At 40.6% G+C, this 57,671-nt stretch carries 48 protein-coding genes (1 of these 48 running past the window's edge); 29 read left to right on the top strand and 19 right to left on the bottom strand.

Going from position 1 to position 57,671, the window contains the following annotated elements; genetic code table 11:
* The 10 genes from pta to WBM98_RS03140 form a co-directional block, all read left to right on the top strand.
* Nucleotides 1–2,003, top strand: partial view of a phosphate acetyltransferase gene (gene pta / locus WBM98_RS03185; RefSeq protein ID WP_424364579.1) — the 3' portion only. It extends 97 nt beyond the left edge of the window; the window shows 2,003 of its 2,100 coding nt (coding positions 98–2,100); its start codon lies beyond the left edge, outside the window; it ends in the stop codon at nt 2,001–2,003.
* A gap of 8 nt (nt 2,004–2,011) precedes the next feature.
* A complete protein-coding gene (locus WBM98_RS03180) occupies nt 2,012–3,196 on the top strand; it encodes an acetate/propionate family kinase (protein ID WP_424364578.1) in 1,185 nt (394 codons plus the stop codon).
* Between the two features lie 334 nt (nt 3,197–3,530).
* A complete protein-coding gene (locus WBM98_RS03175) occupies nt 3,531–4,673 on the top strand; it encodes a NapC/NirT family cytochrome c (RefSeq protein WP_424364577.1) in 1,143 nt (380 codons plus the stop codon).
* Nucleotides 4,674–4,819: 146 nt separating this feature from the next.
* Nucleotides 4,820–5,200 (top strand): hypothetical protein, encoded by a 381-nt coding sequence (locus WBM98_RS03170; RefSeq protein WP_424364576.1) that lies wholly within the window; start codon nt 4,820–4,822, stop codon nt 5,198–5,200.
* 17 nt (nt 5,201–5,217) lie between these two features.
* Nucleotides 5,218–6,081 (top strand): DUF5777 family beta-barrel protein, encoded by an 864-nt coding sequence (locus WBM98_RS03165; RefSeq protein WP_424364575.1) that lies wholly within the window; start codon nt 5,218–5,220, stop codon nt 6,079–6,081.
* A 93-nt stretch (nt 6,082–6,174) separates the two neighbouring features.
* Complete coding sequence (locus WBM98_RS03160; RefSeq protein ID WP_424364574.1) at nt 6,175–7,170, top strand: 4Fe-4S dicluster domain-containing protein; 996 nt, start codon at nt 6,175–6,177, stop codon at nt 7,168–7,170.
* Between the two features lie 11 nt (nt 7,171–7,181).
* A complete protein-coding gene (gene nrfD, locus WBM98_RS03155) occupies nt 7,182–8,525 on the top strand; it encodes an NrfD/PsrC family molybdoenzyme membrane anchor subunit (RefSeq protein WP_424364573.1) in 1,344 nt (447 codons plus the stop codon).
* A gap of 2 nt (nt 8,526–8,527) precedes the next feature.
* Nucleotides 8,528–9,475: a hypothetical protein gene (locus tag WBM98_RS03150; RefSeq protein ID WP_424364572.1), complete on the top strand. Its 948-nt coding sequence runs from the start codon at nt 8,528–8,530 to the stop codon at nt 9,473–9,475.
* 62 nt (nt 9,476–9,537) lie between these two features.
* A complete protein-coding gene (locus WBM98_RS03145; protein WP_424364571.1) occupies nt 9,538–9,936 on the top strand; it encodes a c-type cytochrome in 399 nt (132 codons plus the stop codon).
* A 42-nt stretch (nt 9,937–9,978) separates the two neighbouring features.
* Nucleotides 9,979–11,202 (top strand): hypothetical protein, encoded by a 1,224-nt coding sequence (locus WBM98_RS03140; RefSeq protein ID WP_424364570.1) that lies wholly within the window; start codon nt 9,979–9,981, stop codon nt 11,200–11,202.
* 107 nt (nt 11,203–11,309) lie between these two features.
* Here WBM98_RS03140 and WBM98_RS03135 read toward each other — a convergent pair whose 3' ends face one another.
* Nucleotides 11,310–11,678, bottom strand: coding sequence for a hypothetical protein (locus WBM98_RS03135; protein ID WP_424364569.1), 369 nt, complete (start codon nt 11,676–11,678; stop codon nt 11,310–11,312).
* A gap of 172 nt (nt 11,679–11,850) precedes the next feature.
* On the opposite strand from WBM98_RS03135, the gene WBM98_RS03130 reads away from it, so the two are divergent.
* The 5 genes from WBM98_RS03130 to WBM98_RS03110 all read left to right on the top strand — a co-directional run bounded on the left by WBM98_RS03130 (nt 11,851) and on the right by WBM98_RS03110 (nt 14,725).
* On the top strand, nt 11,851–12,180 hold the full coding sequence (locus tag WBM98_RS03130; protein WP_424364568.1) for a YtxH domain-containing protein: 330 nt from the start codon (nt 11,851–11,853) through the stop codon (nt 12,178–12,180).
* A 5-nt stretch (nt 12,181–12,185) separates the two neighbouring features.
* Nucleotides 12,186–12,530 (top strand): hypothetical protein, encoded by a 345-nt coding sequence (locus WBM98_RS03125; RefSeq protein ID WP_424364567.1) that lies wholly within the window; start codon nt 12,186–12,188, stop codon nt 12,528–12,530.
* Nucleotides 12,531–12,621: 91 nt separating this feature from the next.
* Nucleotides 12,622–12,849 (top strand): DUF6327 family protein, encoded by a 228-nt coding sequence (locus WBM98_RS03120; RefSeq protein ID WP_424364566.1) that lies wholly within the window; start codon nt 12,622–12,624, stop codon nt 12,847–12,849.
* A gap of 105 nt (nt 12,850–12,954) precedes the next feature.
* A complete protein-coding gene (locus tag WBM98_RS03115) occupies nt 12,955–13,722 on the top strand; it encodes a patatin-like phospholipase family protein (protein ID WP_424364565.1) in 768 nt (255 codons plus the stop codon).
* 301 nt (nt 13,723–14,023) lie between these two features.
* Nucleotides 14,024–14,725 (top strand): hypothetical protein, encoded by a 702-nt coding sequence (locus WBM98_RS03110; RefSeq protein ID WP_424364564.1) that lies wholly within the window; start codon nt 14,024–14,026, stop codon nt 14,723–14,725.
* Between the two features lies 1 nt (nt 14,726).
* On the opposite strand, the gene WBM98_RS03105 is transcribed toward WBM98_RS03110, so the two are convergent.
* The 8 genes from WBM98_RS03105 to WBM98_RS03070 form a co-directional block, all read right to left on the bottom strand.
* Nucleotides 14,727–16,364: a sulfatase family protein gene (locus WBM98_RS03105; protein WP_424364563.1), complete on the bottom strand. Its 1,638-nt coding sequence runs from the start codon at nt 16,362–16,364 to the stop codon at nt 14,727–14,729.
* Between the two features lie 2 nt (nt 16,365–16,366).
* On the bottom strand, nt 16,367–18,646 hold the full coding sequence (gene bglX, locus WBM98_RS03100; RefSeq protein WP_424364562.1) for a beta-glucosidase BglX: 2,280 nt from the start codon (nt 18,644–18,646) through the stop codon (nt 16,367–16,369).
* A 60-nt stretch (nt 18,647–18,706) separates the two neighbouring features.
* Nucleotides 18,707–20,098 carry a glucoamylase family protein gene (locus WBM98_RS03095; RefSeq protein WP_424364561.1) on the bottom strand — a complete coding sequence of 464 codons (1,392 nt, stop codon included), beginning with the start codon at nt 20,096–20,098 and terminating at the stop codon, nt 18,707–18,709.
* Nucleotides 20,095–21,456 carry a glucoamylase family protein gene (locus WBM98_RS03090; protein WP_424364560.1) on the bottom strand — a complete coding sequence of 454 codons (1,362 nt, stop codon included), beginning with the start codon at nt 21,454–21,456 and terminating at the stop codon, nt 20,095–20,097. The genes WBM98_RS03095 and WBM98_RS03090 overlap by 4 nt, the downstream gene beginning before the upstream one ends.
* Nucleotides 21,457–21,516: 60 nt before the next feature.
* Nucleotides 21,517–23,940 (bottom strand): LamG domain-containing protein, encoded by a 2,424-nt coding sequence (locus WBM98_RS03085; protein ID WP_424364559.1) that lies wholly within the window; start codon nt 23,938–23,940, stop codon nt 21,517–21,519.
* Nucleotides 23,941–23,952: 12 nt separating this feature from the next.
* Nucleotides 23,953–25,506: a RagB/SusD family nutrient uptake outer membrane protein gene (locus WBM98_RS03080; RefSeq protein ID WP_424364558.1), complete on the bottom strand. Its 1,554-nt coding sequence runs from the start codon at nt 25,504–25,506 to the stop codon at nt 23,953–23,955.
* A 12-nt stretch (nt 25,507–25,518) separates the two neighbouring features.
* On the bottom strand, nt 25,519–28,551 hold the full coding sequence (locus WBM98_RS03075; RefSeq protein WP_424364557.1) for a SusC/RagA family TonB-linked outer membrane protein: 3,033 nt from the start codon (nt 28,549–28,551) through the stop codon (nt 25,519–25,521).
* A 248-nt stretch (nt 28,552–28,799) separates the two neighbouring features.
* Nucleotides 28,800–31,556, bottom strand: a complete 2,757-nt coding sequence (locus tag WBM98_RS03070; protein WP_424364556.1) for a LuxR C-terminal-related transcriptional regulator — start codon at nt 31,554–31,556, stop codon at nt 28,800–28,802.
* A gap of 325 nt (nt 31,557–31,881) precedes the next feature.
* Here WBM98_RS03070 and WBM98_RS03065 point away from each other — a divergent pair, with 325 nt between their 5' ends.
* Nucleotides 31,882–33,555 (top strand): sulfatase family protein, encoded by a 1,674-nt coding sequence (locus tag WBM98_RS03065; RefSeq protein ID WP_424364555.1) that lies wholly within the window; start codon nt 31,882–31,884, stop codon nt 33,553–33,555.
* A 78-nt stretch (nt 33,556–33,633) separates the two neighbouring features.
* Here WBM98_RS03065 and WBM98_RS03060 read toward each other — a convergent pair whose 3' ends face one another.
* From WBM98_RS03060 to WBM98_RS03045, 4 genes are all read right to left on the bottom strand, one after another.
* Nucleotides 33,634–34,359, bottom strand: a complete 726-nt coding sequence (locus tag WBM98_RS03060; RefSeq protein WP_424364554.1) for a LytR/AlgR family response regulator transcription factor — start codon at nt 34,357–34,359, stop codon at nt 33,634–33,636.
* A gap of 3 nt (nt 34,360–34,362) precedes the next feature.
* Nucleotides 34,363–35,397 carry a sensor histidine kinase gene (locus WBM98_RS03055; RefSeq protein ID WP_424364553.1) on the bottom strand — a complete coding sequence of 345 codons (1,035 nt, stop codon included), beginning with the start codon at nt 35,395–35,397 and terminating at the stop codon, nt 34,363–34,365.
* Nucleotides 35,398–35,405: 8 nt separating this feature from the next.
* Nucleotides 35,406–35,759, bottom strand: a complete 354-nt coding sequence (locus tag WBM98_RS03050; RefSeq protein ID WP_424364552.1) for a DUF4907 domain-containing protein — start codon at nt 35,757–35,759, stop codon at nt 35,406–35,408.
* 95 nt (nt 35,760–35,854) lie between these two features.
* Entirely contained in the window at nt 35,855–36,856 is a 1,002-nt protein-coding gene (locus tag WBM98_RS03045; RefSeq protein WP_424364551.1) for a Kelch repeat-containing protein, read from the bottom strand.
* Between the two features lie 245 nt (nt 36,857–37,101).
* On the opposite strand from WBM98_RS03045, the gene WBM98_RS03040 reads away from it, so the two are divergent.
* The 3 genes from WBM98_RS03040 to WBM98_RS03030 all read left to right on the top strand — a co-directional run bounded on the left by WBM98_RS03040 (nt 37,102) and on the right by WBM98_RS03030 (nt 40,329).
* Nucleotides 37,102–38,397 carry a DUF4270 family protein gene (locus tag WBM98_RS03040; RefSeq protein WP_424364550.1) on the top strand — a complete coding sequence of 432 codons (1,296 nt, stop codon included), beginning with the start codon at nt 37,102–37,104 and terminating at the stop codon, nt 38,395–38,397.
* Nucleotides 38,381–39,637, top strand: coding sequence for an OmpP1/FadL family transporter (locus tag WBM98_RS03035; RefSeq protein WP_424364549.1), 1,257 nt, complete (start codon nt 38,381–38,383; stop codon nt 39,635–39,637). The genes WBM98_RS03040 and WBM98_RS03035 overlap by 17 nt, the downstream gene beginning before the upstream one ends.
* A gap of 128 nt (nt 39,638–39,765) precedes the next feature.
* Nucleotides 39,766–40,329 (top strand): DUF6515 family protein, encoded by a 564-nt coding sequence (locus WBM98_RS03030; RefSeq protein WP_424364548.1) that lies wholly within the window; start codon nt 39,766–39,768, stop codon nt 40,327–40,329.
* 98 nt (nt 40,330–40,427) lie between these two features.
* Here WBM98_RS03030 and WBM98_RS03025 read toward each other — a convergent pair whose 3' ends face one another.
* Genes WBM98_RS03025 through WBM98_RS03000 form a run of 6 tightly spaced genes read right to left on the bottom strand, consistent with a single transcriptional unit; the run spans nt 40,428 to nt 46,726 of the window.
* Nucleotides 40,428–41,159 carry a LytR/AlgR family response regulator transcription factor gene (locus WBM98_RS03025; RefSeq protein WP_424364547.1) on the bottom strand — a complete coding sequence of 244 codons (732 nt, stop codon included), beginning with the start codon at nt 41,157–41,159 and terminating at the stop codon, nt 40,428–40,430.
* A 4-nt stretch (nt 41,160–41,163) separates the two neighbouring features.
* Entirely contained in the window at nt 41,164–42,204 is a 1,041-nt protein-coding gene (locus tag WBM98_RS03020; RefSeq protein ID WP_424364546.1) for a sensor histidine kinase, read from the bottom strand.
* 11 nt (nt 42,205–42,215) lie between these two features.
* Nucleotides 42,216–43,436: an ABC transporter permease gene (locus tag WBM98_RS03015; RefSeq protein WP_424364545.1), complete on the bottom strand. Its 1,221-nt coding sequence runs from the start codon at nt 43,434–43,436 to the stop codon at nt 42,216–42,218.
* Nucleotides 43,437–43,438: 2 nt separating this feature from the next.
* Nucleotides 43,439–44,182 (bottom strand): ABC transporter ATP-binding protein, encoded by a 744-nt coding sequence (locus tag WBM98_RS03010; protein ID WP_424364544.1) that lies wholly within the window; start codon nt 44,180–44,182, stop codon nt 43,439–43,441.
* Between the two features lie 5 nt (nt 44,183–44,187).
* Nucleotides 44,188–45,393 carry an efflux RND transporter periplasmic adaptor subunit gene (locus tag WBM98_RS03005; RefSeq protein WP_424364543.1) on the bottom strand — a complete coding sequence of 402 codons (1,206 nt, stop codon included), beginning with the start codon at nt 45,391–45,393 and terminating at the stop codon, nt 44,188–44,190.
* A gap of 10 nt (nt 45,394–45,403) precedes the next feature.
* Nucleotides 45,404–46,726 carry a TolC family protein gene (locus WBM98_RS03000; protein ID WP_424364542.1) on the bottom strand — a complete coding sequence of 441 codons (1,323 nt, stop codon included), beginning with the start codon at nt 46,724–46,726 and terminating at the stop codon, nt 45,404–45,406.
* A gap of 422 nt (nt 46,727–47,148) precedes the next feature.
* On the opposite strand from WBM98_RS03000, the gene WBM98_RS02995 reads away from it, so the two are divergent.
* The 10 genes from WBM98_RS02995 to WBM98_RS02950 form a co-directional block, all read left to right on the top strand.
* The gene (locus WBM98_RS02995; RefSeq protein WP_424364541.1) at nt 47,149–47,430 is read left to right on the top strand and encodes an EF-hand domain-containing protein; all 282 of its coding nucleotides are present in this window, start codon (nt 47,149–47,151) and stop codon (nt 47,428–47,430) included.
* A 26-nt stretch (nt 47,431–47,456) separates the two neighbouring features.
* On the top strand, nt 47,457–48,449 hold the full coding sequence (locus WBM98_RS02990) for a YHYH protein (protein ID WP_424364540.1): 993 nt from the start codon (nt 47,457–47,459) through the stop codon (nt 48,447–48,449).
* A gap of 136 nt (nt 48,450–48,585) precedes the next feature.
* A complete protein-coding gene (locus tag WBM98_RS02985) occupies nt 48,586–50,169 on the top strand; it encodes a carbohydrate-binding domain-containing protein (protein ID WP_424364539.1) in 1,584 nt (527 codons plus the stop codon).
* 65 nt (nt 50,170–50,234) lie between these two features.
* Nucleotides 50,235–50,867 (top strand): hypothetical protein, encoded by a 633-nt coding sequence (locus tag WBM98_RS02980; RefSeq protein WP_424364538.1) that lies wholly within the window; start codon nt 50,235–50,237, stop codon nt 50,865–50,867.
* Nucleotides 50,868–51,000: 133 nt separating this feature from the next.
* Nucleotides 51,001–51,762 (top strand): hypothetical protein, encoded by a 762-nt coding sequence (locus WBM98_RS02975; protein WP_424364537.1) that lies wholly within the window; start codon nt 51,001–51,003, stop codon nt 51,760–51,762.
* Nucleotides 51,763–51,876: 114 nt separating this feature from the next.
* The gene (locus WBM98_RS02970) at nt 51,877–54,576 is read left to right on the top strand and encodes a putative LPS assembly protein LptD (protein WP_424364536.1); all 2,700 of its coding nucleotides are present in this window, start codon (nt 51,877–51,879) and stop codon (nt 54,574–54,576) included.
* A gap of 554 nt (nt 54,577–55,130) precedes the next feature.
* Complete coding sequence (locus WBM98_RS02965) at nt 55,131–56,456, top strand: DUF1566 domain-containing protein (RefSeq protein ID WP_424364535.1); 1,326 nt, start codon at nt 55,131–55,133, stop codon at nt 56,454–56,456.
* 10 nt (nt 56,457–56,466) lie between these two features.
* Nucleotides 56,467–56,817 (top strand): hypothetical protein, encoded by a 351-nt coding sequence (locus WBM98_RS02960; RefSeq protein WP_424364534.1) that lies wholly within the window; start codon nt 56,467–56,469, stop codon nt 56,815–56,817.
* 207 nt (nt 56,818–57,024) lie between these two features.
* Nucleotides 57,025–57,378, top strand: coding sequence for a hypothetical protein (locus WBM98_RS02955; protein WP_424364533.1), 354 nt, complete (start codon nt 57,025–57,027; stop codon nt 57,376–57,378).
* A gap of 33 nt (nt 57,379–57,411) precedes the next feature.
* The coding region (locus WBM98_RS02950; RefSeq protein WP_424364532.1) for a hypothetical protein at nt 57,412–57,671 on the top strand (260 nt) is incomplete at its 3' end.

The following is a 57,671-nucleotide window of genomic DNA, read 5'->3' as shown; positions in this document are numbered from 1 at the left end:
AAGTAGGTTATTTCAGGCCTATTATCGATGATTATCCTGAGGGATTCCAAGACAATCATATCAATACGATACTTTCCTATTTCAATATTCAAATGAAATATGAGGAGGCCTATGCCTGTACCCGTAGCGAGGTAATTCATAAGAACAACCAGAATAAGGAAGATGAAGTCCTTGATAGGATAATCGATAAGTACAAGGCCATCGAAGAGCGTTTTGATTTTGTTCTTGTCGAGGGTACTGATTTTTCTGGGGAAGGTGCCATCATCGAATGGGATATCAATGTCCTTATGGCAAAAAACTTAGGGATTCCCACGATTATATTGGCAAGCGGCGTAGGCAAGACCTTGGATGAGTTGGTGAACAATATTTACATGGCCTACCATTCCTTTACGGAAAAAGGGGTCGAGGTACTTATGGTAATTGCCAACAAAGTGCAACCAGAGAATATTGAATTGGTGCGAAAAGGACTTAAGGCGCAATTGCCCGAGGATATTCTAGTGGGGGTCATTCCAAAGAATCCGATCCTAGGAAACCCAACGATTAAGGAAATTGTCGAGGTTTTGGACGGGAAAGTACTTTTCGGCGAAGAATATTTAAACAACCAAGTCGCTCATTATGGGGTAGGGGCGATGCAGCTACGTAATTATCTGACCCATTTGGAAAATGACGGACTAGTGATCACTCCCGGGGATAGGGCAGATATTATCCTAGGGGCACTTCAAGCCAATCTATCGAAAAATTATCCAACCGTTTCCGGAATATTTTTGACTGGTAACCTGGTTCCAGAGGAATCCATCATAAAATTGATAGAAGGTCTCTCGGACGTGGTGCCTATTGTTTCGGTCAAGGAGGGCACCTTTGGGATCACCAATAAAATCGGGGCCATACGACCCCGGATATATGCCGAGAACACCCAGAAGATATTGACCTCAATCCACGAATTCTCCAAGCATGTTCCCGAGGATGAACTTGCTGAAAGATTGATCATCTTTGAGGCCAAAGGCATTACGCCCCGTATGTTCCAGTATAATTTGTTGAGCAGGGCCAAAACGGACATAAAACATATTGTACTTGCAGAAGGGCTTGATGAACGTATTTTAAAGGCCACAAAACTTCTTGTAGACTCAAATGCGGTAAAGATCACCCTTTTGGGGGATCCCATTGCAATAAAGGAAAAAATCTCCCAAATGGATCTCGATTTGGATGTATCGAAGGTCAATATTGAAAATCCTACAGAATCTGTTTATTTTAAGGAATATGCCGAAGAGCTATACGAGTTGCGCAAACACAAGAATGTCAATTTGGCCATGGCCGAGGATTTAATGGAAGATGTATCCTATTTTGGAACAATGATGGTTCACAAAGGGCATGCCGATGGTATGGTATCAGGAGCGGTGCATACGACCAAGCAGACCATTCTTCCGGCCTTGCATTTTATAAAGACCCGTCCTGGGGTTTCGGTGGTCTCATCGGTATTTTTTATGTGTTTGGAGAATCGGGTAACCGTGTATGGGGATTGTGCCATCAACCCGAATCCGACAGCGGAAGAATTGGCTGAAATTGCCATTTCCTCTGCCACAACCAGTAGAATCTTTGGCATTGAACCAAAAATCGCCATGCTTTCCTATTCATCGGGGGACTCAGGCCAGGGGGAAGATGTCGACCGCGTACGAAAGGCGACCCAATTGGTGAAGGAAAGATATCCTGAGTTAAAAGTAGAAGGGCCTATACAATATGATGCGGCTGTTGATGCCAAGGTGGGCAAGGTCAAAATGCCAGACTCGCAGGTGGCCGGTGAGGCGACCGTATTCATATTTCCTGACTTGAATACCGGCAACAATACCTACAAGGCCGTACAACGGGAAACCGGGGCATTGGCAATCGGTCCAGTCTTACAAGGCCTGAACAAACCGGTTAACGACCTCAGTAGGGGTTGTACCGTAGATGATATCTTCAATACCGTAATCATAACAGCCATACAAGCACAAGATTCACTTCGTTAAAACAAAGCATGAAAGTATTAATATTGAATTCGGGAAGTTCGTCAATTAAATTCCAATTGATGCAAATGCCCCAAGAAGCGGTAATTTGTTCCGGGCAGGTAGAACGAATAGGATTTAAGGATGCCGTACTTATATATAAGACCAACACCGATGAATATCGCGAAATCCTTGACATACCTTCCCACCAGATAGGCTTGGAATTGGTTGCGAACTACATCATGGATTCCCAAAAAGGTGTCGTGAAAAACGCAAATGAGATTGAGGCTGTAGGGCATAGGGTAGTGCATGGCGGGGATGCTTTCTCAGCAACAACGTTGATCGATGCCGAAATCAAAGATAAAATAAAGGAATTCACAAATTTGGCACCCTTGCACAATCCCCATAATCTTACGGGAATTGAGATTGCGGAAAAAATATTTCCAACAGCCAAACAAATCGCTGTTTTCGATACTGCCTTTCACCAAACCATACCGGTTAAAGCCAGGAAGTATGCCATTCCGAACAAATTCTATACAGACTTTGGCATAAAAATGTACGGGTTTCATGGTACCAGTCATAAGTACGTCAGTGAAAAGGCGCTGACCTATCTAAATAACCCCGATGCCAATATAATATCCATCCATTTAGGCAATGGGTGCAGTATCACGGCCATAAAGCAAGGAAAAAGTATAGATCACAGTCTTGGTTTTGCCCCGAGTAACGGACTGATCATGGGTTCTCGTAGTGGGGATATCGACCATTCCCTTATCTTTTATCTGGTAAATGAACTGGGTTACGAATTGGATCAAGTCAATAAATTGCTCATTAATGAAAGTGGCATGTTGGGCTTGACGGGTTTCAGTGATTTACGGGACATCGAAGCCCAAGCTGCAAAGGGCAATACAGATTGCAAATTAGCACTTGATATGAATGCCTATCGCATTAAAAAATACATTGGGGCTTATGCGGCTGCCATGAACGGCCTTGACGCCATCGTTTTTACGGCTGGTGTGGGGGAAAACTCAAGCCAAATCAGGCATTTGGTATGTACGGATATGGAGTATATGGGAATCCTTTTGGATGAAGCCGAAAATGAGTCCAAATCCAGAGGGTTAAGGGAAATAAACCAAACCCAATCAAGGGTGAAGGTTTTGGTCATCCCCACCAATGAGGAACTTGAGATTGCCAAGCAGTCCTATAGGTTACTCCACTAAATCAAGTTCGATATTTTGCACACGAGTGCAATGCTTCCCTATTGAACATTTCCATTTCTTTACAAAAAGTGTGGTTCAATGAATAGTTGACCACGATTTTTTTGAACCGGTACATGTGCCCTTTGCCAAGGGGCCGATTTTGTAACAATTGTGACATAAGCTTTGTAACAATTGTTACTTATATGTACCAATTTTATTTGTCAAAAATCATAAGTAATTGAAAATCAATATTTTAAAAGTTTAAAAATATGATAAAAATCATATTTTTAACATGCTTACTGGGGTATTTTTAACATAGATTTAATACATGTACATATCTTAATATCCAAGCATTATGAAAAAATTTAGATTATTGAGCTTCTTGATGGTAGTCACATCAAGTTTATTATTTGTTCAATGTACCAGTGATCCTATCGCCGGACGGGATGGGGTGGATGGGATCGATGGTATAGATGGGGTGGATGGTATTGACGGCGCGGATACTTCCGCAGAGTCATGCATCTCTTGTCATTCCAATACCTATAGAGCGCCAATTTATGCGGCCTATGAAACTTCTTTCCATTCAAAAGGCCTTACCGAAGGTTCTGTGAATTATGCCGGTGCACGGGCAACTTGTGCACAATGCCACTCCAATGAGGGCTTTGTTGATTATATTACCAAAGGATTTGTGAATCCTGCTGGTTATTACGGATTATCTGAGCCAGAATTGGTAATAAATGATAATGGTACTCCAGATGATGATTCCGATGATTACCCAGAGGTAGATGATCGTGGTTTACCTATTTATTCAAACAATCCTGTGGCGTTTGTGACCTCGATTACTTGTACAACTTGTCATGATACCCATAAATCTTTCGACTTTGAAAATGACGGTAATGATCTTGCCTTAAGGGCCCTTGAACCTGTTTCCTTGATTGTTGATGGTACCGTCATCGATTATGGGGATGGTAGTAATACGTGTATCAATTGTCATCAACCTAGAACGGCAACACCTACACCGGATGCTGCGGGCATGTTCAGGGTTACAAGTACGCATTGGGGACCACATCATGGACCACAGGCAACCTTGTTAGAAGGTCTTCAAGGAGCGTTGATTGCAGGTTCGGAAGCATTTCCTGGTGTTGGTTCGGCCGCACACAGAACAGGTTCTACTTGTGTTAGTTGCCATATGGCAGAATCTTCAGACGGTACCGATGGTTTACACTCGATGATACCTTCAGAGAACGCTTGTATCACTTGTCATACCAATGGTATACCTTCAGATGACTTCTTAGCCTCTGATATGGCCACCTTGGCAGGTTTGTTGGAAAATGTCGGTATTGTACATGAAGATCATCCTGTTCCTGGTACGTATAGCATTTTGGAAGCTGAAGCTGCATGGAATTATCTGTTCATTCTTGAAGATGGCAGTATGGGTGTCCACAACCCTAAATATGCCAAAGCATTGATCAAGAACTCAATCGAGGCCTTAGACTAATCATAGTTGGATATTACTGAATTTCAGGAGTAGTGACCCTACTCCTGAAATTAAACCAAATCCCAATGTTTTTTAAAAGGTCACAAACCGACTCGTTTTTCCTTCTTAAAAATAATAGGGGACATCAAATATCAAATCAAAACAAAATGAAAAGACTATTAAAAATAGTTCTGGTTAGCAGTTTAAGTTTATGCTGTTTTTCATGCTACTATGACGAATTACCAGAAGAACAAGATCTTGTTGTTGAAATACCTGACGATGTGGTAGTTTCATTTAATGATGATGTACAACCCATTTTTTCACAATGTACGGGTTGTCATAATGGAAATACAAGCCCTGATTTAAGGGAAGGCAATGCATTCAATGCAATTGTTCCCCAATATGTATCTGCTGGTGATGCCGAAAATAGCGAGTTTTACAAAAAATTACCAGGTAATGATCATCCCGTGGAAGCTGGCTTGGTACTAACCAGTGATGAAATAGGGATAATAAAAGCCTGGATAGACAGAGGGGCCGAGAATAACTAACCACAAAGATCTTTAAAATGAGAACATATAAAATATTACTTGTTGCCTTATTAAGTTCCCCCTTCTTTTTGCTTTCTCAGGAGAAGTCCAAGGATTCGATTGTTGACAAACCAGAACGTCCTGCCTTTGAGAGCACCACGTTAATTGACAACCAAACCAATGTATTGTTCGATAAGAATACCTTGGAAGTCATGATGCAGCATAGGTTCGGTCTGGTCAATGGTGGCACGAACGACATGGCCGGTTTTTGGGCGCCCTCCAATATTCGCATTGGACTTTCCTATGCGATACACGATAGGTTTACGGTAGGTTTTGGTACTACAAAGTTCGATCGTTTACAGGATTTTAATTGGAAAGCCGGTATCCTAAGGCAGACCCGTTCAGGAAGAATACCCGTCAGTGTATCGTACTACGGGAATTTTGTCATTGATGCACGTAAAAAGGGTATTGGTCTTTTTCCAACCAAACAATCCAGATATTCCTATTTTAACCAATTGATCATTGCACGTAGATTTAGCCCTAAGCTATCCTTACAGATCGCCCCTAGTGTATCCCATTATAATTTGGTCGAGCACAGGATGCGAAATGACGTTGTCGCCCTTTCTGCAGGCGGACGTTATAAAATTAGCGAACAAACGGCAATCATGGTTGACTATAGCCATCCCTTTGTTCATCACCTTAATGATGCTGAATTCGATATCGATCCCCAACCGGGATTTAGTTTGGGCGTCGAATTTTCGACCTCGAGCCATGCTTTTCAATTGTTCATTACCAATCTAAATGGTATCGTTCCCCAAAGCAACTATATGAAAAACACCAATGATTTCTTTTCTGGTGATTTTCTGTTCGGATTCAACATCACCAGGAACTATAACTTTTAGTTAAAGGCGAGTAAAACAAAGGCTCAGGAGTAACATAGTGAATTTTTTGTGGAATCATACGGGTTTCGATGATTTCAATTAAATGGGTGTATTATGAAAAATGACATGACCGATAAAAAGGACAACAACAGAAGGAACTTCTTGAAGTTAGGATTGATGTCTGGTGCAACTGCAATAACAGGCGTATCGTTATTGGCAAACTTAGCCTCTGAGGAAGAATTGAAATCATCAGGGGAAAAAATCAGGTTGTTGACCCCTGACGGTAAAATTGTCGAGGTTGATGCCGACAATATCAATAAGTATCCTGAAGCCCACATTACCCCAGCTGAATCCAGAAAGGGAATACCCAATAGACAATTCGTAATGGTCATCGATTTGGCGAAATGCAAAAATGCCAGAAAATGTGTCGAAAGTTGCCAAAAAGCGCACAACTTGGATCATCATGAAGAGTTTATGAAAGTACAACTCATAAAGGATAATGAAGAAGGAGCTCCGTATTGGTTTCCAAAACCATGTTTTCATTGTGATGAACCACCTTGCGTTACCGTCTGCCCAACGGGGGCAACCTTCAAACGGGATGATGGTATCGTTTTGATTGACAATGATCGCTGTATCGGGTGTAAATTCTGTATTACAAGTTGCCCCTATTCAGCACGGCAGTTCAATTGGGGACATAAAGCTAAATTTGATGATACCTCCCAACCCTATTCGCCAGAGACTAGTGTTCCGGCAGCCGAAGGAACTGTCATGAAATGTGATTTCTGCCCTGATCTTCTAAGGGAAGGTAAATTGCCACATTGCGCGAAATCCTGTCCAATGGGTGTTATCTATTTTGGTGACAAGAATGAGGATATCGTTACCAACGGCGAAGAGACCGTTAGATTCTCCGAGCTGATCAAAGACCGGGCCGGTTACCGACATTTGGAACATCTGGGAACAAAGCCCAATGTATATTATTTACCTGCGGTCAACAGACAGTTCCCATTGGAACGGGGATTCGATGTAGAGGAAGATATTTTGGAACGATATAAGGATGTACCTGAAGTGGAAGAATTTTTGGATCAAAAACAAAACAATACTGAACTTTAATCATTTTTGACATGGATGTGGATATGGTTGGTAGAAAAAGGGAATTGGTAAAGGAATTTTCCCCCATGTTGGGAAAATCCGGTCCTTTTTCAAAATATTGGATCGGCTTTCTTATCATGGTCATTCTGGTCGGACTGGTGGCATTTGTACTACAAGTGGTCAAAGGCCATGAGATTACAGGAATGAGGGATAATGTGGTATGGGGGATTTATATCATCAATTTCATTTTTTTCGTTTGCCTTAGCTATTCAGGAGCGTTCATTTCAGGGATCCTGCATTTCTTTAAAACACCCTGGAAAAACTCGGTTTCAAGGATTGTTGAGATTATTACGGTATTGTCATTGATTATTGGTCCCATATTTATTTTGTTATGCATAGGAAGACTTGACAGATTGCATTATCTATTCATCTACCCCAGGATTCAATCACCCATCACCTGGGATATCATTGCAATACTGACCGATTTAATTGGATGTTTCATCTATCTATATTTAACGTTTATTCCTGATTTTGCCATATTGAGGGATAACAGCGAGGGGACTTCAAATTGGCGGCGTAAATTATACAAGACCTTGGCCATCGGTTATATGGATACGCCCACCCAGCGGGAAAGATTGCATAAAATCACCAGAACGATGTCGGCCATGGTAATTGTCCTTGCCATCGTTGCCTATACCGTTTTGGCATGGATATTCAGTTTAACACTGCAACCCGGATGGAACAGTACGATTTTTGCACCTTACTTTATAATTGCAGGTCTTTATTCAGGGGTCGGGGTTATTATTATAACCATGTACCTGATTCGCAAATACTTCAAACTTGACCATTATATCAGAAAAATACATTTTATAGGGGCCGGTATTGTACTCTTGATCATTTCCTTATTATTCGGTTATTTTACATTTAGTGAATATTTTTCACGATGGTTCAGTCATAAAATTCAGGACATCAATTTGTTGGATACCCTGTTCACCCGATATTTCTGGGAATTCATTTTTGCTAATTATATTGGGGTCTTGGTACCGATAGTGATTTTGTTCTTTAAGAAATTCAGGACCATAAAATCAATCACCTTTGCAGCGGTGATCGCAGTTTTGGGTTTGTGGTTGAATAGATATCTTATTGTCGTCCCTACATTGGAAACCCCCTACCTTCCTATTCAGGATACCAGACCTGAGTATTTACATTATACCGCTACCTGGATTGAATGGGCGTTGAGTTTTGCAGGAGTCGCAGCCTTCATCCTATTCTTTATATTGATTATGAGGATCGTACCTATCATACCCATGTCGGGGATAATCGATTACGAAAGGGAACAGAAAAAACATACCAAGACAATAACCCAAAATCGATAAAAATGAAGACTACATTTTTTAGGTATTCACTATTGGCATTGGCCATCGGGTTACTGATAACCGCAAAGGGCGTGGCCCAAGAACAAGAGCAAGAACAGAAGCCGGAACAGGAACAAGAGTTCGACCTTAGTGCTTATAAAACGCTTTTTAGTTTTAAAACAGTGAAACACCATGATAATTCAAGGGAATTGGAAGCAAGTTTCATTGCGAGGAACAAGAAGGATAGAAAAGATAAAATACCGGTCTACGAAGCCGAAATAGAATTCTTGAATACCTTGGATGGGGAAGAGGTTTCACTCGGTAAATCAAAAACATCAAAAGAAGGTATAGCAACATTGATCTTACCAGATAATCAATCCTATTTGACCGATGGTGAGGGCAACATGAACTTAGTGGCTCGGTTCAATGGTTCGGAAACCTTAGATGGGGAAGAAGAGGAAATAAGTGTCAAAAACCTGCTCATGGATATGGATCTAACCGTAATTGACAGCGTTAGATCTGTGGTGGTCAAGGCCTATGTTCTCGATAGTTTAGGTTCTAAATCCCCAGTTGAGGAAACGGATATAGTGATTGCTGTAGAAGGTATGTTGTCTAAAATGACCATAGGGGAGGGCACTATTGAGGATGGGGAGTTCATTCTTGAAATGCCCAATGATATTCCAGGGAACAGCAATGGTGACCTCACCGTTTATTCGATAATTGCAGAAAATGATGAATTTGGCGATGTAATTCAAAAGAAAACCGCAAATTGGGGAATAATTAAGGCACAGTCCCAAAAAGATGCCAATACGTTATGGTCAGAAGCCGCACCCATTTGGATGTATTTGGTGTTGACTATTTTATTGGTTGGGGTTTGGGCGAATTATGTATATACGATCATAAATTTATTTAAAATCAGAAAAGAGGGAAAACAAATCGAATTGGATGCGTTGGGTTCACAGGATGTGTAGCCAACGGACCAAGTTTGGTATTGTTTTTGAGATTAATCAGTACAAACAATAAAAACAAAAAAATGAAAACAATTAAATTATTAATGATTATCGGAGTAGTGTCTTTTGCATTGTACTCTTTCAATTCTTTTGATCAGGACAAATGGGTCGTACCTGCCAAATATGAAAAAATGCAGAACCCAACCGATCCTGCGGTAGATTTGGCTATTGGTAAATCATTGTATTCAAAGCATTGTAAATCATGTCATGGATCCAAAGGTCTTGGCGATGGTACAAAAGCCGATGAGGTTGAAGGGGATTTGGGGGACTTTTCCTCGGCTGAATTCCAAGCACAATCCGACGGCGCCTTATTCTACAAAAGTTACATCGGTAGGGACGACATGCCCAACTATGAAAAGAAGATTCCGGATGAAGAGGATGTTTGGTTGATTGTCAACTATGTAAGAACTTTGGGAGAATAATTCAATGAACTTTCCGTTTGGTTTAATGGTTAATAGATAACAATGGGCAACGCACTAAGGTTTATCAGTATTTCACATAAAACAGCGAATGTTACCCAACGCGAGGAATTTCATATTCCCGACGAGGAGAAGAGTGCATTGGTTGCAAGGGTCCGCGATACTTTCCCCGATATTTCAGGGATACTACTTCTGGTAACCTGCAACCGAACGGAGATATATTTTGAATCTGAAGTTGTTACTGCTGACTCTTTTCTTAATTTCATTCTTGATGTAAAAGCCAAGCATGAAATTCAGGCGACCAAGAAGCTATTTATCTTTGAGGATACAACAGAAGAAACGGTCAGACACTTATTGAAAGTTACTTCAGGTTTGGCCTCTTCGGTACTTGGCGATGCCGAAATCGTGCATCAGATAAAAAAGGCCTATCAGTTTTCCATTGCCCATAAGTTGCAAGGTTCTCTTTTGGAGCGCGCCATGCAGACCGTATTCAAAAGCCATAAACGTATTAGTAATGAGACCCATTTTAGGGACGGTACGACCTCTGTGGCCTATAAATCCTTAAAGGTTATCAGTGATACGTTTAAGAAAAGAGGTACGAAATGCGGGAAAATACTGTTTATAGGTGCCGGTGATATCGTAAAGCAGTTGTTCAAGTACAATTCAAAATTTGGCTTTGAGCGTATTTATATCAGTAATCGTACTTTTGAGACTGCAAAAACCTTGGCCCATATTCACCATGGTAAGGTATATGAGTGGGAAAAGGTACTTGCCAACGAGTTTGCTGATTTTGATGTAATTATCAGTGCTGCAAGTAATTGTACTCATTTGATCAAAAGGGTTTCGAATACCGATCACAAGGTTTTAATGATCGATTTGGCTTTACCGAGCAATATTGATAAAAACTTGGCCAACCAACGGAATATATTGTTTTATGACTTAGATTCCATTTCTGTTGATTTAGAGGAAACAAAAGAAAAGAGGTTTGCCGCCATAGGGGAAGTGGGTATGATTATTACCGAAGAGCTTTTGGTATATAATGAATGGTTGCAAGGAGCACCTTTACGGGCGTTTTTGGCCGAAAACAAGATATTAGTAAAGCAAGGGGTAAAAGACTTCTTTGAGACCGGAAAAGAGGAAATAGATGCCCAAAAAGTTAAACTGGTGACAGACCGGATCATGAGAAAATTGAGAAAGCAAACCAATGTTCCCATACCTCAGGAAAAAATTGAAGCGGTTATAGCCGAACAGTTCTCATTATTGGAATAAAATAACATTAAGGATACATTAAAAAAAGGAGTCCCCTGAATTTGTGGTGGGCTCCTTTATATATTGAATACCTCCCTAAAGGTCACTTTTCCATTGGCCGGATTAAATCATGACCTTCTTTTAGTTACCGTTTTATTGCTGCGACCCCTATTGGTAGTGTGTTCCTCATGATACGGTCTAATATTTTCCTCCTGATAATTCTTAATACGTTCATACCTCTGACGACTTAGATCAAGATGGCTATAGCGTGGTGGGAGCACTTGGCGCCTTACCCATATTCCCCCGTCAAGGTACAGATAGGTCTGTGACGATAGGTCGTAATAAATACTGAATTCAGGAAAATAAACATAACGTACGATTTCCAAGCGGTTAGGATAAAACCAAGAAGGAGGGCGATGGCTTGGTCTTGATGATATAACAACGGGGCCACAACTGCCCAATAATAAAAGTCCCAAAACGATGATGAATTTTTTCATGACATGACGCGTTTAAAGCATAAAGTAAATACATAGCTTTTACGTTGGGAATGATTCCCGTCATTCGTATGACTTTAAGAACATATTTCTTAATGATTTAAATCATTCCGGGGTGTGCTTTTAAACACTACATTGGTCATGTAAATTAATATTCACCTTAATTAATGTAATCATGACAAACAATAGTGGGAACATCATGTTGGCCTTATTGGCAGGAGCTGCAATAGGAGCTGGGTTTGGAATACTTTATGCACCAGATAAAGGAGAGAAAACCCGAAAGAAAATCAAAGAGAAAGCTTTGGAAACAAAACACGAAATCACTGAACGTGTTTCACATGCCAAGGAAGAACTCACAAAAACAGCGAATGAAAAAAAAGTTGAGTTCGAACAGAAGTTAGAGGATACAATCTCCCATATGAGCTATAAAGCAGACGATATTATCGCCACTTTGGAGCGCAAGTTGGAAGAATTGAAAAAGAAAAACGCACAGCTTCACAAATAGGTCCTATGGCATTTGATGAATTAAAGAAGGATCTAATGGAGGCCGATGTCGATATTAGATCCTATCTCGAAAATAGTGAGGAGTATTTTAAACTAAAGATATTCAAAGCCCTTATGCGGGCCGTCACTTCGTTTACCCAGCTACTCGTAGTCGGGGCCATTGTTTTTTTGGCCTTGTTTTTTTTGTCATTGGCACTATCCCAAGGTATTAGTACGGCATTGGGCAATGATTATTATGGCTATATCATCGTAGGGGGATCCTATGTGATCATCGCCATATTCTGCTATCTGTTCCGTGAAAAATTAGATCGCCCATTGTTGCGTAAGTTTTCGAAGTTTTATTTTGATTAGGTAGCATGGACCATGGTGTCACGTGCGACCTCCTACGGATTTGTAAGGGTTGATCACATCGGATAATTAGTAAAAATTAGAATTTGAACAGATGAAACAATATGCGTCTTTTTCAGAAATCGACAAACAACTGAAAATACTCAGTCTACAACGGGAGATAGATCTTGAGCGTTTCAAATTGAACATAAAACATTTTAAATCGGAGTTATATCCCACACAACTTTTGGGTGGTTTCAAGGGAGTACTACAAAAAACCCTGCTCACGTTGGTGGTGAAAAAACTATTTAAAAAATCGAAAACCAAAGATACTGATCAGTGATTGCCGGCACCAGAGCATACCTCTGCCCTTAATTTCGAATACCTTTGTAAAAAATTGAACTTTTAAAATTACAGCCGTAAATTTACGCACGGTTAAATTGTTAGTATGCATCTAGGATTGGCACTTTCAGGCGGTGGATTTCGGGGTATTGCCCATATAGGGGTGATAAAGGCACTGGAGGAACATCAAATTTTTCCGGATTATATAGCCGGCACAAGTGCAGGTGCCATTGTTGGCGCCCTTTATGCGAATGGCAATACCTCACAAGAGATCCTTGACTTTTTTAAATCGGTCGATATTTTCAGTTTCAATAATTTCACCATGTACAAACCTGGTTTTATCGATACCGAAAAGCTTTATGATAGTTTTACGAAAATCCTGGGATTGGATGATTTTAATGTGCTAAAGAAAAAGTTGTTCATAACGGCAACGAATATACTCGATGGTACCTTACGGGTTTTTAGTGAAGGGGAGTTGATAAGACCTATCTTGGCCTCAGCCGCTTTCCCGGCCGTTTTCACGCCCATTCAGATCGGGGATGCCCATTATATCGATGGGGGCACCTTGAATAATTTCCCGGTGGATTTAATATCGGAGTATTGTGAGAAAATCATTGGTGTCTACGTTAACCCGTTCGAAAAGATGGGTATTGAAGACTTGAAACATTCCTATAATGTGTTGGAACGGGCTTATAAAATCAGATCGGCACACGATTCCATATCAAAATTCAAGGATTGTGATATGGTCATATGCCCTAAGGAATTAAAGAAAGTTGGTACTTTTTCTGTTAAGGATATGGATGCTGTATTTGATTTGGGATATCAGGCAGCCAAAGCACAGTTGATCAAGTCAAAACTAGGCAACCTCACGTAAGCATCAAATTCAGGGAATTGTTTTTTAAATGCAATGCCCCCAATCCCAACCCCTACAATACATGGACGCTTTTAGATCAGGAAAGAGGGCATTTAAGCACTAGCAAACACTAGGCTATTTTAACAACTTTAGGTCAAACTTTATGTTCAATCCAAAAATAGAGGCTGATTATCGAAATTGAAATGATGTAGATCAGTCAATTTTGGATTTTTGTACTGACAATTATCATTTTAATAGGTCAAAAATGTTGGTAGCTTTAGGGAGTTGAAAATAGGTTTTAATAATATATAAAACATGCACCATGGTAATCAAACAATTAGCCCAACATAAAGAAGAGAACGATTTTGAACAGTTTTATAACAAAATAGCAGCATTGGAACCCGATTTACGGAAGTTTATGAAGAGAAGTCTAAAGGCGGCTGAGGATCAAGGGGCCATTGATCGAGGGTTTTATAATGCCGATGAACTTTTGGATGAGATTTATTTGGAAATTTTCAAAGAGTTCTCTGATTTTATGGACAAAGAGAAAATAAAGATCATATTGTTTTCCAAGGCCGTTCAAAAAATTGAGGAGAAAAAGATAATCGAACAAGAAACGCCTGATTACTTGCCTACTGAGCAAATGTTGAAACAAGAGCTCGATGCCCTGGATGAACAATATACCATGGATGCGGATGGCGATTTGATACTAAACACCGAGTTGGATGATATCTCTTATAAGCAATCTTCGGAAAGACCCAACAAAGTGATATTGGATACGACCTTGGAACAGCAATTGATTAAGAAATTGGATTTGAACGATTCCCTTTTACCTTCTATGGAACGCCGTACGACTTTTGGCGCCCTTTTTACCAATATTCCACCAAGGACTAAATCGGTTTTGGAACTCTATGCCTTTGGCAATCGCAGTCACTATGAAATTTCCGAAATCCTGGAAGTACCTGAAACGGTAATCGATAAGATTATGGTAAAGTTGAACGAACGCTTTAGGCTTATAGAATAGGTCAACGATTCCCAGTACCTCTTAGCCTTTTAAAAAGTTGATAAGCAGCATCCACTTTTTCTTTAGGGGCTTTCTGAAACTCCTTATCCGTCACTTGATAGACTGCCTGTATTGAATCTAATTTCTTATGCATTTCGGCAACAATTTCCGAATATGCTGGGTCCGTATAGGCATTGTAAACCTCATGGGGATCTTTTTCAAGATCGTATAATTCCCAAGTGTCTATATCGTCATAGAAATGCATTAATTTATAGCGTTTTGTACGAACGCCGTAATGCTTTTTTACCATATGAAATGCGGGATAGTCATAATAATGATAATATGCAACATCCCGATAATCGGTCTCTTTCATACTGCCATCAAGCAGTCCTTTAAAGGATTCTCCCTGCATGTGTTCAGCTAATTCATTGAGATTCGCAAAATCGAGGAATGTTTGGGCAAAATCCAAGTTTTGTACCATCGCATTAATTTTTGTGCCAGGTCGAATGGTACCAGGTAATTGCATCAATAATGGGGTTCCGAAAGACTCCTCATACATGAAGCGTTTATCGAACCATCCTTTCTCACCGAGATAAAAACCTTGGTCCGAAGTGTAAACGACCAGGGTGTTTTCATCCAACCCACTTTCTTCCAAATAATCCAATATGCTACCTACACCTTCATCAACGGCGGAGATAGTAGCCAAGTAATCCTGTAAATACCGTTGACCTTTCCATTCAGCCAGTTCCTTGCCGCTCAAATTTCCTTTATGAAAGGCGTTGTTTTTGGGCAAATAGAATGCATCCCATTGTTTGCGTTGTTCCAAAGTCATTCGATCAAAATCGGTGGTCCAAGGATTATGGGCCAATTCCACGCTACCATAGGCCTTCGACATTTTTAGATCATGCCCTTCGTACATATCCTTATAGATGGTCTGTAATTGTTCTTGGGCAGCCTGTTGGTTTTTAAATGTGGGAAAATAGGTTTCGGGTAACGGGAATTGTACGGAGTCATATTTGTTGGTATGGCGTAAGGCAGGCATCCAATTTCTATGAGGAGCTTTATGATGCACCATTAAAAAGAAGGGTATGGAATCCTTTCTTTTATGCTGCAACCAATCCAAGGCATCCTGTGTAATGATATCCGTGGCATAGCCTTCAATTCGGGTGGTATCACCATTTTCAATAAAATCCGGATTGTAATAATTGCCTTGATCTACAATGATTTTCCAATGGTCGAAACCTTGGGGATGGCCGTGTAAATGCCATTTGCCAACAATCGCTGTTTGATAGCCCGCTGTTTTGAGTAATTTAGGCAGGGTAGGTTGATTGCCATCAAAGTGATCTCCATTTTGTCGAAAACCATTAATATGGCTGTGTTTTCCGGTAAGGATTACGGCTCTGCTTGGTCCGCAAATCGAATTCGTTACAAAGCTGTGGTTAAATAATGCGCCATTCGCAGCCAAACGGTCAATATTGGGGGTAGGTGCCAATTGACTTATTGGGTGCCCATAGGCACTGATGGCCTGGGTGGCATGATCATCGGCCATTATATAAATGATATTGGGGGGAGCGTCTTGTTTTTCAGACGTTACGGTTTTTTCCTTACAACCTAGGGCTAAAATGCCTAAAAAGAGTAATATAAGCGCTTTGTTGATCATCCCTAATTCATTTCTAACCTGAAGGACGTTTTCAGGGTGTCATCCGAATTTGTACCAACAAAAACTTCAAATTCTCCGTGTTCCGCCACAAAATCCAAATCAAAGTTATAAAATTTGAGATCTTCAATTGAAATGGAAAAGGTTACTGCTTTGGTTTCACCTCTATTCAATGCTACTTTTTGAAATCCTTTCAATTCCTTAACAGGCCTCGTAACGGTTCCAATTACATCACGTATATATAATTGTACAACTTCCTTGCCATTAAATTCACCTGTATTGGTTACATCGACAGTTACTTTGATCGTGTCGTTTTCAATCATTTTATCCGAGCTTAACCTTAGATTATCATAGGTAAAGCGGGTGTAACTCAAACCATAACCAAAGGGATACACTGGCTCATTCCGTTCATCAATATAATTGGACGTGAATTTTTCAAATTTACCTTCCTTATTTTTATGGGGGCGTCCTGTATTTTTATGATTGTAAAAAAGTGGAATCTGCCCAACATTTTGCGGAAATGTTGTCGTTAGTTTCCCCGACGGATTGACATCCCCAAAGAGTACATCTGAAATTGCCAAACCTGCTTCACTTCCCGGAAACCAAACATTCAGGATGGCAGGTACTATTTTGCTTTCTTCCTTTAAAACCAATGGCCTACCGGTAAATAATACCAAAACAACCGGTTTACCTGTCTTCAATAGCGCTTTTAATAGGTCTTTTTGAACATCGGGAATTTCTATATTGGTTCTACTACTGCTTTCCCCACTAAATTCAGCCGATTCGCCTAATGCCGCTACAATGATATCCGCTCTCATGGCAATTTTCAGTGCTTCATCAAGTAACTCTTTATCGGTCCTGTCATCCCTATTGAGTTCTTTCCCGAACATGGTTGCCCTTTGCTCCAATGCGGCATCATAGGTTAAATTACTTCCTTTCGCATATAATACCTTTACCTTATCGCCAAGAACGGTCTTTAAACCTTCCAACAAGGCTATGGACTTATTTTGAATGGTCGCCACACTCCATGTACCGGCCATGTTTTCTTTGGTATTTGCAAGGGGACCTACGACCGCAATGGTTCCTGATTTTTTTAAGGGTAATAACTGATTTTCATTCTTCAATAAAACCATGGATTGCGTGGCAACCTCTCTTGCAAACTGGCGATTATCCTTTGTGAAGATCTCCGTTTGTGTCCTGTTGATATCACAATATTTATAGGGATCATCGAATAACCCTAAATCATATTTGGCCTTTAATATTCTCCGTACGGCATTATCGATTTGAGTCATTTTTACAGTGCCTTCCTCTACGGATTTCTTCAGCGTAGTCAGAAATCCTTCCCCGATCATATCCATATCCAAACCAGCATTTAAAGCTAAGGCCGAACTGGTTTTCAGATCACCCATCCCATGTTCGATCATTTCATTGACGCCAGTATAATCACTAACGACAAAACCTTCAAACCCCCATTGCTTTCGTAAAAGATTTGTTAATAACCATTTATTGCCAGTTGCGGGAATTCCGTCTATTTCATTGAAAGAAGCCATAACCGAACCAACACCAGCATCAATAGCCGCTTTATAAGGTGGTAAATATTCATTGTACATCCGTATTCTGCTCATGTCAACCGTATTATAATCCCTTCCGGCCTCAGGGGCACCATACAAAGCAAAATGTTTAACGCAGGACATAATGGTGTAGTTCTTGGTCAGGTCATCCCCTTGGTATCCATGAATCATTGCCTTTGCTATTTCACTACCTAAATAAACATCTTCTCCAGACCCTTCAGAGACCCTTCCCCATCGTGGATCTCTAGAAATATCAACCATAGGGGAGAAGGTCCAATTGATGCCATCCGCACTGGCTTCATTCGCAGCCATTCGAGCGGTTTTTTCTATCAATTCCATATCCCAGGACGTCGACAACCCCAAGGGTATCGGAAATGTTGTTCTATATCCATGAATGACATCCAAGCCAAACAATAAAGGGATCTTCAAACGACTTTTTTCAACCGCGATTTTTTGGACTTCCTTTATTTTTTGAACCGATGTTATATTCAGTAATCCGCCTACCATTCCTGCTTCAATTTTCTTGGCGATATCCGAGTTTTTTGCTTGGCCCGTTACGACATCCCCGGACCCTGGTAAATTTAATTGGCCAATTTTCTCTTCCAAGGTCATTTTACTTAGGAGTTCTTCGACTAGTGGAATGGTGTTTTTCTCTTGTGCACGTAACACAACACTCAACATCAAGCTAAAAAGGATGAGTATGATTTTATTCATTTGGACTACTTTTTTAATTTAAGGATGCTTATCTGCTGAAATTTGACCTTACTGATTTGGTTAGGGGGCACTATATTCGAAACCCAATTTGTCCAGTCCATTTTGAACTTCTTCGTTTTGCATGAACAGGTTCCATAATAAACCTGACCGATGGTTTTCTATCATTATGATTTGAGGCCCTTGGTCGATTGCCAAATAGGCTTCTGCCACCCAAAAACCATTAGATGGACTAAAGGCATCATAAAAACCGGCAGGCCCCAATAATCGATCTTTATGGCTATAAAAATAATGAAGCGCACGCATTGATTCTTCGGGCGTATAAGGTATAGAACTAATCGCAGCCGTTGGGGAAATCACTCCGGTATCATTGGAAGGACTATGGGCATTATATCCGATACTTCCATCATTGTTCCTCGTATAACTCGCTGTAAGTCCCCAGCAATCCTCGCCATAATCGGTATAGTTCTTGGGATTTTCCACACAATAGCCATAGTTTATTTTAGTGTGGTTTACAGTAGCATCCCTATAGTTTACATATTCGTCAGATAGTGTTTTAGGGTTTAAGCCCAAGTAGGAGTAATGGGCCCAAAATAAGGGTCCACCATAGGGGGAATTACCTGCATGATCTACTATCAAAGGCAGGTTGTATTTGGTTTCAGTCGATACGATGCTGCCATTAGATGCCCACCCATTTTCATATACCTCCTTTGTAATTGACTGGTCAGGGGAAGCCGCTGCCAGAATATAGGCGATCAGCACTTCATTATATCCCTTGAGTTCCATATTTATGGCAAACCCATGGGTTGGACTCCAGTGCCAATACAACGCATTTTTATTTTGAGTGTACCAATTCCATTCCACCCCTTTCCAGAGTGCATCTGCCTTGTCTGATAGGTTTTTTTCAGTATCGGAACCATTTTTGAAATACTCCTTGATGCAAATTAATCCTTGGGCCAAAAATGCGGTTTCAACCAAATCCCCGCCATCATCCAAGGCGCTAAAAGGTTTTACATGGCCCGTACTTCCGTCGATCCAATGCGGCCATGCGCCATGAAATCGATCCGCCGATTCTAAGAACCCCAAAATTTTGTCAAGTCGCTGTACAGCCTGTTCCCTAGTGATAAAATCTCTTTCAATACCCACCAAAATAGCCATCAGCCCAAATCCTGTACCCCCTGTCGTCACCGTAAGGGGATCGTTGGATGGATCGGAAGGATGGTATCTTTCACGAGCCGCGCCCGAATTGCTTTCGGCAAAGTCCCAGAAATATTTGAATGTTTCTTCCTGGGTAAGATCCAATAGGGCCTCATCCTCGATTACTGGGGTTTGGTCAATCGGATTCTCCTCGCCCTCTTCCGGTAGTTCAGAAACACCAATAGGGCCCGTAGGCTCATTGGAGGAACACGAGGAAAGTAAAACAATAAAAAATAAAATGCGCAGTTCCTTTATCATAATTCAACTTTCGAAGAGGCGAAACCCAAGTTATGCAATCCACGTTGTACATCTGCATTCTGCATAAAGAGTTTCCAGAGCAGTCCACTTCTATAATTTTCGATCATTACTGGTATAGGGCCTTGGTCAATGGCCAAATATCGGGGCAAATACCATTGGTGCTCGAGGCTGAATGCATCGTAAGGGCCATATTTTCCAATCAGGGAATCTTGTGCGGTGTACATATACCGCAAAAACGCCATGCTCTGGTCGGGGGTGTATGGCATGGATGATAATGCGGCGGTTGGGGAAATTACCCCAAGGTCTCTGTCAGGTCGATGGCCAGCATATCCCTTCATTGAATAGCTGGAGGTCAATCCCCAGCATTTCTCTCCGTAGCCTTTAAAATGGTTGGGATTTTCGACCGCATACTTGTAATGTATCAAGGCATGGTTTTGGTTCAAGATCCAATAATCTGCATATTGATCAAATAATCCATTGGGGTCCAATCCCAGATAGGAGTAATGTGCCCAAAAAAGAGGACCCACAGGGGAAGTATCATGCTCATAATGGTCAAGTACGGTACGGAGCCCATAATAGACGGTATCTTGTTTTATCGCTCCATTTCGTGCCCAACCCTTGTCATACACTTCCTTGTTGATCGGATGGGTAGGGGAGGCCGCCGCCAAGACATACATAATGAGGGCCTCGTTATAACCTCCTACCGGAAAATTCATGTCCCAACCATAGGTAGGTGACCAATGCCAATACAGTACATTTTTCCCGCCTTGGGTATACCAATCCCATTCTACTTCTTCCCATAATTGTTGAATGGTATCTGCAAGTCGTTTTTCCCGTTCATTCCCATTTTTAAAATACGCCTCAACAGTAAGTAACCCTTGGATCAGAAATGCGGTTTCGACCAAATCACCGCCATTGTCCTTGGCACTAAAAGGGGCAACCTTGCCCGTTGGTAGCAGCCAATGGGGCCATGCCCCATGAAAACGATCGGCTTTGGTCAAAAAGGCGATTGCTTTTTCATAGCGTTCCAAGGCTTGTTCGCGGGTTATGAAGCCTCGTTCCACACCGACCAATATCGCCATAAGGCCAAATCCCGAACCACCTATGGTTATGATGTCCTTGTCATGCGCGGGATAGATGTTATCAAGGTGAATACGCTCCCGGGCCAGACCAGAAATCGGTTCGGCACCTTCCCAAAAATAGTCAAAGGTCTGTTTCTGTACCGAGTCCAGTAATTGGTTATCCGTTATTTCAACAGCTACTTCCAGATTTCTTTGGGCCTGTTCCTTTTTAGAAGAATGGCCATTGCAACCAACTAACAAAGAAGCAATGGCCATTGTAATCAAAATTAACCTCATAAATGATGTTAAAAATTAAACTAACTCAAACAACTCAACTAACTTTTTAAATCTATACAGCTATTCCATTAGGGCTTGAATTTCTTCAGGAGTCAAAACCCTGTCGAACAAATAAAGCTCATCGATGTAACTGGTATCCGAAAGGTGGTTCCAACCTGCGAAATTAGGGGCGCCGGATCCAATGGATAAATTTACACAATCTGCCCAGCTGATCACTCTACCTGTCATATCACCGGAATTCACCACTGCTTCCCCATTGAAATAAATCTGGGTGGCCGTATCTGAGACCGCAAAGGCGATATGTACCCATTCCCCAGCGGTGACATCGATAACATCACCATCGTTCCAAACATTCTCGCCATCATCGGCCCCGATATGCAATTTTATCTGTTGTTCATCAGCACTTCCTTCCCTGAGCAATCTAAACCCAGAGGTAAGTACGTTGTCGGCGCCGTTCATCGGAGGAGCAACGGTCAATATGCCAGCCCTGTCAGGATTGCCATTGACTTTGTACCAAAATGCCCCACTGAATTGATTGTTGAAGAGACCATCGATAGGTACTGAAAGATAGGAATCTGCAGCACCAGCATAGGCATCGGTGCCTTTAACGCTTTCCCCTGCAAAACCAGGAGTGCCAACCACGGTTGGTTCGATATTATCATTCATCTCTGTATTGGCCCCATCAAAAGGCATATAGAGGGTAGAACCAAAGTTCTTTGGTGTAAATTCAGCTCCTGACATTTCAGCTACTTCTTCTGGACTGAGGGCTTTATTAAAAAATCGCAATTCGTCCAAATTACTATTATCCGAAAGATGCCCCCATTCTGTAAACCTTGGAGCGCCCGACATAATTGAAATAACATCACAACCTGTCCAATCAAGCCCTGGAAAGGTTCCACTGCTTACCGCTACTCCGTTTATATATACAGCTGCCTCCCCTGCGCCGATACTTATTGCTAGATGCGCCCATTCACCTGCGGGCAAGGCCGCAGCAGCCCCGCCATCAAACCAATTATCACCGCCGGCACCGATATTCAATTTCATTACCTGATTTCCACCAACATCTTCCCTAAACAACCTAATACCTGATAATCTATTATTTTGAATATCTGGATAACCGCCATTGGCAAGGTCTTCAGGACCGATGGTTAAGATACCTGCCCTATTTGGATCATTGTTCAGTTTATACCACATCGTGGCACTGAATTCGGGAGTGGTTAATCCATCCGATGGATACGTTAAATACGAATCTGTTGCACCAGCATAGGCCTTGGATCCTTCATAACTATCATCTGTAAAATCCGGTGTTCCAACTGCTGAAGCCGCCCGACTTCCTACTAAATCAATATAATCACCGTCAAATGGCATGTAGAATGATTCCCCATCATATTTTGGGAAATATGGATTTACCGAGTTGATCATCAACTGAATTTCAGTCTGGGATAATGCTTTGTCAAAAACACGCAATTCATCCATTTGCCCTTTCTCTGTTTTATGATTCCACCCGTTAAAGTTGGGATCACCGGACATGATCACCAAATCACCTACACCTGTCCAATCAATTCCTGTAAATGCAGTTTCTCCTACCAATATTCCGTTCATGTACAGCGCTGCATTACTTTCTGAAATCGAGATTCCAAGATGTACCCATTCATCTAGGGTTGGATCTATAGTGGCAGGGTCACCGGGGTTCACCCAGGTTGCATTGGTACCATTGCCCACGAGAAGTATAAACTTCTGAGCGGTTGCACTCCCTTCCCGGATCAATCCGAACCCACTAGGTTTATCAGATGGACCTGCTGGTTCGGCTGGCGCAATATTGATTATTCCCGCTCTATCATCCGATGCATCGATTTTCAACCAGAACGTAGCACTAAATTCATTTCCTTGAGTTAAACCTGCAGATGGAAAAGTCAGATAAGAATCTACAGCACCGTCATAAGCATTTGGACCTACATATCCATCACCTGCAAATCCTGGGGATCCCACTTCCGTGGCCTGTTCAAAACCAATCTGATCCCTATAATCCCCATCGAATGACATATAAAATATTTCACCATCAAACATTTGGGTGTACGGGGGTTGTTTTGAGAAGTTGACTTCAACGGTAGTTGTTTTACCCTCAATATCAGTGGCTTTAACGGTCAATTTGTGATTGCCATCTTTCAGATTATCATAAGTGAATTTTTCCAAGGCCCTACGATAGTCTTTAAAACTACTGAATTTGGCAATTTCCGTGCCATTAAGGAGTACGGAGATGCTAGCAATTTCAATGTCATCGGTAACCTCCAAATCAACATCCAATGCGGTAACTTCTTCAAATACTTTAATTGCCAAACCCTCTGTTGGGGCGTTAACAGTAATTTTAGGTGCAGTAGCATCAGTACCTGGAGCAACTTCCGTAATGTCGTCTATGCCTTGGTCACAGCCATAGAAAAGCATAACGGCCAACCAGCTTGCGAATATGTATCTTATTGTTTTCATCTTTTTGAATTGTTAGTTAGTTTGTTCACCCAAAATAGGGAATTGATCTACTTGACTTTGTGGATAGGGCAAGTAGCTTTTTGAAGGGCTGAATGTCCTACCGTCATAGTTTAACTCATCATATCTTTCCAATCTAAGAAGATCATAATAGCGTTTGCCCCATTCCATTCCAAGTTCGGCGAACTTTTCATCGATGATTTGGTCTAAGGTAACCCCACTCAAGGCCGGCATACCCGCCCTTGTTCGAACTAAATTGACGGCTTGGTCGGCGGTCATCGCCGAACCTGAGGCGCCATGTGCAAGGGCTTCGGCATACATCAATAGGATTTCCCCATAACGAATGACATTATAATTCTTATTACTGCCATAAGCGGTTCTTCCAGGGATCAATTGATTGGAAGGGAAATAGTGTTTGCCACTAGCAAACAAGGCCCGGGCATAATCATTGATGACATCACCGTCCCTAGTGGTGTTGGAGACAAAACTTGGTAGCGTGGCATAATTCGTATCGGTTTGAAGTTCCGCTATACCACGGTCTGTAAACAGTACACTGGTTTCCAAACGAACGGTTTCCCCACGATCTAACATAAATTTAATGAACTTCATACTGGGCTCATAAAAGCCCCATCCACTTCCTGCACCTGCTACTGCCGGTGTCCATCCTTGTGGGCCATAGGGGGCATAGAGATGGTTTGAACTGTCACCTTCGCCCTGACCATAATCGGAGTACTGAAAATCCAATATACTTTCATCACTTAATTTACCGGGTGTCTTGAAAAGTTCATAAAAATCGGGAAACAAGCTGAATTTCCCTGAACTGATAATCTGTCCGGTGGCATCGGCAACTGCTTGATAGTTCTTTAGTTCTTGGTTGGCCATTGCTTTTATGGCCAAAGCCGTATACCTGGTCACGCCACCAGGTAGATCGGTGCGCTCATTTGGGCGCATATTTGGCAATAGCGGTATGGCCTCGTCCATCTGATTTGAAAGATGTTGCATCACCTCATCTTTGGTGGGCAATGTTTGAACGTCTAAAAGTTCATTGGTATTGGAGGACATTGGTATGAAGACATCGCCCCACACTTCTGATATTTGAAAGAGCATCATTGCACGTAATACCTTGATTTCGGCGATATACTGATCACCCTTGGCAATATCGGCTGCATCCCCAAATTCTTGGTACCTTACTATCTGTTCCATCGCGGTATGGGCTAAAATCACATCTCTATAGACATTTTCCCAAAGGGAGTTGTACATCCAATAGTCCTTATTATAATTGAATAGATCGGTTTCGGCAAAATCTTGTTGATCGCCTAAACCACCGGCATTGACGTCATCTCCACGCACTGAAATCAAGAGGGGTTGTTCCCATCCACGATTTTGAAACGCTGCGTATGCGCCAACTACGGAAAGTTGCATTCCAGAAGCATCTGTAAAGTCAGTACCTCCTGCAAAATTATTATTCAATTGCGGCTCATCCAATTGTGTTGAACACCCAACAAAAATGAGCAAGGCAGACAGGGCCGACAAGGCTCGTTTTGCGTTAATTTTCTTAAATAGTTTCATAATCGCTTTTTTTTATATTTTAATGTTTACACCAATCGTATATGTGGCCGGAATGGGATAGGTCTCATTATCTATGCCATTAGACACCTCTGGATTGAAACCATTATAACTGAACAACGTCAGTGGTTTTTCCGCAGTGACATAAATACGGGTACTTGGCACTCCTTTGAGTTTTCCATTTTTATTTATGGTATATCCTAAAGTAAGATTTTGTATCCTAAAAAAGTCACCGTCCTCTACCCAATAATCGCTCAATCTCTGGTTCCATCCTTTACGGACTCCTGCCGAGGAGGGATAACTATTTGTGGTGCCTTCCCCATGCCAACGATTGACCGCAAAATCCCGGTCCCAGTTCGTGTCATTGGTAAAGATGACCTCCCCTCGTTTACGGTTTAGGATTTTATTTCCCCCTTGACCCGTGCCGGCGGCCGAAAAGTCCCAGTTTTTATAATTGATTCCAAAGTTGAAACCAAACGAATAGGAGGGAAGGAAAGATCCTAGGACCACCCTGTCGTCATCGGTAATATCCCCATCGCCATTAATGTCCTTGTATCTGAAATCACCGGGCACTAAATTATTGGCCACGGCTACGGGATCTGCTTGTATTTCGGCATCATTTTGGTACACCCCGGCTATTTCCCTGCCAAAGAAGGCAAAAATCGGTTCCCCAACAATAGATCGCTGTCTAAACTCCGCGGTACCTGCATCCAAATGTGGTTGCCCGCCAAGATCGAGCACTTCATTCTTTAAAGTAGAAAAGTTGACGCCGATATTATAGCTTAGGTCCTCTGATACTTTTTTGTCCCAATTTAAGGCTATTTCCAGCCCTGAATTCCGAATTTCCCCAATGTTCTGTCTTGTAGATCCTGGGATCAATGCCCGTTCTACGGGTATGACCGCATCCTTGGTATCCCTGACATAATAATCTGCCTCCAAGGAAAGATTATTGTCCAACAGTCTGGCACTGATACCGGCATTGATTTCTTCCGTGACCTCCCATTTCAGAGCGGTAAAATCACTGCTGGTGGTCACTCCACTGAACATGGTGTCGCCCAGTGCGGTCGTCACCACGGAAGAAGTTATGGATCCAGAACTTGCGGCCACCTTGTCATTACCCAATTTTCCCCAACTGGTACGTAATTTCAGGTAATCGAAAATTCCGTTGTCCTGCATAAAGGATTCGCCGGTTAAGACCCAGCCAGCACCGATAGTAGGGAAGTAGCCCCATTTTTCCTGGTACTTATTGGTGCCATCGGCCCTAAAAGTACCATATAGTAAATAACGGTTATCGTAATTATAGGATACCCGTCCAAAATATGAAAAACCATATTCCCTCGCCCCACCGTCCTTAACGTCTTCTACCACTATGGTCTGTGCTTGGTCAATAAAGTATGCTTCTTCGCCAGACAAGGGAAAATTTAGGGCTCTGGCTTCTAACTTGTCATAGGCTTCATCCCTAAAGGAGGTTCCTGCCAATACGGTTAGGTTATGCTTATCAAAACTATCGGTAAAGGTTAGCGTATTATCCCAAATCTGATTGGAGAAGGTCTCACTTCTTTTGAATAGATTCGCATCTTCACGTTGGAAGTTGTTCCCGATGAAATACGGCAATCGTACCTCTCTTCTTTCTATGGTTTGAAAATTATGGTTGTAGGCTGTCTTGAACGTCAGTTTTTCAGGAATGATATTGATTTGGGCATAAAAATTGGCCAGCACATTTCTGATTTTTGACCTTTGCTCGCTGTTGTCCATTAAGGGAAATGGGTTTTGTCCGCCCCGATACCCTAAATCTTGGGCATTGGCATAGTTCGTTGGGAAAACGGCGGGGTCGTTGGCCAAGATATCATCGTATACAGGTAAAATCGGTACTGCGTAATACGCCAGTCTCCATGCAGAATTCTCTGCATCATATCTTGTGGCATTACTGATTACGGCATTACCACCGATGGTAAGCCAGTCAGAAGCCTTGAAATCGATTTTACTTCGTAAATTAAATCGTTCATATTCATTCTTCATTTTAAGGATACCCTCTTGGCCAAAATAGTTGGCCCCAATGGCATATGTGGCATCTTCACTACCGCCGGTGACCCCTATACTATGATTTCGAATCAGTGCAGTCCGTATGATTTGATCATACCAATCTGTATTAACATTTGGAATGTTGGGGTTGACCCGGCTACGGCCATAACGTTGCATAGCGTTTAATATAAACTGGGCGTCTGGTTCTGAACCCGATTCAAGGGCAAGGGTCGTGAATTGTTCGGCATTGGCCAATTTTAAAATATTCTGGGCAACCTGATATCCTGTGTACCCATCATAGGTAATCTCAGCTTTTTGGTTATAAGAACCTGATTTGGTTTCTATCAGCACAACACCATTGGCAGCGCGTACCCCATAAATGGCCGCTGCGGATGCATCCTTTAAGATTGAAATAGAGGTGATATCCGCAGTATTCAGAAAATCTATGTTATCAAAGAACATACCGTCTACCACATATAAAGGAGCAGAAGTATCCGTATCGTTCGTGTCGGTACCGTAAGATCCAATACCCCTTACCCGTATGACCGGCGATTGGCCAGGCCCACCGCTGTTGGTCACTTGCAAACCGGCAACCTTGCCTTGTAAGGCTTGCATGGCCTGGCCGGTTGGCGTGCCTGCCATGTCTTCCGATTTGATGGTAGTAATTGATGACGTAAGGTCTTTCGATTTCATTTCCCCATAACCAATCACTACCACCTCATCCAAGGCTTGGGCATCTTCTGCCAAAGACACTGAAATAGTGCTTCTGCCATCAACCACTATGTCTTGGGTGACAAAGCCTAGGTAACTGACTGATAAAATTCCATCAGAAGGAATCTTGTCGAGTGTGAAATTACCATCAAAATCTGTTTGTGTTCCTGTAGTAGTTCCTTTAACTACAACACTGGCACCTGGTAAGGGTTGCCCCTCGGTATCGGAGACCGTTCCAGACACCGTAATACCATCTTGTGCATAACTTGCCAATAGGGACAAAAAAAACAAGATTGTTAAAATTGTATTTCTCATTTTAGTGATTATTTAATAATTAGTTCGAATATTTACTAAATTACTAATTAAAAAAGGTTGCGGGTGTTCTAGGAGGTACATAATAATTACATCATAGGGGTAGTTCTTCATAGACCCTATAAAAGGGGTGTTTGCAGTAGTGTATATATTAAATAGTTATAATAATTTAACATAATGATGTACTAATGATGTACTATATTTTCGGACTAAAGTTGTCATTCCCCAAAAATTGGGATAGTCACGTAAGGTCAATTGAATTTGATCAAAAAGTTCGAAAGATTTTCAGAACTTTCGATCTTCAGTTTTTTTCTTAATCGGTAGCGATGAATCTCAACCCCACGATTGGTTATGGCCATTAGGGGAGCAATCTCTTTAGACGAAAGGTTCATTTTTAAATAGGCGCATAATTTAAGATCTTTTGGTGTCAGCTTAGGGTATTTTTTGAGGAGGTTTTCAAAAAAGTCTTCATGAAGTTCTTTGAAATTTACTTCGAAATGCTTCCAATCGCCTTCGTCATTGATTGAATTGTCCAATTTTTTAATAATCGAACCATACCGCTTATGGTTTGTGAACTGATTCTTGTTCACCATTAGCAAATCCTTTAATTCAATAATTATCTTGTTCTTATCAGCCATATTCATGGTCGTTCTTGCCAGTTCTTTCTGTTTTTGTTTTATCTCTTTCTCCAATTTTTCTTTTTCCTGTTTGGCCAATCGTTCCTCTTGCTCCCTATGGAATCTCTCTTTAAGTTTAAGATGTTTTTTCTCTAATTTTTGTCTGTTGTACCAACGTATTAGGAAAACCACCCCAATAAAGGCAAGGAGATACATCACCATGCTTACCTTTGATAAATACCAGGGCGGAGCGATTTCAAATTGTATTGTTTTGGGGTCCGAACGTTCATTATCTATACGGATGGTGGAAACGTTCAATTCATAATTGCCGAAAGGCAGGTTTTGAAATCTTATGACACCGTTTTCGATATCGGCAGCTTGGTCCATTGGACCGTACAATTCAAAATGATATTTGGGCTGTACCAGACTCGGGGATGAAACGTTTACTGTTATATCATGGGACACGTTATAGGGTACGTGGAATAGTTCATTTACCAAAGGATAGGGATTTTGCCCATCTTCAAATGAAACAAGTTTAGGTTTGGGTAATTCAAAATCTTCAAGTCGCTCTCTGAATTTAAAAAGATCAAGTTGCCCAAAACCATCATTTAAGGTAAAGCAATAAATGGAATCATTCAACTTAATGATGTTTTCCGCTTCTGGAGCCAATCGTTCTTGTAACTGAATATCATCAAGTACGAAATTGATTTCTTTTAAGTCGGTATAAAGTACTTCTTTAGACCCCTGGTTATCAATAAACCAGAAAAACGCATTGTCATGATGAATGAGGCTTTTATGGTTATAGTTCTGGAATTCCTTAAAAAGTTCGATTTTCTTTAAAATAGGATCATATCGATACCAAATACCCTCAATATCAAATGCTATTTGATTCCTGATATTATAAACTTTCACGTTGTAATTGGTGGGTATTTGCTCGGTAGTAAATTCGATCTTCTCGATTACCTCATCATAGGTGTCATTCAATACGATTCTATAAAGCCCTTTATAGGGGTGTGCGGCCCAAAGGGTATGGGTATCCTCAAAACACAGGTATTTTACCATTTTGTCCATGCCAGCGATGGGTGTGACGACCCACTTCCCGTTTGCATCTTTTTCGTATTTGGCGAGACCAATATAGGTTCCTTGGATAAATGATGTATTAGATTCGGGTACCTTCACAATTTGATATCCACCGGAAATGGTCGAAATTTTTTCGATTGACTTTTTATTTACTCGATAAGTACCTGTATTATGGCCACAGAAAAGCTCGCCATGGGTTACGTTTAAATCCCAGACATGCCCTTGGGAACCCTCGACAAATTGCAAGGAATCGTTAGTGAAATAATAGATACCCGTATTACTGCCCATATAAAGTACATTTTCATGGACCGCAAGATCATAAACGGTACCAACGGCCCCTGTATAATCGGTATAATAGGTTAACGGATTGTTCAGTTGTATTCGGTCTATACCATTATCCAAGCCTACCCATAATTGCTCCTTATACTGCATCATTGAAAGAACGGTATTGTTTTGTAAGCCAACCTGCCGGTTTAACCTTTGGCTGGTTTTATTACCAAGATCGTACAAATAAATACCATTCTTAATGGTTCCAAAGGCCAACTTGTTTCCCGATAGGGATAGAATTTGGTTAAGTTGATATTGTTTTAATTGCGCATTGATACTTATTTCAAATGGAACTATTTCTTTTTCTGTCATTATATAACATCCGTTCCGTTTTGTACCTATGAGAAGTCCTTCATTGATATCGGCCATGGCAATGATTACCTTATCCGATAATAATTCATGCTCTTCCAAGGGAATAAGCGCTTCGTCAATAAGCTCATATAGTCTTTTATGTCCTCCGGCGACCAGTATCTTATTTTTATATATTGAAATAAAGGTGACCACAAAAGGAGGGTCGATAACGGCGATTTTATCATTCCTTAATACATAGATGCCGTTGAACGACCTGAATAGTATGGCATCGCCATAGGGTAAAATCTGCCAGAATTCCTCACTTGTAAATACATGGTTTTTTATTAGATGGGTCAGGGAGGTGTAATCGAGAACACCCAACTTGTTTTTTGTCCAGTAACCAAACTCTTCGTAGGATCCGGTATAGATTTTCCCATCAATATGCGCAACGGATCGTATTGTGGTTTTATTCGGTAGTTTGTACAATTTCCATTTTTCGCCGTTAAAGTGAAGTAATCCGCTATTGTTGGCGACAAATAGTTCACCCTCACTATTAGCTGACAGTCCCCAATTCTTACTATCTGCTTGGTATTCAAAAATTTTATAGTTGTGAATAGGGGGCAAGAGATTTTGTGCGCCCATCCAGAAGGGTACGGTCCATAGGGCAAGAATAAAGATTAAAATTGGCTTCATTTTGAAGTACTTCTTCTTATTCATTATTAGGATAAAGATAAGCCAAAGTTATTTTATGAAAGTTTCAATCATTCTACAGTAGTGGGGTCTACAATCCTGGTTTTATCATGGGGTTTGACACCTTTGATTAATTTGTAAACGGAATTAATTGTTCATAAAGCTTGGTGAAAAACCATAGTGTTTCTATTTCTATATTAATTTTATAGGAATTCCCTTTTTTTTATAGGAACAGAAGTCATTATTAGCTTCCATCAAGGAATTCTTGTAAATTTAGATACCATATATGCATTTCGCAATCTACATCGATCATCAAACCTAAATTAGAATGAGGAATTATTCAATCCTGTTTGTTTCATTGGCCTTATCACTTTTATACCATTGCAAATTACCGGAAAAGGAAGCGCCAAAACGTCCAAATATTATATTCATCATGTCCGATGACCATGCCTATCAAGCGATTTCGGCCTATGATACCAGTTTGATCAAGACCCCGAACATCGACCGTATTGCAAAAATGGGGATGCTTTTTACCAACGCCACGGTCACCAATTCAATCTGTGCACCCTCAAGGGCCACTATTCTCACGGGGAAACACTCCCATATCAACGGCAAAATTGATAATCACTTTCCGTTCGATACCACCAATGTCACTTTTCCGCAGCTGCTCCAACAGTCGGGCTATGAGACCGCCATGTTCGGAAAACTACACTTCGGCAATAATCCAAAGGGCTTTGACCAGTTTAAGATTTTACCCGGACAAGGCGCATATTACAATCCTGACTTTATCACTAAAAATGAAGGAAATATTAATGTAAAGGGCTATGTGACCGATATTATTACTGATATGACCCTGGATTGGTTCGAAAAAGAACGAAATCCAGAAAAACCATTTATGTTAATGTACCTGCACAAAGCGCCCCACCGGTCTTGGGTCATGGCAGAACGGCACTTGGCCGAATTTACCCAAAGAACGTTCCCGGAACCGGAGACCCTTTTTGATGATTACGAAGGTAGACCTGCTGCCGAAGCGGCGGAAATGAGCATTTTAAGGCATATGAGTTGGATTTCCGATTCGAAGATATTCCCTGAGGTTATGGAAGAAATAGGGCTTCCTCCGTTTGGTACCGACAAGCTTGGAAATCAGTTCGGGGCGCAAAATCGGATGGATTCCACGCAACTAACAAATTTCAAGAATGCCTATCAAAAAATCAATGATGGCTTTAAAGCCGCCTATTCGACAATGACGGAGGAGGAAAAAATGAAATGGCGTTATCAACGATATATGCAGGATTATTTAGGGACTATTAAAGCGGTCGATGAAAACGTGGGTCGGCTGCTCGATTATTTGGAAACCAAAGACTTACTAGAGAATACAATAATCGTTTATACCTCAGATCAAGGCTTTTATCTAGGGGAACACGGTTGGTTCGATAAACGTTTCGTATATGATGAATCCCTAAAGACACCATTGTTGATTACCTGGCCTGGCAAGGTCGAAGCGGGTTCCAAATCGGATGAAATGGTGCAGAACCTTGATTTTGCACAAACCTTTTTAGATGCGGCGGGCGTAGACCAACCTGCCGATATGCAGGGTGAAAGTTTGCTTCCGATACTTACGGGACGGATGGAGGATTGGCATAGGGAAGCCGTCTATTACCATTATTATGAATACCCCGCCGAGCATATGGTGAATAGGCACTATGCCATAATAACCAAAGAATATAAGCTGATCCATTACTATTTTGACTTGGACTATTGGGAACTCATCGACCGTAAAAAAGACCCCAAGGAATTGCATAACGTATATAATGATCCTGCCTATGCCGAAATAAAAGCAAGGCTGCATACGGAATTGGTGGAAATTCGTAGAAGATATGGAGATAGTGAAGCACTAAGCCAGCAGTATCTAGATGTCTTTCTTAACGATGTAAAAGAAAAAGGGATATTCGGTATCGAGCAAGAAAAATTGGACAAAATATTGGAAAAACGCAATGAGTGATAACCCTAGCGGAGCATAAACCATATTTCAATACCGATATTTATAGGGAGCTGCGAAAATGCAAATAATAGCATCCGCTTAAATCCCCAAACTTGAGAAAAATTGTGCCTTATGGCTTTCCCCTATGGGTATGCGAATGTCATCGATCACTATTCGATTTCGTTGTACCGTACGAATAAAGTTCACATTGACCACAAAGGATTTATGCACACGAATGAATTGGTATTGAGGTAATTTGTCCATTAACTCCTTAAAGCTCAATAAGGTAAGGATGGTTTTGTTCGAACCTGCGATATGTATTTTTAAATAGTCCTTAAGACCTTGTATATATTGAATATCATCCAAATTTATCTTGATACTTTCGTGCTCCGATTTTACAAAAATAAATTTTTGGTTTTCATTGGCATCCCCATTGGAAGAAAACACATTGGCTGCTACAGGTTGTTCTTTCAAGGCCATTAACTCTTTAACCCTTGATACTGCCTTAATAAAACGATGGTAGGGAATGGGTTTCACCAGATAGTCAACGGCGTTGAGTTCAAAACCTTCCACCGCATATTGGGAGTAGGCCGTTGTGAAAATAAAAAGCGGTCTATTTTCTAAGGCACTTATAAATTCCAAACCATTGATTTGGGGCATTTCAATGTCACAGAATATAAGATCTACTTTTTTCTCCTTAATAATGGTAATGGCATCCAGCGGATTTGTAAAGGCATCAACCACCTCTATAAAACCTAATTTTTTGCAATAGCTCATTATAACTTCAATGGCTAAGGGCTCATCATCAATGATAATACAGTTCATAATTTATAGGGTTATGGTTAAATTTACTTCATAGGTTTCCCCAGTATCATCGATATGCAATACATGGGAATTGGGGTAAAGGTATTTAAGCCTGTTTTTTATGTTCTCAAGACCTAGACCGCTGCTTTTTGATTTTGCCTTATAGGGTCCTATACGGTTCTTTACATTAAAATGTATAGACCGGTTTTGTATGGTAAAGGTTATTTTGACCATGGTTTTCCCATTATAATCCGTACCGTATTTAAATGCATTTTCTATAAAGGAAATGAAGAGTAGGGGTGGCACATATTTATTGGTATCGTCTCCAGAAATTTTCAGGGTCACCATTTCACTATTGGCAAGACGAAGCCTTTGCAAGGCCACATAACTTTTTATGTACTCCATTTCCTTGTTTAAGGGCACATGGGCCTTGTCTGATTCATACAACATATATCGCATGAGTTCAGATAGATTTATGATTGCTTCAGAAGTGTCGGCGGATTGTTTTACCGATAAGGAATAAATAGTATTCAAGGAGTTAAAAAGAAAATGGGGGTTCAATTGGGCCTTTAAGAACTGAAGCTCTGATTCTATTTTCTCTTTCTCGGTTGATTTGCGAAGGTTCTCGTTTTCTTGCCACCCAAGATAGACCCGGAGCATGGTTGAAAAAAGAAAAGGGACTCCAAAATTAATGACAGGCGTCAAACGGAATCGGAATGATAGCAAGTCGTTTTGGTGCGGTTCCAAAGGAGGCATCGGGTTCGGTAATCCCCTCGGGTCCAAAGGGGGAAATAATACATGTGTACCATAAATGACAAGCCCCAAAAGTAGTACCGAAACTGTAATGTACCAGACCTTCATTTCGTTAAGCAAAAGATGGGGAACCAGATAAAAATAATTGAAATAGAACAGGACTGTTGCCACCAAGATCTTTATAGGTAGTTCGTTGGGAATGGGTCTTGATAGGGCAATAAACGGATATAATAACAAACCGTAAAGGGCACACCAAATTAAAACGTGCACCAGTATTTGCGGTATGTATTTCTTATCAAGTGACATGGGTAAAGCTAATTATGTGCTAGGATAACTATATCCAGTTCGTTAAGTTCTTGTACTGTTAACACCGGGCTATCCCCCTTCGAAATCTTAGATAGTACCATGTCTGCAACGAATTGGGCATCTTTGATTGTTCTAAAAGATCGCCTACCGGCAACGGCGGGTATTACCTCTTGCTGAATAAGTATTTTATTGCCCTTTAAAATTTGGTACCCGTACCCATCATTTACGTAGATTACTTTTGTAACCATCGCTGATTTTGGACCTTCCGAGTTCGGAATAAATTTTGAAACACCAAACAACAAAGAACCTGTAAATACTATGACCAGTAGGATCATGGTAATGCCTTCAATAATTGATTTCATTTATTTTTAGAATTTTATTCTGAAATGGGGCGGTACCTTATACAAATATCGCCCCATCGCCAAATTGACTAAAAAAACTAGGTACTGGATTTTCATTAATCTTCGTCATCGTATTCATCCAGTGGATAAAACTCATAGAGGTCATCTAAATAGAGGCTACTGGTACGTCCGAGGCCAACAAAAGCACGGGTTCCGTTAGCGAAGGCAATTGGGTCTTGTCGTGAAGTCCCCTCAAAACTGGTTCTTGTCTCCCATGTATCGTCGCTTGGATCATATTGCCATACCGTAGTCAAGGTGCCACTTGAAGTACCACATGCAATATAGCCATAGCCATTTAAGGCAAACCCAACTGCATTGCTTCTGAGAATGCTATAGTCATCTTCTTCGTCAAGATCCAATTTTTTGGTCCAGCTTTCGGTTGAAGAATCAAAAACCCAAAAATCATCCAAGTATATGCCGTTCGAAACGCCGGTGCCCAAGTATACTTCATCACCGATGGTAAAGGTCGTGGCCGACCTACGTTTGTCGCCTCCAAAGCCTACCAATTCTGACCAAGTGTCGGTAGTGGGGTCATATTTCCAAAAATCCTTGCGATCGTTATCGCCATCATAACCGGTACCGAAATAACCATTGCCGTTGATTCCAAAGGCAACAGCACTCCGTCTAGGCGTCGAAGGAAAGGAAGCTATTTCTGTCCATGAATTCGACCCGGCATTATAGGCATAAAAATCGGCTAGTTCATTGAGTCCGTCATATCCTGAACCAATATATCCGGTGCCATCGATTTCAAAACCTACTGCGGCATTTCTGGCGCTGCCAGGAAAGTCGGCCTTTTGTGACCAATAATCCCCATCGATATCATAGGACCAAAAAGAAGTCAAGTAGTCATCCCCGTCATAACCGACTCCCATATACCCATTATTTCCTATAGTGAATCCTGCGGTGCCGCTTCTAGGGCTTCCATCAAAAACAGATCTGTCGACCCAGTTACCCAAATCCTCATCGTCGTCATCGTCACTTGAACAACTGGATAGCGTACAGATCATAATGCCCAAGAAGGCAGCTTTATGTAAGTGATATTTAATTTCTTTCATCATGTCGTTTTGTTTTGCCTTTTTAATCGGTTATAAATTTTATCCAAAACTAGTACATGACCCTTACCCGTAAAACTGAAATAGATGAAGTTGCCTATTTAACATATGAACACTGTGATTTCATCTACCAATTCAAAGTCGGGTTTAATCGTCAAAATTCCAGTGTTTATCTGCTAACTATAAGGGTTGGTCTATTGTGGTTTTGGCCTAAGGGAACAGCGTATACTTTTATGGTCAAATCAAGATTTATGAAGACTATCCTAGGTTTAGTTTGTTCCGTTCTATTGGTCGCTTCCTGTAGCGATGATTCCTTAAACGATTCAGATTTTGTGGCGGGAGAAACATTTACCAATAGCAATATCCGTGTATTGCAAATCGACACCTTGACCGTGAAACTATCTACGATGAAATTTGATAGCATCATAACCTCTGTGGGTTCACGAATGCTGGTTGGGCAATACAGTGACCCTGTCTTCGGAATTGTCAAAAGTTCAAGTTTCTTGGAAACAATCCCTTCGTCCTATACGATAGATACCGATGCGCAATACGATAGTATTTTATTTATACTTAGGTATGACAACTATTATTACAATGACACCCTATTACATAATACCATCCATATCAAATCCTTGACTGAAAGTCTCAAACCAGCTGACGATACTAACTTTTACAATTCAAGTAGTATTGGGTTTAACGAAGAAGACCTGGGAACTTTAACCTTTGCCCCAAGACCTTTGGGAGCTGATTCCCTACAAGTAAAATTAAGTGACACCTTGGGTTTGGATCTGTTCGAGAACCTTCAGGAGAAAAAATTGACCAATTATGATGAGTTCACAAACCACTTTAATGGACTCACAATTCAACCCGATGAGAGCGATAATGGGGCTATCCTTGGTTTTTCCTTGGCATCTGTCATGCGACTCTATTATAGTATTGCCTATGAAACCGAATCGATACAGTACTATACCGACTTCACGATTAATACAAGTAGTTCCCCGATTCCTTTTTTCAATCAGATCTCGGCTGTGGAGCCCAATGAATATCTAGCGGGTTTAACAAATAATGAGATAAATCTATATAGTGAGGATGCCGATGATCAAAGTTTTATCCAATCGGGTATAGGTATCACAACAAGAATCGAATTTCCATCGATTAAATCGGTATTCGATATTCAGGGACAGGGTACGTTGCTTGATGCAACACTGCGGATCAAACCCAAAGAAGCTTCTTACAATGATGCCCTCATGCTTAGGGATACCCTAGCGGTCTATATGGTAGACCAAAACAATGATCTTGCAGGGGAAACCACCATGATGGCTATTTTGAACAGGGACGATCAAGAATTCAACAATATCTATTATGAAATATCGATTAGTAGCTATTTGGAAGAGCTCTTGGTGACCGACTTAGAGGCGACCGATGCGCTTATTCTTTTGCCATACGATTACAATGCGACGGTCGACCGCTTTATCCTTGATGTCGATGGTAGTAACGAAGGCACGCAACTTGAACTTATATATGCCATTTATGATGAAGATGAATAAAACACCTTTTTTTACGCTTATTGTCATGCTATTGGCACTGAATTCCATATTGGCCCAATCAGAAGGATTGACCAGTTCTCCCTATTCTTTATATGGATTAGGGGTTATCAATCAAACGAGCATTGGTTTTACCAATGGGCTGGGGTATTCCGGAATAGGTATTCGAACAGATACCGATATCAATAATATGAATGCCTCAAATTTTGCATTGATACCTCAAAATTCGTTTTTCTATGATATAGGTTTGAAAGGGGAATATAACAGTTTTAGCAACAAAGAGAGTGATGAATCTAAGACGACCTTTAATTTTGCGAATTTGGCCCTTGCTTTTCGTATCACCAAAGGTCTTGGTGTGGGTATTTCCATGGTTCCATACAGTGATATGGGGTATTCGTTGATAGGAATAGAAACCAATATTGAAGGGTCTACCGAAACCTTTGAAAGTAATGTAAATGGGGTAGGTGGGTTAAGTGATCTTAAGTTTAACTTGGGGTATGCCGTTGCCGAAAACCTACGATTCGGGGCCAGTGCCTCTTTCCTGTTTGGGAATATTGAAGAGGAAGAGACTTTTTATATCAGCGAGAGTACCTTTAGTGCCACCGAAACCACAAACTATTCCGGGCTTCGTATGGGTCTTGGAATGCAATTTGATTTTTCGGATAAGTTCACCATAGGAAGTACGGTGCAATTCCCGACGAGCTTGGAAGGTACTCTTAAACGTTCGGTAATCAAGTATTTGGATGGCGTGGAGACAACCGTAGAAGCTGATGAAAGTGACGCAGCCGCTGATTTTAATATGCCTCTGGAACTCGGTTTTGGATTTAGCGCCAAATTTCTTGAGTCACTGACTTTGAGTGCCGATTACAAGAAGAACTTTTGGAGTGATACCGGACAGATTGAAAACTTAGGGACCTACGAAGATCAAGATATTTATGCTATGGGCCTTGAATATGTAAAGAACCCCACCAGCTATAAGTACAATCACCGCATTCGATACCGAGCAGGTTATAATTATGACAATGGGTACCTCTCTATAAATGGGATAAAAGTAGATGGTTACAATATAACGGCAGGTATAGGCCTTCCCATTGGTCAGGGTCAAAGATCCATGTTGAACCTTTCATACAGCTACGGCTCCAAAGGGCAAATTCAAAATATACTGGTCAAGGAAAACTTTCATTTGCTCACCCTGAATTTAAGCTTAGAGGATCTATGGTTTCAAAAACGTAAGATCAATTAATGATATTTCCCAATGAATTGTCCACCTTCTAATCTAAAATGTGGGTAGTACAACGAATGGTATTAAACCTTTATTGAAAAATTAAGTCAAAATAATAAAATGTTGATAACAATTAAAATTCTATTAGTATGAAAAAAGTAATTATAATGATGTTAGGTTTATTACTGACAGCGGCTTTTACAAATGAAGCGAACGCACAAAAAAGAACGACAACAAAGAGAGTAACTACCACAAAAGTGGAAAGAGTACCAAGAGCTAGGGTCGTCTATAGAAAACCAACGGCAAAGGTGGTCGCAACAAGGTCAATTCCCAATAAAAAGGTGGTCGTTTCCCATAGGGGTGTAAATTATTATTATGCGAACAATAGGTTTTATAGGCCTTATAATGGGCGTTATATAGCTGTAGCACCTAAGGTTGGCCTACGTATAGGATTCTTGCCCCTTGGGTATAGAACCGTAGTGTTTGCCGGAAGAAACCATTTTTATTATGATGGCATCTACTATGATCAAATCGGCGATGAATATGAAGTGGTTTATCCTGAGATAGGAACCCTTATTTACGAGTTGCCAGATAATTATGAAAAAGTAGTGTATGATGGGCAATTGCTTTATGAAGTTAATGGCGTATTGTACGAAAGAGTACAAGTAGATGGTACTAGGGCCTATGAGGTTGTCGGTATCGTAGAGGATTAGAAATAGGGGAACAGCATTGTATCAGGGTAGTAGTTTTGACCATAGGGTAAAAACTACTACCTTTTTTAATTGATTGGAATTGATTTCTTTTAATGGATTCAGTCCAAGCTGTTTTTAGATATGTAGGCCAAGAAGTCCGGTTTATAATTTTCCGAAACGGTAATTCGTTGGTCTCCGATAATGATCTGACTTCGTTCAATAACATCTACGGCCTCTAAAGCAACGATAAATGAACGGTGAATACGCATGAATTTATCAGCTGGTAATACTTCTTGCAGACTTTTTAGGCTCATTAAGGTCAATACGGGTCTTGGCTGGTCTTTGAGCCAAATTTTAATGTAGTCCTTCAAACCTTCAAAATACAGTACGTCGTCTAGATGTATCTTTAGTTGTTTGTAATCAGACTTCACGAAAAGGAACTTCTTTTCGCTGATAGTAGGTGTTTGTGCTTTGGCCTTTGTCAAAGAAAACCATTCTTTAGCCTTTGTAGCGGCCGATAAAAATTCGGCATAATCAAAAGGTTTCAATAAATAATCCATCGCTTCAACCTTATAGCCTTCCAATGCATATTCAGAAAAAGCTGTTGTAAAGATGACTCGAGTGCTTTTTGGAATCAATTTGGAAAGTCCTATTCCTGTCAGATCGGGCATTTGAATATCCAGGAAGATTAGGTCGACAGTTTCATTTTCCATAAAGGCCAAGGCCTCGATGGCACTATCGCATTTTTTCCTTAGATCTAAAAAAGGGGTTTTCAACACATACCCTTCAATCAATTGCAATGCCATGGGCTCATCATCTACGACAATACAGCTAATTTGAACGGGTTTCATAACATCAGGTTTCCAAGGTCAGAATGGCCATAAAGATACCATCTTCCACCTTATAAACGAAACTATGTTGATCGGGATATAATAATTGCAATCGTTTTTCCAAATTTTCCAGTCCTATCCCAGAGCCACTTTTATCACTAGTATTCTTAGGGGTATTCGGGTTTAATGCAGTAAAGGTCAAAGTAGTGCCTTTAATTTCAAATGTAAATGATAAATCTGCTGATTTGCTCGCCGAAATACCGTGTTTAAAAGCATTCTCTACCAAGGTAATGAAAAGCAAAGGCACTACTCTTATATTTGGAACCTCGTCTGGGAAAGTGTACGATATTTTGATCTTATCCGAAAATCGAAGTTTCATGAGTTCAATATACTGGATCATAAAATCGATTTCCTTTTGTAAGGGTACTTTTTCGGTCTCCGTATCGTATAATAGGTAACGCATTAATTTACCCAAACTATGTATGGTTTTTTTTGCACTTTCCGGATTGAGGTCTACCAACGAATATATGTTGTTCAAGGCATTGAAAAAGAAATGGGGTTGTAATTGGTATTTTAAATGTTGGATCTCGGATTGCAGTTTTACGTTCATCGCTTCTTTTTGCATCGCTTCGGTCTTCATCCATCGTTCGGTCGTCTTAAGGGCGATTGAAAAGGCCAAGGGTACAAGAGACGCAAAAAAATCAAGATAAAAGAACATCTTTCTAGGGGGCCTATTCGTTGGATTGTCCTTTATGATCAACAAATCGGTCAAATAGCCCTTCAATTCCTGGTTGGCCCATACAAAAAGCACGATTAAAACAATATTGATAAGAAAGAAAAGGACCGTTCGATTGTTGAATAAAAAGCTATTGATGAAGTATAGGTAATTGAAATAAAAAATAATCGCATAGAAAAGAAGCGGCACCCATGAATGAATCAATGTCCTGTAAACGATTTGGGAGTCTTGATTTTGGCCCTGTGACAACAGATAAGGCATGCTGATCAGGATCATCCATACCAGAACATGTAACAAAGGGAATATGCTTTTCTTTCTGTTCAATACCATGTACTTATAATTTACTCATAGCGCAAGGCTGTAATTGGATCTAATGCTGCTGCCTTTTTTGCAGGATACCATCCAAAAAAGATACCTGTTATAGCACAAACGGCAAACGATATTATGATTGAATACAGGGCCACACTCGTAGGCCAATGTAAGAATTTCTCAATAAAAATAGTTGATCCTAGCCCTAAGATCACTCCAAGAAGTCCGCCGGTGATACTGATTAAAATGGCTTCAATCAAAAATTGCATTAAAATATCGGAGCCTTTACCACCTACAGCCATGCGTAGGCCAATTTCCTTGGTACGCTCCTTTACCGAGACGTACATGATATTCATAATACCAATACCACCGATCAATAATGAAATACTCGCAACGGCTACTAACAGTATAGTTAACATTTCACTGGTAGAACTGAATGTGGAAATTAATTCTTCCATAGAACGTACATGAAAATCGTCTTCTTCATTTTCGGTTAATTTGTGTTGTTTACGTAAAATTTCTGAAACTTGGGTTACTGCTTCTGGTGCATCAGCTTCACTTATAGCAGATGCTATAATAGATTCTAAATGATCGATAGCTAAAATACGTTTTTGTACTGTTGTGTAAGGCGCAATAACAACATCATCTTGATCCTGACCAAAGGTGTTTTCGCCTTTTTCTTCTAATACACCAATAATTTTAAAAGGAATATTATTAAAGCGAATCATTTGACCAACAGGTTCTTGACCATCAGGAAACACATTATCGACAACAGTTTGCCCTATTAAAGCCACTTTGGCAGCCGATTGTACTTCTGCATCGGTAAACATACTTCCGCTTTGTAAATCGGTAATTTTAATATTTAAATACGTTGGATTTACACCGTAAATTGTTGATGGCCAGTTGTTAGAGCCGTTAATGACCTGTCCGCCACCATTTACCAATGGAGTTATATAAGTTAATAAGGTGGCTTGCTCTTTAATTGCATAGTAATCATTAAGCGTTAATGTTTCCATGGCGCTTCGTTCTTGTCTAACACCACCTCGTACATCAGATCCTGGTCTAATAGTAATCATGTTAGAACCCATACTTGAAATGGTGTCTCTAATACTTGCTTTAGAGCCTTCTCCAATGGCTAGCATAGCAATTACCGAAGCCACACCAATGATAATACCCAACATGGTAAGCAAGGTTCTCATTTTGTTAAGCACGATGGCCTTAAATGCGATTTTTAATAAATTTAATAGTCTCATAATCAATGGTGTTCTTTAGGTAATTTCGCCAATTGCTCCGCTGCGGATTCTACCTTATGATTTTTATTATCCTGGATGATATTACCATCTTTCAAAACAATGGTCCGTTTGCTAAAGGCTGCTATATCGGGTTCGTGGGTCACAAAGACGATGGTTATGCCTTGTTTGTTCAACTCTTGAAAAATAGACATGATTTCGTAAGCAGTTCTTGTGTCTAGATTTCCTGTGGCCTCATCTGCTAGAATCATCACCGGATTGTTTACCAATGATCTTGCAATAGCCACACGTTGTTGTTGACCCCCAGAAAGCTGGGAAGGGGTGTGATCTTTTCTGTCGCCTAGACCAACCATTTCTATTGCTTTTATAGCCCTGTCCCTTCGCTCCTCTGAAGACACTTTGCTATTATAGAACAAGGGCAATTCTACGTTTTCTAAAGCTGATGTTCTTGCCAATAAATTATACGATTGAAAGATAAAGCCTATTTTTTCGTTTCGTATAGTCGCCAGTTGGTTTTTACTTAAATCCTTCATTTTCACACCATCAATTTCGTAAAATCCGGAAGTGGGTTGATCTAAACATCCTAAAATATTCAATAAGGTACTTTTCCCCGAACCACTAGAGCCCATGATGGTCACAAATTCACCTTCATGTATTGTAAAAGAGATGCCTCGTAAAGCACGTACCGTTTCGGCTCCCATGATAAACTCACGAGTTAAATCTTCAATTTTTATAATTTCTTTACTCATGGTTATTATTGTTTTTTCTTGGCACCAGGACGTTGTGGCATAAATGGACTCTCATTTGATGCTTCTTTTGAAATTTCAGATTTACTGACACCTTTTAAGCTATATACCAATTTTTCACCATCAGTAACACCACTTACTATCTGCACGTTTACACCATCACTTGCACCTAATGTCACTGCTTTTGAAGTTATAGCTCCATTGGCTCCTAACACCCAAAGGGTTATGTTTTCATGGCTAGTACCATTGTCGGTATTTGGTAAATTGTGTTGTGCATTATATTCCGCTAAGGTTTGGACGTTTGGTTTAAAATTGACTGCTTTAGCCTCAGCGGTTAAAACATCTTTAAGTTCTAATGTGTAAATTGAAATGGTGGCCGTTAACCCTGGTTTCAGCTTTAAATCTGGGTTATCTGCCTTAATAACAACGGTGTAGGTTACTACATTTGACGTGACCGTTGGGTCTAAACGTACCTGTGTCACGATACCTTCAAAGGTTTCACCCATATAGGCATCTACCGTAAAAGTGACACGTTGCCCTTCTTCTACTTGGCCAATATCGGCTTCATCAACATCGGCTTCTACTTGCATTTCCTTTAAATCTTGTGCAATGGTAAACAAGGTAGGCGTGCTAAAACTAGCTGCTACCGTTTGACCTTCGTCTATTGCCCTGGAAAGTACCACACCATCAATGGGGGCATAGATATCTGCATAACTTAAATTTGTGATGGCTCTTTGAAGATCGGATAAACGTTGTGTAACGGTCCCTTTTGCGGTTTGAATATTGTATTGGGCATCGTCAAAATCTGATTTACTAATGACCTGATTATCGTATAAGGTTTTTTGTCGATCAAAAATGGTTTGCATGTAATTTCTTTGGCTTACTGCATTATCATAGGCTGCTTGTGCCTGTGTCAGTGCGGCCTTAAGATTGGTTTTGTCCAATTCGGCAATCAATTGCCCTTCTTTAACCACACTGTTATAATCAACATATATTTTTTCGACAACACCAGAAACCTGTGTGCCAACTTCTACCTGTGTAATGGGTTCCATAGTTCCTGTTGCAGTAACCATCGTAGTTACATTTGCTTTTTTGGCAGCAACGGTCTTCGCTTCGATAACAATAGCATCGTCGCTACTGATAAAAATGTACGCTGCAACAACAAGTATGCCCACTACGAGACTTGCGATGATGATGTTTTTTTTAGTTTTCATTTGATATTGATTAAATTTTGATATCGTTTCCTTGATAAAATTGAAGTAGTTGGGTATACAAAAGGCTTAAATATTTTGTTTGAATGTAGTTTTGCTCGGCATTGGTATAGGTATTTTGGCTTACCACTAGATCGGTGGTACTCAAAGCACCTAGTTCGTACTGTTTCTGTGCCAATCGGTACGATTCACTTGCCGCATTTTTCGCAACTTCGGCGGCTACCATTTGGCTCTGGGCCGCTGTTGCATTTTGCCAAGCCGTTTCTATTTTTTGATAGAGGTCTTTTTCTTCTTGCGCCAATTGTAATTGGGCTATATCAATATTAATTTTGGATTTTTCAACTTCTGTTTTCGTTTTGTTCCTGTTGAAAATAGGAACGTTTAAAGAGAGTCCGATCCGTTGATTGAAGTTTAGGTCGAGCTGGTCGGAAAAATTAAAATCCTGGGTCGAGGTATAACCGGAGCCAAGGCTTCCTGTTAAGGAAAGTGTAGGTAGATATCCCCCTTTGGCAATATCCAGTTCCTTTTCTGAAACGGACACATTAATTTTACTTGCATTTATTTCGGGAAGTTTTTCCAAAGCCCGACTATAGATTAGATTCATATCAGGAATCAAATCCTCATCTGTGCCGGTCGGTTCGGCAATTTGAAATGCAGTACCGTTCGGAAGCTCCAAGAGCTGTTTAAGAGTCAATAGCTGTTGGGCATAATCATTTTTAGCGGTTATTAGATTATAGGCATTCGTAGCCGTGTTGGACTGTGCATCCGTAAAATCCTTTAGGGCAATGGAACCAGCTTCTAAACGGGCCTTGGCCTGCTCCTCTTCTTTTTGCGATGCAACTAGGTTGTTTTCCGCTATCGTGATGTTTTCATTGCTATAGAGCAGTTGAATATAACTATCGGCAATACTCAGGATGATATTGTTTTTGGCCTGCTCCTCATAAAAGGAATATTGGTCTACCAGAAGTTTGTTTTGTTTTATTTCATTATTGATTTGGTTGCCTTGAAAAAGGGTTACCTGGGTATTCAATCCTAAACTTGTGGAATTTATCTGTTGGGAAACAAAATCACTGGTTATCGGGTCAATCGAATTCCCATTGGTGAAGTTCTGTGAAGCCATACCCGATAGATTGGGTAATCTTGAAGATCTTGACGATTTATAATCCTGAAGCGTGCTGTTTTTTTGCAAAACGGCCTGTTTTACGGAAATGTTATGCTCCAAAGCATAGGAAATGCAATCTTCTAAGGACCAAATTTTATTGGGATCACTTGGAGTTTGCTGACTCTGTACAAACTGCCCGATTACTACTAGAAATATGATAATTGTTTTTTTCATGTCGTTGTATGCAATTTTGATTGAAATACGGTACAAATATCCGTCGGTTGTCATACAATATCTATTGAAATAGATGGATGGGGGAATTGACTAGACCAAAACGGTTATTTTCCCGACGGGATTTTTTTAAGGAATTGCATCTTGATACTTAAAACGTTGGTTTAAGGGTCAAAATGTACCGGGTATATCCTGCTATCGATACACCAATAAGTCCTTGAAGTATGCTTAAAAGCGGCACCGAGGGCGCAGCCCACTTTCAGAATAACCTAAATGAAATCCTTTGGTTTTTGCTGTACCCAGTAGTGAGATCTCCATTTACAAAACCATCCCGTCCATAGACAAAAACCTAGGATTGGTTGATTGGTTTTCTTTTTGGATGATTTGTAACGGTTCTTTGTTTCATAATCTAAAAATGGATCAAAATGAAAACAAAAGCAATTTTATTAAGTATTACGGCTACCACATTATTTGCAATTTCAAGCAACGCACAACAATCAAGCAATCGACAAAATAAGCAAGAACCACCGACTGTCGATGAGATTTTCAAACAGATGGACAAGGACGAGGATGGAAAACTTTCCAAAAAAGAAATCAAAGGCCCTTTAAAAGACGATTTCACAAAAATAGATACCGATGAAGATGGTTTCCTTTCTAAAGAGGAAGTGGAAAATGCCCCAAAACCAAAAGGTAGAAAATCTCAATAAAAATCGAAAAATAAAAAATAGCAACTATGAAAAACATCTTGTTTTTACCTTTAAGCTGCGTTTTTCTTCTGTTCTCTTGTAATAGCTGTAGTTCTGATTCAAATAACGACACTACGGATGATATCGTTGATGATGAAGTATCCGATATACTGGTGGTTAATGTAGAATCTTCCTACTTTACATCAGACAATGTTACCATCACCACGGTACCCTGTACCTTATCCGACGGTACCGAAACGGATTGTTATCAAATCGTTACAAATAGTACACCTTCTGACCACGAAATGGGTCCATGGTGTCCTGAAAACATCGCTGACGATGCAGAAGCGGGGGGTATTTGGCTGGAAGACGGGGAAGTTTATGATGTAGATGGTGCGTTTATTGAAAATATGGCCACATTTTACAATGATTCCAAATGGCTTATGTATGATGCAAACGGAGATATTTATGTAACTGCAACTGAAGATGATTGTATCAACGCTGCCAATCCCGATGTAGGGGAGGAATACGAAAACTTCTGTGTAGAATGTCTCCCCACCTATATAACCGATTTGACGCAAACTTGGACAATTCCAATAACCCCTGTTCTTCAAGACAATCCCGTCCTTTTTGCCACGGGTCCTGGAGGACCTGGTAGCAGCGCTCCCTCAACCCGTGGCGTGGCACTAAATGGGATAGAATTTTCTGCACCTGCTCCCGTAGATAATATTCTAGGTGCCTATACCTTGGCTCCATTTGATGATGCCGGGGGACATATTAACGTGCATCAAGGGTATCACTATCATGCAGCTACAGGATTCAGTACAAAAGTTGAACAAGCAGATGGGTATGCAGCTTTGATCGGCTACGCTTTGGATGGAAACGGAATTTACGAATTATTGGACACCGATGGTAATGCCCCTTCCGACTTAGATGAACTACGCGGCCACTCCGATGATACCCGTGGATACCATTACCACGTAGACGAGGCAGGTAACAATAATTTTATCAATGGTCTAAAAGGTGCTTACGTCAATTGAAAATACAGCTAAGAATGAGCCTTGACTAAATTGGTGTTTACCAACAATCTATAAAAAAGTAGAAACCAAAAGTAAAAATTCCAACATTATAAGAGTTCAAATAAGAACGCTGAACTTACTTAAAAACAAAAGAATCATGAAATACAAAACATTTAAGAAAGCAAGTATTTTAGCAGTAGTATTAGCCATTTTCACTGCTTGTAGCAGTGATGATGAAAATGAGATTGTAACAATATCAGAAGAGGTAGTATCAACATCGGAAGATATTGTAATAACAAGCACAAATTCAACAGGAACGGCTGAAGGCGATACGGACAACACAGGTGCCGATGAAGATGATTTAGTGGAAAATGCCACTTTTGAAAATACAGTACAAATTGTATTTTCCGATACCTCGGTAACGATTACAAACCCCGTTCCTGATGATGTGGTAATAACGCAAGACGGTGCCGATGTCACCATTAATTCCTCCATTTCAGAAGTGGCTTATGAAATATCGGGCACAACAACCGATGGGATGTTAAAAATGTATAGCGATAAAAAGTTCAAATTATCCTTAAGTGATTTAAGCATCACCAATGCTGATGGTCCAGCGATCAATATCCAATCTTCAAAAACCATTTTTGTAGTATTAGAGGGTACAAACAACTTGACCGATGCAACAACGTACAGTAATATTCCAGATGACGAAGATGCAAAAGCAACATTTTTCAGCGAAGGACAATTGGTTTTTAGCGGTTCAGGAGCACTTAACGTGGCAGGAATCTACAAACACGGTATTGCAAGTGATGATTATATCAGGGTAATTAGTGGAACAATTACAGTTACCGAAGCGGCATCGGACGCCATGCACACCAACGATTACATAGTTATAGACGGCGGTACACTTAATTTAACAGCGGATAGCGACGGAATGGATTGCGAAGAAGGCTACATTATTATCAACGACGGAGCATTTACCATAAATGCTGTTGATGATGGTATTGCTGCGTCGTATGACATTGATGACGAAGAAGAACCAGATGATTCCATTACGCCCTATGTAACTATTAATGGCGGAAATTTTGAAATTACTACTTCAGAAGGCGAGGGAATGGAAGCCAAGGGAACAATGACCATTAATGACGGTACCATAAACATCAGTTCTTACGATGATGGCTTAAATTCAGGTGGAAATTTATATATCAACGGAGGCAATATTTATGTTTACGCCACGCTAAATGATGCTATTGATAGTAACGATGGGATTACCATTACAGGTGGTACAACCATTGCAATAGCAGTCAGGACGGATGAACCCGATGGTAGCTTTGATTGTGATGATGACACATTCAAAATTACGGGAGGAACCATTTTAGGGTTAGGACTAAATACATCATTTCCAACAGAAAGCGTAAGTACACAAAACTCTGTGATTTTAGATGGGATCAGTGCAAATACCATCCTGAATATTCAATCATCGGATGGTACGGAAGCCCTCACTTATGAAGTGCCATATAGCGTAAATACCATAATTTACTCCAATGCAAAATTAGAAACAGCAGAAACTTATAATATTTACACAGGAGGAAGTGTAAGCAATGGCACTGAAGTTAACGGGTTATACACTTCTGGGACCTATAGTGGAGGAACAGATTCAGGAGATTCATTTACCATAAATAGCACTGTTACACAAATTGGAGGAGAATTGGGACCAACAGGAGAGAATGGAGGTAGATAAAAACTGGAGTTAAAGGGAGGGTTGGGTTATTCTATTCAACCCTTTAAACAAAAAAATATAAAGAGATGAAAAAATACATGTTACCGCTTGTTGCCTTTTGGTTTTCTATAGCAAGTTTTGCCCATAATCCTGATGTATCGACCATAATGTTGGTCGAAAAAGAGAACAATGTTTGGGTGTTACAGATCAGTGCTTCATTAACTGCATTTCAACATGAAGTACGGACCCATTTTGACGAAACTCCTTATAAATCCCCCGAGGAGTTTCAAAAAATGGTGTTGGAGCATATCAAGAACAATCTTGAGATCAGCTTCAATAATAACAGAGAAATAACCTTGGGGCAGGGCATCGTCAAACTGGGCCATGAGACCAACGTGGTTTTTGAGGTGTCCGGTATCCCTTCGGAAATAAATTCCGTATGGGTTGAAAATAATGTATTCAAAGATATCTCTAGAAATCAAAGTGCCCTATTTCTTTTCAAGGAAGGTTTTACCAAGGAACAGTTCGTTTTGGACAATGCCAATGGCCATACCTTGGCATTGGAAGTAAGGGGCAACAAGTTTGTAGTAGTTGGCACAAGCAAGGCAAGTTTCTTTTCACCCTATTTTGGACTCTTTTTCATTGGACTTTTAGGAATCGGTTTTTTACTACACAATGTCTTTGGTAATAAAAAAGTGGCTTTAAAAACCGTTCGCTAATTTCCATTTGCCATAATACAAGAAATAAAGGATATAGTACGATTTGTTAGTTGAGTTAAAAGGCTTCGTAAGCTATTACGAAGCTTTTATTTGCAACTCTATGAATTTATAAAGAGTAGCTAGGTTGCCCAAGATGAAAGTATTCAGAAACATAAGAAAAAAATTAGTGGCTTCGGGGAAAGTAAAAAACTACCTGGTATATGCCCTTGGCGAGATTCTGCTCATTGTTATCGGTATATTGATTGCCTGGAAAATCAATGATCTGAATGAAATCCGAAAAAATAAAATCGTTGAGCTTAAAATTTATGACAGCCTCTATGAAGAGCTAGACCTGAATCTGAAAGTCCTCAATAGCGCCATCGCTAACTACTCCGATGACATTCAAAGATTGGAAGCCACCGTTAATTACGTGGGTCTTGCCCCGGAACAGATTACATCTGGAGCCAAAGATACGATCGTACATTTGAATTATAGGGAAGTGAATCTGCTGGAAGGGGCTTTGAATTCCGTCATCAATACGACCAAATTCGAACTCATTGAAAGTGATTCCCTAAAAAGGCTGATCACAAATTACCCTACCGAAGTTGGGAATTTTAAAATGGAGGATTCAAAGGTAAAAGAGGTGGTGGCCAATGGTTTGAAACCCGTTTTGGAAAAATATCTTTCCTTGGCCGATATGCTTCCCAAAGAGAACCCAAAATACAATACTATTAAGAGTTTTGGGGGAAAGTCGAATTACCATAGTTTACTACAGGACCGAGAATATCAAAATAGTATTACCGCCAGGTTATTGCATACGGAAAACCTTTTAACGTTGGCGAAGAAATTAAGGAACAGGACCCAAATCATGGCTATGAAATTAAGTCGCGAATTGGGGTATCCCGTAGAAAGTTGATAGATGCACCGAACTCAAAAAAAATCATGTAACTTCTGACCTTCGATTTCTCAATAATGATTCAAGAGAAATAAATGAAGAGGTCGTACCTTCGCAACAATAAGATATATCGTTTTGCCTTGCCACCAACATACCATACTTTTTCTGTTCGTATTGCTTTATGGCGTTCTCCCATTATGTGCGCAAGAAGGCCGGACCCTCCCCTTGCCCATCAAAGCGGAAAAGGATACCATTATCGCGCCCTTGTTCCTCGATGCTTCCCGGATCGATAGTATTAAGGTCGATTCCGCACAGAACGATTCAACGAAAAACAAACCATCCATATTACCTGAAACCATAAAATATAAGGCCAAGGATTCTATAAAGTTGAACCAAAAAGAGCATACGATATATCTCTACAACGAAGCGGAAATTTACTATCAGGACATTGAACTAAAGGCAGGTATCATCGTGATGGACTATCTCAAAAATGAGGTATATGCAGGGCGTATTAAGGATTCCTTAGGGAATTACACACAAATGCCCTTTTTTAAGCAGGGGGAAAAGGAAGTCATACCCGATTCGATCCGGTTCAACTTTGATACACAAAAGGCCTTGATTTGGAACTCACGTACCGAGCAGCAAGCCGGTCTGGGGCAATTGGGCAGCGATATCATGAGGGTGTACGCTCAGGTTACGAAAAAGGAAAACGATTCGGTTTACTTTTTGAGCGAGGCCAAATTGACCACCTCCAAGGATACCATTGACCCTGATTACTATATTCGGGTAAGAAAGGCCAAACTCATTCCTAAAAAGAAGGTAATCGCAGGGTTTAGCAATCTTTACATCGCAGATATACCCACACCCATAGCCTTGCCCTTTGCTTATTTTCCATTGACCGTAGGCCAGACCGCTGGCCTGTTGATGCCCACATTTGGAAATGACCCCGATAAGGGCTACTTTTTTCAGAACGCGGGATATTATCTTCCCATAAGCGATTACGCAGACCTGGCCCTGACGGGTGACCTATACACCAATGGTAGCTATGGCATCCGAATGCAATCGGCATATGCCAAACGATATCGGTACAGTGGCAATATCAACTTTAGGTATGAAAATTTAGTGACCAGCCAATTGGGGTTCAGCGATTATGCGAGGAGTTCCATATACAACTTGCAGATATCACATTCCCAGGATCAGAAAGCCAGTCCGAATTCGCAATTTTCGGCCTCGGTCAATTTAGGAAGTAGTTCGTATTATCGAAATTCGTTATTACAACAGAACTTGCCGAGCACGCAGAACAATACCCTAAGTTCATCGATATCCTATTCCAAGACCTTTCCTGCCTATCCCTCGGTCAATATGAGCTTGGCCGCGACACATAGCCAAAATACCAATACCGAATCGATCGAAATGACACTTCCCACAATACAGGCCAGCATGGAGCGTATCTTTCCATTTGCAAAAAGGGACGGGATCAAAAAGGGGATGATCCAGAATATTAACTTTCAATATAATGTAAACGCACAAAACAAGCTATCTACCAATGATGACGACTTTTTAACAAGCAGGATGTTCGACGATGCCCAAGTGGGTGCCAAACACAGCATACCCCTCAGCACGAATTTTAAGATAGCCAAGTTCTTTAGCGTTACCGTCGGGGCCAATTACAACGATGTTTGGGCTTTGGAAACCTTTGGGCAGCGATTCGATGACGAAGAAAATGAGGTTGTGACCGACACCTTAAGCGGGTTTGCCCGTTATAACACCTATAACTTCAGCGCCAGCGTAGGGACGACCCTCTACGGCACTTTTAATTTTGGCGAGGACAATAGAATACAGGCCATCAGGCATGTCATGAGGCCTTCATTAAGTTATGGCTACGCACCTTCTTTTGAACAGTTTTATGATGAATACATCGACGGCGATGGTGAGGTTGTTCAGTACAGTAAATTCCAAGGCACCCTTAATGGGGCGCCAAGTTTGGGACAATCGAATAGTTTGAGTTTCTCCCTGGCCAATACCCTGGAGGCCAAAGTACGGAGCAGGGACTCCACTGGGACAGAACCGAAGAAAGTGTCCATTTTAAGTAATTTCAATATCTCGACCGGTTATAATATGGAGGCCGATTCCTTACGGCTAAGTCCATTGAGTTTAAACGGCGGTACCTCTATCTTGGACAATAAGATGTCCATCAACTTTTCCGCCGGTCTGGATCCCTATGCCGTCGACAACAATGGCACCCGCATCAATACCTTCAATATCGACAACGGGGGAAGCCTATTTCGGCTGACCAATGCCAATTTGAATGTGGGCTATTCGATAAGCAATGAAACCTTTGGGAAAAAAAGTGGGGAAAAGCGTAAGGAAGATTTGGGGAACGATGATTATGTAGCCCAAAGTGGCGGAAGAACGGATGGTCTCTTCGGAAGGGCCAATGATTTCAATAGTCTTGGAAGCGACAACGGGGAAAAAGACAAAGACGAACAGGATGTTGAAAACCCCATCTATGCCACTACAATACCTTGGGATTTTCGACTGGCGTATTCCGCCACCTATTCCAACGCCTCGCAGCAAAACGAATTCAGTAGCCATTCGCTTATGTTCTCGGGTGATATATCGTTGACCCCAAGTTGGAAGGTTGGGGTATCATCTGGTTACGACTTTAAAAACAAGGGTTTTACCCTTACCCAACTGCGTTTCGAAAGGGACCTAAAAAGTTTCGCTCTTCGATTTAATTGGACACCTTTTGGAGTTTATGAACGTTGGTATTTCTTTATCGGTATTAAAAGCTCAATACTTAGCGACCTGAAATGGGATAAAAGCAGCCAATAGGCTATGCTGCACTAAAAAGCAGTCATTAGGCTAGAAAAACGGTTCTTAGCCCTAGTTTAAAGACCCAAAAAAGGAATGACTTTGATCTTATGACGTTTTCCTATAGGAATTCGGATATCGTCCCGATGGTTTTTTAAAATCAGGGTTTTTTTATTTCTTTAATAGATGGTATTCCCTTTTGATTGACAAACCCATTTAAGTGGTTGATTGCTTTTTTAAATCAGTGATCTTTGATTTTACTTTTTTCTTGAAATAGTACTAATGCCATTGAAAATAAATAGGTTCATTGGCTATCTCTTTATATCAATCCTATTTTTGCATCCATTTTTTATTGTAAGAAACCTATGTACATGTCCTCAATTTTTTATACTGCTATTAGTAGGCCTACTATGCTCTTAGGGCCTATTAAAACCTCATGGAGTAAACCTCCTAATTCGTAGATGAAGTGCTTCAATTCATTGATTAGTTTTCTTTTTGGATGAATTGTAACGGTACTTTGTTTCATAATTCAAAAAAGATTCAAAACGAAATCTATACACTTCAACCACTCAACAATGAAAACAAAATTTTTAAACAAATGGAGCACTGTGTTTTTTGGCTTATTGTTCTTAATGGCAGTTACAATTTCGTGTAGCGACAACGACGAAGATATCACAGACGAGGTCACGGATGAAGTCGCAGATGATAGTTCTGATGAAACCGTTAATGATAATCTTCCGGATATCACGGGATTCCCAATAGTTGATACCGATCAGTCAACTTTTTTCAACAATACCACCGAGATTTCATCACCTTCATCTGGTGCTGACTTTTACGGACAGGATGCACAGTATTCAGGAAATCAGCCCTCCTTTACCGATAATGGTGATGGTACCGTAACCGATAATGTAACAGGTTTAATGTGGCAGTCCTCATTCGATCATAATGATGATGGCGAAATAGATGTTGACGACAAACTTAGTCTAGACGAGATACTGGTTTTACCCGTAACAGTTACAACAGGGGGACATCCAGATTGGAGAGTGCCTACAATAAAAGAACAATACTCCCTGATTATGTTTTCCGGTCGGGATATCTGTGGTTACGAAGGTACCGATACCGATGGTCTGACCCCATTCATCAATACCGATTATTTTGAGTACGCCTATGGGGATACGGATGCTGGGGAACGATTGATCGATGTGCAGTGCGCATCAACCAACATGTATCTACCTGGAACCTATGGAGGAACAGCCGAAACCGTATTTGGGGTCAATTTTGCTGATGGGCGTATAAAAGGGTATGGAACAACTTTGTTCGGGCAAGACAAGCAATTCAATTACCTCTTGGTACGCGGAAATTCGACTTATGGTATAAATGAATTTACCGACAATGGCGATGCTACCATTACAGATAATGCTACAGGGTTAATGTGGACCCAAGAAGATAATGGCGAAGCGATTATATGGAGTGATGCCTTGAGTTATGCAGAAAATGCAGAAGAAGCAGGGTATACCGATTGGAGGTTGCCCAATGCAAAAGAACTACAATCCATAGTAGACTATTCCCGTTCCCCCGACGAGACAAATTCAGCTGCTATTGATGCCTTGTTTGCCTGTACTGAAATCATCAATGAAGCTGGTGAAACTGATTACGGTTTCTATTGGAGTGGCACAACACACGCAAATATTACCGAGGGCAGTGAAGGTACTTTCGGAGCTTACGTTTGCTTTGGTCGCGGTATGGGCTACGATCCCGATTGGACCGATGTTCATGGAGCTGGAGCACAACGGAGCGACCCTAAAGCAGGTGACCCTGATGACTATCCTACAGGAAACGGGCCCCAAGGTGATGCTGTTCGAATCTACAACTATGTACGATTGGTAAGGGATATCAATTAAATAAAATCGAATGAAACCGTCACATACCTATAATAGTCTTACTCCTTCCGAATCAGATAATGAGCTATTGGTTACTCGTTTAAAACGAAATTTAAAAGATGTGTATCAGTTACGCCATAAACTTGATTCATATCGTTGTGAACCTCGAACGTATCTTTTGTTCGAGCGCATAGAATCCCTCAAAAAGGGTTTGGAGACTTTAGAATGTGAAGATCTTGAAATCATTTCTGAACTTAAAGAACACGAAAAGTCTGATAAGGAGTACGCTGAAAAGATAATACATCAATATTCTGAGTTTAATGACCTACAACAAGGTGTTAAGGAGTATATCTTTGCTTGTGAAACACATCACCGTCTATAATTTTTGTTAGAAATTGATGTTATAATTTTCCCCTAAAAGACCCATAAATTTTGTTTAATTAACGGGCCGGATACTTCCAATGAACAAAACCCCGATTGGTTGATGAAATACCCTGGTTCGTTGATTTTTATTTCTATTGAACATAAGCTTACGTTTCTTTGAAATGAAAATTCAAACCTGAAGATCATGAAACAAAAAATGAATGGAATGTATAAATTATTAATCGCAGTATTGATCGTTTCAACGACGGCCTGTGGGCAACAAAGAAGTGGTCAACAAGGACCGCCAGCACTTCCGACAGCTGATGAAATCGAAGAAATGGTGAGTGATTTGGCAGATGGGATTTCTTTAGATGAAGTTCAAGAAGAAAACATCCTTGAACTTTACAACGCCCATTTTGAGGAGGTTAAGCAAAAAATGAAATCTGGCAGGCCCGACCGCAAGGAAATGGAATCGTTACGAACTGATTTCGAGAAAGAGGTAAATGCAATCTTAAGCGATGAACAACAGGAATTATATATGGACTATCAAAAGAAAAACTGCCCAAAAGGCAAAAGATAACGAATAATATTCTAGAATTAAAAAACATAAACCATGAAAAATTCAACAAAAAAGAAGAAGGTCAACCTATTAGGTATTTATGTATTGATATTCGCTTTACTGGTATTCAACGTTGGGTGCAGTGACGATGATGGGGATAGTATCGATGAGGTTACTGATGAAGTAGTGGATGATGATACCGCTGATGACGACAGCACTTACGATGATTTGACCATCAACAACTATCTTATGATCGCTTCCGGACAAACCAACTTGTACAATGCCGATGGGGATCAAGTTACCAGCCTCAGTGA

Origin of the sequence: Maribacter sp. (genome assembly GCF_049667165.1) — a bacterium.
Taxonomy (GTDB): domain Bacteria; phylum Bacteroidota; class Bacteroidia; order Flavobacteriales; family Flavobacteriaceae; genus Maribacter_A.
This window is presented reverse-complemented; position numbering and strand designations above follow the sequence as displayed.

Excerpts from the sequence above, each read along its gene's own strand:
- WBM98_RS03120 (WP_424364566.1), top strand. The coding sequence starts at position 12,622 with ATGAAACAATATGCGTCTTTTTCAGAAATCGACAAACAACTGAAAATA.
- WBM98_RS03060 (WP_424364554.1), bottom strand. The coding sequence starts at position 34,359 with ATGAACTGTATTATCATTGATGATGAGCCCTTAGCCATTGAAGTTATA.
- WBM98_RS03110 (WP_424364564.1), top strand. The coding sequence starts at position 14,024 with ATGGTAATCAAACAATTAGCCCAACATAAAGAAGAGAACGATTTTGAA.
- WBM98_RS03180 (WP_424364578.1), top strand. The coding sequence starts at position 2,012 with ATGAAAGTATTAATATTGAATTCGGGAAGTTCGTCAATTAAATTCCAA.
- WBM98_RS03010 (WP_424364544.1), bottom strand. The coding sequence starts at position 44,182 with ATGAGTAAAGAAATTATAAAAATTGAAGATTTAACTCGTGAGTTTATC.
- WBM98_RS03040 (WP_424364550.1), top strand. The coding sequence starts at position 37,102 with ATGAAGACTATCCTAGGTTTAGTTTGTTCCGTTCTATTGGTCGCTTCC.
- WBM98_RS03160 (WP_424364574.1), top strand. The coding sequence starts at position 6,175 with ATGAAAAATGACATGACCGATAAAAAGGACAACAACAGAAGGAACTTC.
- WBM98_RS03170 (WP_424364576.1), top strand. The coding sequence starts at position 4,820 with ATGAAAAGACTATTAAAAATAGTTCTGGTTAGCAGTTTAAGTTTATGC.
- WBM98_RS03080 (WP_424364558.1), bottom strand. The coding sequence starts at position 25,506 with ATGAAACTATTTAAGAAAATTAACGCAAAACGAGCCTTGTCGGCCCTG.
- WBM98_RS03025 (WP_424364547.1), bottom strand. The coding sequence starts at position 41,159 with ATGAAACCCGTTCAAATTAGCTGTATTGTCGTAGATGATGAGCCCATG.
- nrfD (WP_424364573.1), top strand. The coding sequence starts at position 7,182 with ATGGATGTGGATATGGTTGGTAGAAAAAGGGAATTGGTAAAGGAATTT.
- WBM98_RS02995 (WP_424364541.1), top strand. The coding sequence starts at position 47,149 with ATGAAAACAAAAGCAATTTTATTAAGTATTACGGCTACCACATTATTT.
- WBM98_RS02990 (WP_424364540.1), top strand. The coding sequence starts at position 47,457 with ATGAAAAACATCTTGTTTTTACCTTTAAGCTGCGTTTTTCTTCTGTTC.
- WBM98_RS03075 (WP_424364557.1), bottom strand. The coding sequence starts at position 28,551 with ATGAGAAATACAATTTTAACAATCTTGTTTTTTTTGTCCCTATTGGCA.
- WBM98_RS02960 (WP_424364534.1), top strand. The coding sequence starts at position 56,467 with ATGAAACCGTCACATACCTATAATAGTCTTACTCCTTCCGAATCAGAT.
- WBM98_RS02955 (WP_424364533.1), top strand. The coding sequence starts at position 57,025 with ATGTATAAATTATTAATCGCAGTATTGATCGTTTCAACGACGGCCTGT.
- WBM98_RS03175 (WP_424364577.1), top strand. The coding sequence starts at position 3,531 with ATGAAAAAATTTAGATTATTGAGCTTCTTGATGGTAGTCACATCAAGT.
- WBM98_RS03090 (WP_424364560.1), bottom strand. The coding sequence starts at position 21,456 with ATGAGGTTAATTTTGATTACAATGGCCATTGCTTCTTTGTTAGTTGGT.
- WBM98_RS02975 (WP_424364537.1), top strand. The coding sequence starts at position 51,001 with ATGAAAGTATTCAGAAACATAAGAAAAAAATTAGTGGCTTCGGGGAAA.
- WBM98_RS03135 (WP_424364569.1), bottom strand. The coding sequence starts at position 11,678 with ATGAAAAAATTCATCATCGTTTTGGGACTTTTATTATTGGGCAGTTGT.
- WBM98_RS03085 (WP_424364559.1), bottom strand. The coding sequence starts at position 23,940 with ATGAAAACAATAAGATACATATTCGCAAGCTGGTTGGCCGTTATGCTT.
- WBM98_RS02965 (WP_424364535.1), top strand. The coding sequence starts at position 55,131 with ATGAAAACAAAATTTTTAAACAAATGGAGCACTGTGTTTTTTGGCTTA.
- bglX (WP_424364562.1), bottom strand. The coding sequence starts at position 18,646 with ATGAATAAAATCATACTCATCCTTTTTAGCTTGATGTTGAGTGTTGTG.
- WBM98_RS03035 (WP_424364549.1), top strand. The coding sequence starts at position 38,381 with ATGATGAAGATGAATAAAACACCTTTTTTTACGCTTATTGTCATGCTA.
- WBM98_RS03065 (WP_424364555.1), top strand. The coding sequence starts at position 31,882 with ATGAGGAATTATTCAATCCTGTTTGTTTCATTGGCCTTATCACTTTTA.
- WBM98_RS03165 (WP_424364575.1), top strand. The coding sequence starts at position 5,218 with ATGAGAACATATAAAATATTACTTGTTGCCTTATTAAGTTCCCCCTTC.
- WBM98_RS03050 (WP_424364552.1), bottom strand. The coding sequence starts at position 35,759 with ATGAAATCAATTATTGAAGGCATTACCATGATCCTACTGGTCATAGTA.
- WBM98_RS03055 (WP_424364553.1), bottom strand. The coding sequence starts at position 35,397 with ATGTCACTTGATAAGAAATACATACCGCAAATACTGGTGCACGTTTTA.
- WBM98_RS03030 (WP_424364548.1), top strand. The coding sequence starts at position 39,766 with ATGAAAAAAGTAATTATAATGATGTTAGGTTTATTACTGACAGCGGCT.
- WBM98_RS03130 (WP_424364568.1), top strand. The coding sequence starts at position 11,851 with ATGACAAACAATAGTGGGAACATCATGTTGGCCTTATTGGCAGGAGCT.
- WBM98_RS03015 (WP_424364545.1), bottom strand. The coding sequence starts at position 43,436 with ATGAGACTATTAAATTTATTAAAAATCGCATTTAAGGCCATCGTGCTT.
- WBM98_RS03115 (WP_424364565.1), top strand. The coding sequence starts at position 12,955 with ATGCATCTAGGATTGGCACTTTCAGGCGGTGGATTTCGGGGTATTGCC.
- WBM98_RS03140 (WP_424364570.1), top strand. The coding sequence starts at position 9,979 with ATGGGCAACGCACTAAGGTTTATCAGTATTTCACATAAAACAGCGAAT.
- WBM98_RS03125 (WP_424364567.1), top strand. The coding sequence starts at position 12,186 with ATGGCATTTGATGAATTAAAGAAGGATCTAATGGAGGCCGATGTCGAT.
- WBM98_RS03045 (WP_424364551.1), bottom strand. The coding sequence starts at position 36,856 with ATGATGAAAGAAATTAAATATCACTTACATAAAGCTGCCTTCTTGGGC.
- WBM98_RS02980 (WP_424364538.1), top strand. The coding sequence starts at position 50,235 with ATGAAAAAATACATGTTACCGCTTGTTGCCTTTTGGTTTTCTATAGCA.
- WBM98_RS02985 (WP_424364539.1), top strand. The coding sequence starts at position 48,586 with ATGAAATACAAAACATTTAAGAAAGCAAGTATTTTAGCAGTAGTATTA.
- WBM98_RS03095 (WP_424364561.1), bottom strand. The coding sequence starts at position 20,098 with ATGATAAAGGAACTGCGCATTTTATTTTTTATTGTTTTACTTTCCTCG.
- WBM98_RS03150 (WP_424364572.1), top strand. The coding sequence starts at position 8,528 with ATGAAGACTACATTTTTTAGGTATTCACTATTGGCATTGGCCATCGGG.
- WBM98_RS03145 (WP_424364571.1), top strand. The coding sequence starts at position 9,538 with ATGAAAACAATTAAATTATTAATGATTATCGGAGTAGTGTCTTTTGCA.
- WBM98_RS03005 (WP_424364543.1), bottom strand. The coding sequence starts at position 45,393 with ATGAAAACTAAAAAAAACATCATCATCGCAAGTCTCGTAGTGGGCATA.
- WBM98_RS03020 (WP_424364546.1), bottom strand. The coding sequence starts at position 42,204 with ATGGTATTGAACAGAAAGAAAAGCATATTCCCTTTGTTACATGTTCTG.
- WBM98_RS03070 (WP_424364556.1), bottom strand. The coding sequence starts at position 31,556 with ATGAAGCCAATTTTAATCTTTATTCTTGCCCTATGGACCGTACCCTTC.
- WBM98_RS03105 (WP_424364563.1), bottom strand. The coding sequence starts at position 16,364 with ATGATCAACAAAGCGCTTATATTACTCTTTTTAGGCATTTTAGCCCTA.
- WBM98_RS03000 (WP_424364542.1), bottom strand. The coding sequence starts at position 46,726 with ATGAAAAAAACAATTATCATATTTCTAGTAGTAATCGGGCAGTTTGTA.